Below are 57,671 nucleotides of genomic sequence, written 5' to 3' on the forward strand. Positions count from 1 at the left end.
GGTGTCCATCTGTTCCGAGCGCAGCATGTAGTTCTCGATGACGGTCGCGATGTCGTCGCCGGCGAGCGGCACGACGCCCTGGTAGGGCTGCTGGCCCGGGACCTTGTCGTGCGGGTCGAGCGTGATCACGAAGCGGCCGCGGCCGTGCTGGTTCAGCAGCTGGACGACGGACGCTTCGTCCGGGACCTCGGCGCCGTCGCGCAGCTTGGCGGTGGCGCGCAGGTGCAGCTTGGCGTCGCACTCGACGACGAGCAGTTTCACCGGGCCGTCGCCGTGGATCTGCATCACGATCGAACCGTCGAACTTGAGATTGGCCGACAGCAAAGCCGCCGCGGCCACCATTTCGCCCAGCAAGGCGCGGACCGCCTTGGGATAGGTGTGGCGCGACTGGATCTCGCGCCACGCGTTGGATATCTCGACGAGCTCGCCGCGAACGGCTGCGTTGTCGAAGATGAATTTCTGGAGGATGTCCTTGCTGGTGTCAGTCGTCATTCTTTATCCGATTTTCTTGAGCTCCGCCTTGAATCGCTTGCCGCGCGCGACATAGCTTTCGGCGCTGTGCTGCAGGCGGAGCAGGTCGTCTTCCGTGAGCATGCGCACCACCTTGGCCGGCGCGCCCAGGATCAGCGAACCGTCCGGGAATTCCTTGCCTTCGGTGACGACGGCGCCGGCGCCCACGAGGCAGCCCTTGCCGATCTTCGCGCCGTTCAGCACCACGGCCTGGATGCCGATCAGCGCGCCGTCCCCGACGGTGCAGCCGTGCAGCATCGCCTGGTGGCCGACGGTGACGTTCTTGCCGAGCACGAGCGGAAAACCCATGTCCGTGTGCATCACCGTGCCTTCCTGCACATTGCTGCCGGCACCGATGGTGATGCGTTCGTTGTCGCCGCGGATCGTCACGCCGAACCAGACCGAGGCGTCCGCCTCGACCGTGACCTTGCCGATCAGGTTCGCCGACTCGGCGACATAGGCCGAGGGATCGATCTCGGGCGCATGCTCGCCCAACTGGTAAATCGCCATGGAAAGCTCGCGGAAGGTTGGAATGCGCGTATTTTACGCCCTCGAGCGCGCCATCGTCCGGCAAGCGGCGTAGTTGGGGCCGGCCAGCGGAAATACAAGCTTCGTGCTTATAATGCGAACGATCGTACTAATTTCAAATCCAGACAGGAACCGCCATGACACCGTCCCGCTCCGAATTCCTCACCATCCGCGGCCTGCGCACCCACGTCCGCCACTGGGGCCGCGAGGGCGCGCCCAAGCTGTTCATGGCGCACGGCTGGATGGACATGTCGACCTCGTTCCAGTTCGTCGTCGACGCGCTCGAGGGCGACTGGCACGTGATCGCCCACGACTGGCGCGGCTTCGGCCTCACCGAGCGTTCCGGCAACGACACCTACTGGTTCCCCGATTACTTCGCCGACCTGGAGGCCATCCTCGACCACTACGCGCCGGGCGAGGCCGTCAACCTGCTCGGGCACAGCATGGGAGGCAATATCGTGAGCGTGTATGCGGGTGTGCGTCCGGAGCGCATCGCCCGGCTCATCAACCTGGAAGGCTTCGGGCTGCCGGCCACGCGTCCGGAACAGGCGCCGGGACGCTACGCCAAGTGGCTGGACGAGGTGAAGGCGCCGCCCGTCATGCGCGGCTACGCGAGCCTGGAGGACGTCGCCGTGCGCCTGCAAAAGACGAATCCGCGCCTGCCGGCGGACCGCGCCGCGTTCCTCGCGCAGCATTGGGCCGCGCGCAACGCGCAGGGCGAATGGGAAATCTTGGGCGACCCGGCGCACAAGATGCCGGGGCCGCTGCTGTACCAGGTGGACGAGGTGCTCGCGTGCTGGCGCCGCATCACGGCGCCCGTGCTGTGGGTGGAGGCCGAGCACACGGACATGTGGCGCTGGATGGGCCCGAAAGAAGAAGCCCGCCACGAGGTCGACCGCCGGCTGGCCCAGCTGGCGAAGGTCACGCCGCGCATGATGCCGGATGCGGGGCATATGCTGCACCACGACCAGCCGGAGATGCTGGCGCGCATGATCGAGGCGTTCCTGGCGTCCTGACGAACCGCGTACAATGGGATTTCGAAACGATACCAAGTCCGGATACCGCCCATGAAAGTCGATCTCCACTGCCACTCCAACGTCTCCGACGGCGTGCTCGCACCCGCCGCCGTGGCGGCGTATGCCCGCAAGGGCGGCGTCGACGTGTGGGCGCTGACGGATCACGACGAAGTGCGCGGCATCAAGGCCGCGCGCGCCCAGGCGCAGGAACTGGGCATGCGCTTCGTGCCCGGCGTCGAGATCTCCGTCACGTGGGCGGGCGAGACCGTGCACGTCGTCGGCCTGCAGGTGGACGAAGACAATCCGGTCCTCGTGCGGGGCCTGGCCGCCACGCGCCACGGGCGCGACGCGCGCGGGCGCGAGATCGCCGCCCAGCTGGACAAGGCCGGCATCCCGAACGCGTACGAGGGCGCGCTGAAATACGTCGGCAATCCGGACCTGCTGTCGCGCACCCATTTTGCGCGCTACCTGTGCGAGATCGGCGTGTGCGCCACGACCTCCGAAGTGTTCCGCCGCTTTCTCACCGAAGGCAAGCCGGGCTATGTGCCGCACCGCTGGGCCACGCTGGCCGACGCGCTGGGCTGGATCCGCGCCGCCGGCGGCATCCCCGTGATCGCGCACCCGGGCCGCTACCGCTTCGACGCGACGGCCGAGGGCGCGCTGTTCGACGAATTCAAGCAGCTGGGCGGCAATGCCATCGAGGTCGTCACGGGCAGCCATACGCCGGACCAGTATGCGACGTATGCCGAGGCGGCGCGCCGCTACGGCTTCCTGGCGTCGCGCGGGACGGATTTCCATGCGCCGGGCGAGGCGCGCGTGGAGTTCGACCAGTTGCCGCCGTTGCCGGGCGGGGTGACGCCGGTGTGGCACGACTGGTTCTGAGCGGCGGCGCTTGAATTTTTGGCATCCCGCCCTTATCTTGTCCGACTGATATCGAACAATCAGCCGGAGAGTCATTCCCCATGAAACGCATACTGCTGTTCCTCGCCACGAACCTCGCCGTCGTGCTCGTGCTGTCGATCGTGCTGAACGTCCTCGGCGTGGGGCGTCCCGCCGGCGGGGCCGGGATCAACGTGGGGGCGCTGCTCGTGTTTTCGCTCGTCGTCGGCTTCACGGGTTCCATCGTGTCGCTGCTGATGAGCAAGCCGATGGCCAAATGGTCGACGGGCGCGCGCGTCATCGGCCAGTCCGGCAACGCGTCCGAGGCGTGGCTCCTGAACACGGTGGGCAATCTGGCCCAGCGCGCCGGCATCGCCATGCCGGAAGTGGCCGTGTACGACGGCGCGCCGAACGCGTTCGCGACGGGCGCCTTCAAGAATTCCGCGTTGGTGGCCGTGTCGACGGGCCTGCTCGCCAACATGAACCGCGAGGAAGTCGAGGCCGTGCTGGGCCACGAGATCGCGCACGTGGCGAACGGCGACATGGTCACGCTGACCCTCATCCAGGGCGTGGTGAACACCTTCGTCGTGTTCCTCGCGCGCGTCGTCGGCTTCTTCGTCGACAACGTCGTGTTCCGCCGCGGCGGCAACGAACGCGGCCCCGGCATCGGCTACGGGATCACCGTGTTCGTGTGCGAGATCCTGTTCGGCCTCGTCGCGTCGATCATCGTCGCGTGGTTCTCGCGCCAGCGCGAATTCCGCGCGGACGCCGGCTCGGCCCAGTTGCTGGGCAGCGCGCTGCCGATGCAGCATGCGCTCGCGCGCCTGGGTGGCCTGCAGCCGGGTGCGCTGCCGCAGTCGATGGCGGCGTCCGGCATTTCCGGCCACGGCAGCGGCTGGGGCGCGCTGTTCGCCACCCACCCGCCGATGGAGGAGCGCATCGCGGCCCTGCAGGCGCTGCGCCAGACGGGGCTGGCGCGATGACCCAGTACTTCGAGGTCCATCCCCAGAACCCGCAAACCCGGCTGATCCGCCAGGCCGCCCAGATCATCCAGGCGGGCGGCATCGTCGCCGCGCCGACCGATTCCGCGTATGCCCTCGTGTGCCGCCTGGACGACAAGGCGGCCGTCGAAAAGCTGCGGCGCATCCGCGGCATCGACGAGAAGCACCACCTGACCCTGCTCGTGCGCGACCTGTCCGAGATCGCCACCTATGCCCGCGTCGACAACCGCCAGTACCGCCAGCTGAAGGCCGTCACGCCGGGGCCTTACACGGTGATCCTGGAGGCGACGAAAGAGGTGCCGCGGCGGCTGTCGCATCCGTCGCGCAAGACGATCGGCATCCGCGTGCCGGAAAACGCGATCCTGCTGGCGCTCCTGGCCGAACTGGGCGAACCGCTGATCGGCACGACCTTGCAACTGCCGGGCGACGACCAGATGCTGTCCGACCCGGACGAGGTGCGCGCGCGCCTCGACCGGCAGATCGAGCTCGTGATCGACGGCGGCGCCGGCACGCTCGAACCCACCACCATCGTCGACCTCACCGGACCCGATGCGGAACTGGTCCGCGCGGGCCGCGGCGACCCGGCCGCCTTCGGCCTCTAGCGTCCACGGCCGTCGTGGTCGCGGGCTCTGATAGAATCGCAGTTTATGGATGAACTCATACGCAATCTGGCAGTGTATGCACTGCCTGTCCTCTTTGCGCTGACGATGCACGATGCCGCCCAGGCATTCGTCGCGAAGCGCTTCGGCGACAACACCGCCCACGCCGCCGGGCGTACCAGCCTCAATCCGCTGGCCCACATCGATCCCATCGGCACCATCGTCATTCCGGTCGTGATGTACCTGATGACGGGCTTCGTGTTCGGCTACGCGAAACCGCTGCCGATGAACTACGGCCAGATGCGCCATCCCAAGCGCGACATGGCGTGGGTGGCATTGTCCGGTCCCGGCGCGAATTTCCTGATGGCCCTGATCTGGCTGGTGGCCGCGATCTTCCTGCAGTATTTCGGCGTGCAGGAAGACTTTCCGCATCTCGTGGCCAAGGCCGGCGTGCAGACGAACCTGTGGCTGATGGCGTTCAACCTGCTGCCGATCCCGTCGATGGACGGCGGCCGCGTGCTGTTCAGCCTCCTGCCGCACAAGGCCGCGTACCAGTACGCGCGCCTGGAGCCGTACGGCTTCATCATCCTGCTGGCGCTGATCTTCCTGCACGTGATCGGTCCGTGGCTGTACTGGATCGGCATCATCGCCAACGTGCTGCTGCACCTGATCGTCTATCCCTTGACCATTCTCCTGAGCTGATACCGCTATGTTTCCCGACCGTGTCGTTTCCGGCATGCGCCCGACCGGGCTGATGCACCTTGGCCACTACCACGGCGCCCTGAAGAACTGGATCCGCATGCAGTCCGAACTGCCGTGCCTGTTCTTCGTGGCCGACTGGCACGCGCTGACCACGCACTACGACGACCCGTCCATCATCGAAAAAAGCACGTGGGACATGGTGATCGACTGGCTGGCGGCCGGCATCGACCCGTCCCAGGCCACGATCTTCATCCAGTCGAAAGTGCCGGAGCACGCCGAACTGCACCTGCTGCTGTCGATGGCCACGCCGCTCGGCTGGCTCGAGCGCGTGCCGACGTACAAGGACCAGATCGAGAACCTGGCCAACCGCGACCTCGCCACCTACGGCTTCCTCGGCTACCCGCTGCTGCAGGCCGCCGACGTGCTCATCTACCGCGCCACGCAGGTGCCGGTGGGCGAGGACCAGGTGCCGCACATCGAGATGATGCGCGAGATCGCGCGCCGCTTCAATCACTTGTACGGCAAGGAGCCGGGCTTCGAGCAGAAGGCCCTGGAAGCCGTCAAGAAGCTGGGCAGCAAGCGCGCCAAGCTGTATGCGGAACTGCGCACCGCGTACCAGCAGGACGGCGTCGAGGCGGCGCTGGAGCAGGCGCAAGCCATGCTGAACGAGGCGGGCAGCCTGTCGAACATCGACCGCGAGCGCCTGTTCGGCTACCTCGAAGGCAGCCGCAAGATCATCCTCGTCGAGCCGCAGGTGAAGCTGACGGAGGCGTCGCGCCTGCCGGGCCTGGACGGCCGCAAGATGTCCAAGAGCTACGGCAACTCGATCTCGCTGCGCGAGGATCCGGAATCCGTCACGAAGAAAATCCGCACGATGCCCACCGACCCCGCGCGCGTGCGCCGCAGCGACGCGGGCGATCCGCTCAAATGCCCGGTGTGGCAGCTGCACGAGGTGTATTCGGCCCCGGCCACGAAGGAGTGGGTCATGAAAGGCTGCACGAGCGCCGGCATCGGCTGCCTCGATTGCAAGCAGCCCGTCGTGGAAGCCGTGCTGGCCGAGCAGGAACCGATGCACGAGCGCGCCCAGCAATACGTGGACGACCCGTCGCTCGTGCGCGCCATCGTCGCCGACGGCTGCGAGAAAGCCCGCAAGCTGGCGCAGGAGACGATGCGCGACGTGCGCGAAGTCATGGGGCTGTCCTACTCGTGACGCACGACGCGCTCGACCAGCCGTCGGCCTGGGTGGCGCGCTGGGCGCCCCGGATGCCGTCCGGCGAGGTGCTCGACCTGGCCTGCGGCGGCGGCCGCCACGCGCGCCTGCTGGCGGCGCTCGGCCACCCTGTGCTGGCCGTCGACCGCGACCCGCAAGCGCTGGCGCGGGCGGCCGGTCCCGGCATCGCGACGCTGCAGTACGATCTGGAACAGGAGGGCGCCGCATGGCCTTTCGCGCCGGGGCGCTTTGCCGGCGTCGTCGTCACGAACTACCTGCACCGGCCGCTGTTCGCGGACCTGGCGCGGGCGCTGGCGCCCACTGGAATGCTCGTCTACGAAACCTTCGCGCTCGGGAACGAACGCTACGGCAAGCCGTCCAATCCGGCCTTCCTGCTGGCGCCGGGCGAGCTGCTGGACATGGCGGCGCGCCATGGCTTGCGCGTGCTGGCGTACGAGGACGGCACCGTCGCGACGCCCCGTCCGGCCCGCGTGCAGCGGCTGTGCGCGGCGGGTCCGGCATGCGATCCGGGGACGGTCGGATTGGAGATGTAACCAACCTGTAACCGAGCCATTTATATGGTGTGGAATGAACCATAACGCCAGGCTATCCGCTACAATCGACATTTATTTATTAACGGCACGGTCCACTGATTATGATTAAGGGCAGCATAGTAGCAATCGTCACACCGATGTTCGAGGATGGAAGTCTGGACAGGGACAGCCTGCGCCAACTCCTCGACTGGCATGTGGCGGAAGGTACGGACGCAATCTGCATCGTCGGGACGACCGGCGAGTCGGCCACCGTGAGCCCGGAGGAACACTGCGAACTGATCAAGCTGACGGTCGACCACGTCGCCGGCCGCATCCCGGTCATCGCCGGCACCGGCGGCAATTCGACGGCCGAGGCGATCGCGCTCACCCGCCACGCCAGGGAAGTCGGCGCGGATGCCTCGCTGCAGGTTGTCCCGTACTACAACCGGCCGACGCAGGAAGGCATGTATCGCCACTTCAAGGCGATCGCCGAATCGACCGACCTGCCCGTGTTCCTGTACAACGTGCCGGGCCGTACCGTGGCCGACATGAGCAACGAAACCGTGCTGCGCCTGGCCGCCATCGACAACATCGTCGGCATCAAGGATGCGACGGGCAACCTGGCGCGCGCCATCGAACTGCTGCGCGACGTCGACCGTTCGTTCGCCGGCAAGGGCAAGTCGTTCGGCGTGTATTCGGGCGACGATGCGAGCGCGCTGGCGCTGATGCTGTGCGGCGGCGCCGGCAACATCTCCGTGACGGCGAACGTGGCCCCGCGCGCGATGGCCGAGATGTGCAAGGCCGCGCTGAGCGGCGAGGCCGCGCGCGCGATCGAAATCAACAACAGCGTGCTCGACCTGCACGGCAAGCTGTTCGTCGAACCGAACCCCGTGCCGGTGAAATGGGCGCTGGCCGAAATGGGCAAGATGCCCGCCGGCCTGCGCATGCCGCTGGTCCCGTTGGCCGCGCAATACCACGACACCGTCCGCGCGGCCCTGCGCGCGTCCGGCGTCCTTTGATTACAGCTTTAACGATATGACGAATCGCAAGATGATGACCTCCACCGCAGCCCGCACCGTGGCGCTGACCGCCATCGCGCTGAGCCTGGCCGCGTGCACGACCGTGTTCGAATCGGACAAGGTGGATTATAAGTCCGCCAAGAAGGCGGCCCCGCTGGACATCCCGCCCGATCTGACGCAGCTGCAAAAAGACAATCGCTACGCCGTGCCGGATGGCCGCGGCGTCGCCACCGCGTCGGGCTTCCAGCAGCAGCGCAGCGCCAACCCGGCCGTCGCGGCCGCGTCGGGCGAACAGATCGGCCAGGTGTCCACGGACGCCGTCCGCATCGAGCGCAACGGCAACCAGCGCTGGCTCGTGGTCAAGGAAACGCCGGAGCAGTTGTGGCCGCAGTTGCTGGAGTTCTGGCACAACTCGGGCTTCACCATCGAGACCGAGTCGCCGCAGACCGGCATCATGGAAACCAACTGGGCCGAGAATCGCGCCAAGATCCCGCAGGACTTCATCCGCCGCACCATCGGCAAGGTGTTCGATTCCCTGTATTCGACGGGCGAGCGCGACAAGTTCCGCACGCGCCTGGAGCGCCGTCCGGACGGCTCGACCGAGATCTACATCAGCCACCGCGGCGTCGAGGAAGTGCTGACCGGTCCGCAGAAGGAAACGTCGACCTGGACCTCGCGTCCGAACGATCCGGGACTGGAAGCCGAATTCCTGAGCCGCCTGATGGCCCAGCTGACGGGCACCAAGGTCAAGGATGCGACGGCCTTCGTCACGAACGCGCCGCTGGAGCCGCAGCACGCCAAGCTGGAAGGCAACAAGGTCGTCGTCGACGAGGGCTTCGACCGCGCCTGGCGCCGTGTCGGCCTGGCGCTGGACCGCGTCGGCTTCACGGTGGAAGACCGCGACCGCATCCAGGGCATCTATTACGTGCGCTACGTCGATCCGGACGCCGTCAAGAAGGAAGGCTTCTTCAGCAAGCTGTTCGGTGGCGACGACAAGAACAAGGAAGCGCAGAAGTTCCGCGTGCTCGTCTCGACCGTGCAGGGCGCCACGTCGACCGACGTGACCGTCCAGTCCCACGACGGCAAGCCGGAGACGTCGCCGACCGGGGCCAAGATCCTCAAGCTGTTGGCGGACGAGTTGAAATAAGCCTGCATCGTCATCCAATAAAAAACCGGCCTTCGTGGCCGGTTTTTTATTGGTCGGTGAATACATGGCGGGCGCCCCGCGCCACCGCACGGCAATCGTGTATTCGTAGGGTGGGCGCCCTGCGCCCACCTTATCCGATCCGCCGCAAAACCTACGGACGTAAAAAAACCGGCCCGCAGGCCGGTTTTTTCAATCGAGCGATTCGAATTACTTCGAAGCAGCCGGAGCAGCAGCAGCCGAAGCGGCTTCAGCAGCAGCCGAAGCAGCCGAAGCGGCAGCCGAAGCAGCCGAAGCGGCAGCGTCAGCAGCAGCCGGAGCAGCCGGGGTAGCGGCAGCGTCAGCAGCCGGAGCGGCAGCCGGAGCGGTGGTTTCAGCAGCCGGAGCAGCCGGAGCGGCAGCCGGAGCTTCTTCTTTCTTGGAGCAAGCAGCCAGAGCAACAGCCAGCAGGGAAACGATCAGCAGAGATTTTTTCATGGTTTTTCCTTAATTAATTCAAAAGGGTGGTGCGATGAATAATTACCGGTAATTATCGCTCGTCAGGAATTCTCTTGTTTGTATACTTTGGAAAAAGTGCCTACAGACAACGGAACCTTCCTAACCCGATATTATAGCCAAATTTACTGAATCGCAATAGAAAAGTCGTGTCAAGACGTAACAGTTGCCAGAACGGGCAATGTGCATTTTCTTGCAACGCTACGCCGGCTGTCCGTGCGCTAGTTCTCATACCGAAAACGACGTCCACTGCAGCCTTACAGCCCGGTAACACTGGCTTGCAGACCAGGCTGTGATTCTGCCCAAATCGCGTCGAAGCGCAGACGCGACAGCTCGGTTTGTTGCGGTGCATCAAAGGCGGCCTCGCCGCGCAGATGGTCGCTGTGAAAGCGCCGCACGATGTGCACGCCGTCCGCGATGCAGAACGAATCCGTCAAATCGCGCAGCCCGCGCGGCGTCTGGCGGCATTCGATGCCGTGCGCGAAATCCTTGAGCAGGCGCATGAAGCGGGGCGCCTCGCGCTCCAGGTGCGTCGTATCGTGCAGCGCCAGGCGCAGGCTGCCGCCGTGGCGCAGAAAGCCGCGCAGCACCGCGTCGACGTCCGGCGCACCCAGGCGGAACAGGGCGTAATCCGGATCGAACATGACGAGCGTCCCCCGTGCCCGCGCCAGCACCTCGCCCAGGTGCTGCTGGAACGCGGCGCGGGTGTCGAATGGCAGGAGCGAAGGTTCGGTCATGGTCGGCCCAAGATTACGCCAATTCGAGCCAGCCGTCCTGATACCACGTGTACAGCGCTTCCAGCACGTCGTCCGACGCCTGGTCCAGCAGGCTGCCTTCCAGGCCTCGCTCGTTGGCGAGCGCGTCCAGCACGACCTTGTCGGCACGCCCGACGGCAAACGATTCGCCGTTGATGAACACGTGCTTGCCCCGGTACAGCATCAGCGTCTTCGGAGATAATTTGAGGCCCTTCTTCGCGGCCTGTTCCATGAAACGGCCCACCGTCAACGGCTTCGCCACCGGCGTGAAGAACACGTTGTGCTTGGGCTCGGACAGGTATTCGCCCAGGAAGATCGTCACGTCTTCCTCGTCCCAGCGCACCTTGTTGAGTTCCTCGGTGACGGTGGCCAGCATGTCGCGCGGGATCTCGGCCGGGTTCTTCGCGGGCTGCAGGCCCGGATCGGCATAGCGGCCGGGCAGGTCGATCGAGTCGGCCATGAATTGCAGGAAGGCTTCTCCCAGCTCCTGGAACGACGGCGCGCGGAACCCGACCGAATACGTCATGCATTCGCCCTCGGCCACGCCGTCGTGCGCGTAGTGGGGCGGCAGGTACAGCATGTCGCCCGGTTCCAGCACGAATTCCTGTTCCGGCTCGAAGTTGGCGAGGATTTTCAGCGGCAGGCCCTCGACGAGCGTCAGGTCCTGCTGCGCGCCGATGCGCCAGCGGCGCTTGCCCTGCGCCTGCAGCAGGAACACGTCGTAGGAATCGAAGTGCGGGCCGACGCCGCCGCCGTCCGTCGCATAGCTGACCATCAGGTCGTCCAGGCGCGCGTCCGGCACGAAGCGGAACTGGCGCAGCAGCGCGTCCGCCTTCGGGTCGTGCAGGTTGACCCCCTGCACGAGCATCGTCCATTCGCGCTGCGTGCGCGGCGGCAGTTCGGCCAGCGGGCCGTGCTGCAGGTCCCAACGGCGGTCGCCACCGGTGCCCTCGGTCAGCGTGACGAGACGCGACTCGACGTGGTTCAGACTGGCCAGTTCGGCCAGCTTGTCGGCCTTGAGCAGCGGCTTGAAATTGGGGATCGCCTGACGGATCAGCAGGGGTTTCTTGTGCCAGTAGTCGCGCAGGAACTGGGCGGGGGTAATGTTCCCGAGAAGCTGTAGTTTTTGCATGTCCCCATTATAACCAGCGCCGGACGGAACGAACCGGTGGTAGGGTTATAATCGCAACCTTACCCACGAAAGGAAGTGCAATGAAGATTGCCAAGAACACGGTTGTGTCGGTCAACTATAAACTGTCCGACGCCCAGAACAACCTGATCGAAGACGGCGCCCAGCCGATGGTCTACCTGCACGGCGGTTACGAGAACACGCTGCCCAAGATCGAAGAGGAGCTGGACGGCAAGGACGTGGGTTACACGTCGACCATCCAGATCGAGCCGGAAGACGCGTTCGGCGACTACGATCCGAACCTGGTCAAGGTCGAAGAGCGCAACCGCCTGCCGGAGCCGATCGAAGTCGGCATGCAGTTCGAAGGCGTGGCCGAGGGCAGCGACGAAGAGCCGGTGATCTTCACCGTCACCGAAATCGCCGACGACAAGGTCGTCCTGGACGGCAATCACCCGCTGGCCGGCATGGCCCTGCGCTTCGACCTGTCCGTGATCGACGTGCGCGCGGCAACGCCGGAAGAGATCGCGCACGGCCACGTGCACGGCGCCCATGGCCACGAGCACGGCCACGAGGACATCGAGGACAGCGAACCGGGCGACCACTTCCGCAGCCAGCCGCTGCAGTAATCCCCGCGCACGCCTGCGCCTCCGGCCCGGTTAGCGCCGGGTCTGTCCTCGCTTTGCGCCGTTTGCGGTCTCGACCTTGCGTGCGTCGACCTTGAACAGCGTCTTCGTTTCCGGGTCCACGACGACCTCCAGCGCATCCGCGCCGGCCGCCAGGTGCCCGACGTTGCCGCGCCATTCGATGGCCGGCTTCCCGCGCACGCGCGTGCCGTCCACGAGCAGCACCTTGCCCGGGAATCGCTGCGCCAGCGACAGGATCAGCCGCCGCGGTTCCGCGAAGCCGTCGTTGTCCGGCGCGGCGCCGCGCAGCAGGGCCCGCAAGCCCGTCGGCTGTGCGTGCACCTTCACGTCGCCTTCGGAAAACAGCACGAGCGCCTTCATCTTTTCGCCCTTGGCGATGGCGAACAGCCGGTGCAGCCAGAACCGGTTGGCGACGAGCCGATCCTCGTACTCGCTGTTGCGCCCGGCCTCGTTCAGGTAGTGGTTGTTATTTGCCGGCATGTTGACCGTCGCATACATCACCTTGCCGATCGACCAGTGGGCATTTTCCGCATAGCTGCGAAAGCGCGGGCTCATCGATAGGCGCGTCAGCGCCAGCTTGCGCTTGCCGAGCGTCGTGGGTTCCGCGTAGAACAGCTCGCGCATACGGCTCAGCCGTTCGATGGCGTTCGAGCGGCCGGCGCTGTTCCTGCATTCGGCCCAGTCGCTGCCCGCCGGCAGCAGGACGACGGGCCGGCGCGCTTCGTCGATCAACTCGCGCCGCTTCTGGTACAGCCTGTCGGAGCACGGCTCGTGCACGCCCTTGACCCCGGTGACGACGAGGAAGTCGACGTCGTCGTCGTCGTTGTCGTGCAAGGCTTGCTCGAGGCGTTTTTCGCCGCCGTCCGTGAAACCGTGGCCGACGATGGCGAAGCGGTGCGTGTCGCCGTCGCGCGCGTCGGCACGGGCGCCGCCCGCGACGGCGCAGAGGACGGCGATCAGGGCGAGCGAACGGCGCCGCCGCATCGACGGCCGCTGTATCGACAGCCGCTGCATCGTCACGCCGAGGCCAGGCGCTTGAGTTCGTACAGGCGCTCGAGCGCCTCGCGCGGACTCAAGGCATCCGGGTCGATGGCGTCCAGCAGCGCCAGCGCGGGCGATTCGGCCGCCGGCGCCGGTGCAGGCACCGGCACGGCCTCGGACCCGGTGCCGGCATCGGGCTCCTCGCTCGGCGCCGGCGCGAACAGGTCGAGCTGCGGCGTCGCATCGAGCGCCTGCGCTTCCAGCCGCGCCAGGTGCTTGCGCGCGGCGCGGATCACGCCGGGCGGCACGCCCGCCAGCTGCGCGACCTGCAGGCCATAGCTCTGCGATGCCGGCCCGTCCTGCACGGCGTGCAGGAACACGATGCTGTCCTTGTGCTCGACGGCCGACAGGTGCACGTTGGCCGCGCTCGGGTTCTGCTCCGGCAGCTGCGTCAGTTCGAAGTAGTGGGTCGCGAACAGGGTGAAGCTGCGGCTCGTCTCGATCAGGTGGCGCGCGATGGCCCACGCCAGTGCCAGGCCGTCGAACGTCGACGTGCCGCGGCCCACCTCGTCCATCAGCACGAGCGAGTGCTCGGTCGCGCCGTTCAGGATCGCGGCCGATTCCGTCATCTCCACCATGAACGTCGAGCGGCCGCCGGCCAGGTCGTCCGACGCGCCGATGCGCGTGAAGATGCGGTCGATCGGACCGATCGTCGCGCTCGCCGCCGGCACGTAGCTGCCGACATAGGCCAGCAGCGTGATCAGCGCGACCTGGCGCATGAACGTCGATTTACCGCCCATGTTCGGCCCCGTGATCAACAGCAGGCGGCGGTCGTTGGACAGCCGGCAGTCGTTCGCGATGAAGCGTTCGATCTGATTTTCGACGACGGGATGGCGGCCTTCGACGATCGTCAGGCACGGCTCCTCGACCAGCTGCGGCATGCACCAGTTGCTGCGCACGGCGTGCGCGGCGAGGGCGGTGAGCGTGTCGAGCTGCGCGATGCCGGACGCGATGCGCTGCAGGCACCCGATGTGCGGCGCGAGGTCGGCCAGCAGCAGGTCGTACAGCAGCTTCTCGCGCGCCAGCGCGCGGTCCTGCGCGGACAGGGCCTTGTCTTCGAACGCCTTGAGTTCCGGCGTGATGTAGCGCTCGCAGTTCTTCAAGGTCTGGCGGCGGCGGTAATCGTCCGGCACCTTGTCGGCCTGGCCGTTCGTCACTTCGATGTAGAAGCCGTGCACCTTGTTGTACTCGACGCGCAGGTTGGCGATGCCCGTGCGGGCGCGCTCGCGCGCCTCCAGGTCGACGAGGAACTGGCCCGCGTTTTCCGACAGCGCGCGCAACTCGTCGAGCTCCGCGTCGAAGCCGCGCGCGAACACGCCCCCGTCGCGCACCATCGCGGCAGGTTCCGTCGCGATGGCGCGCTGGAGCAGGTCGAGGCAGGCGTCGGGAATCGCAATGGCCTCGTGAATGTCGCGCAGCAGGCAGGCGTCGCCGGGGATGAAGCAGCGCGCCACCTGTTCGCGCAGCGCGGGCAGCTGTTTCAGGCCGTCGCGCAGGCTGGCGAGGTCGCGCGGACGGGCCGTCAGCAGCGCCACGCGGGTGGTGATGCGCTCGATATCCGGCACGTGCGCGAGCGTCGCCGACAAGTCGTGCGTCGCCTCGCGCGAGGCCAGCGCCTCGATCGCCTCGTGGCGCGCTCTAGCCACGCGCTGGTCGCGCCTGGCGTGGTGCAGCCAATGGCGCAGCAGGCGCGAACCCATCGCCGTGCGGCAGCCGTCCAGCAGGGAAAACAGCGTGGGCGATTCGAAGCCGCGGATCGTTTCCGTGAGTTCCAGGTTGCGGCGCGTGGACGCGTCGAGGCCGATGAATTCGTTTTCCGATTCGACGGCGAGACTCTTCACGTGCTGCAGGCCGCGGCCCTGCGTCGCCTGGGCATAGCGCAGCAGCGCGCCGGCCGCGCCGAACGCGGCGCCGAGACCGTCCGCGCCGAAGCCGGACAGCGTGGCGACGCCCAGCTGGTCGAGCAGCGCCTTGTGGCCGTGCACGACGTCGAAATGCCATTCCGGCACGCGCTGCGTGTGGCCGACCGGCGATTCTTCGAACAAGTCGGCCCCGCCGTCGGCGCGCAGCACCTCGGCCGGCACGATGCGTTCCAGTTCCTGCGTCAGGCGTGCCGTGGCCGCGCGCGCGTCGCCGGCGAATTCCATCAACTTGAGCGCGCCGCTGGCCAGCGACATCCATGCGAGACCCGTCGTGACCACCTTGCGCGTCGTGACCGTGCACACGGCCAGCAGGGGGCGCTCGGCCTTCTCGGGCAGCAGGTCGGCATCCGTCAGCGTGCCGGGCGTGACGACGCGCACGACCTTGCGTTCGACGGGGCCCTTGCTGAGCGCCGGATCGCCGATCTGCTCGCAGATCGCGCACGACTCGCCCAGCTTGACGAGCTTGGCGAGGTAGGGATCGAGCGAGTGGAAGGGCACGCCCGCCATCTTGATCGGATTCCCGCCCGAGCTGCCGCGCGCCGTCAACGTGATGCCCAGGATGCGCGCGGCTTTCTCGGCGTCCTCGAAGAACAGCTCGTAGAAGTCGCCCATCCGGTAGAAGACGAGCATCGTGGGGTAGTCGGCCTTGATGCTTAGATATTGCTGCATCATTGGAGTGTGCTGGCTTTTTCCGGACTTGGTAACTTGTTGATCTAACGGCATGTCGTCGTCTAACTTCATGATTTTGTTGCGGATTCCTTTGGCTCGCCCGGATCGAGATCGCATCACGACGCATCACGCGGCATCGCTTCACTGCACGGATTGGCGTAGCTTTTCCAAAGCCCTGCCGTCGAACCTACGCCAGGGAGCAAACCGGTGTCGCCGACTGTCAAAAAGCTACGCCGGCCTCTCTGTTGGGAGGGGGATGCGCCCGGTGCCAAGCGGCCGAGCAGGCGTCGCCAGACGTGCACTTTACCATGTCCGACTGGTCGACCTGCCGTGCGAGATGCAGGGTCGGCAAGTATACGTGAAAAGCTACGCCGAGCCTACGCCTGGACGCGTGGAGCCGACAATCCGAGGACGCTCAAAGCTGCGCGGCAGAGCAAACCCTACACTCGGTTGCATGGCATGAAGTCAACGTGTGCGAAAGGAGGAAACAAATGGTATTCGATGCCAGGGTGGCCAAGCTGCTGGCTCCCGGTGAGCACTACACCATGCCCGACTGCCCAGGTCTCCGATTTGAAGTGTCAACCACTACACGTGCCTGGATCTATCGCTACAAAAGCCCAGTCGACGGCAAGATGCGCCAGGTGAAGATCGGAGCCTGGCCTGCAGTATCGATCAATGCCGCGAAGGCGGAATGGGAAAAGTTGCGTGACCAGCGTGCGCGAGGCGAGGATCCCGCTGCAGAGCGTCGTGCAAAACGTGTCCGGGAGAGCGAAGACAAGCAAATCGCACCCGCAAAGTCGGGCCGGACGCTAACGGTACGGACACTGGTCGATTTTTATCTGACAGGGCATGTAGAACGGAAGCGCAAGCAGAAAGGCATCGACGAGACTCGCCGGACGTTGAACTACGCGTTATGCGCGACGTGTCCCGAGGAGTGGCCGGGAAAGTTCGGAGATCTCGAAGCTGCGAAGATCACCCGTGCACGGGCATTCGCCTTGGTCCACACATTTATCGAAACCCCCGTACAGGCCGGGAGAGTGCGGCTCGAGCTTGGCGCCGCTTGGGACTTCGGGCACGATGCCGGCAAACTCCCTGAGGAGGTGGCCAACTGGTGGCGGGTCATCATGCGAGGAAAGCTCCGCAGCAGGGGCCGTGTACGCGAGGGCAAACGCGTTGGAACTGCGAAGCGCTTTTTGACGCCGGCGGAGCACCCCCTGTGTCCGACTACTTGTCGGGTAATTCAATCGGCTTGATTGGATCGTTATCAAGGAGCGGGCATGGGTTGGGCAGCGGGGTTTGACGTTCTAATATTCATCGTTTCCCCCGACCAGGGAGAAGGTGTTGCGGGTGGAGCGCAGCGGAACCCGCCCCCTCAAGATTTTGAATTTTTCTCGCTCGCCGCGGTCCTTGCAACGAGACCGGCGGTTGTCGCCTCGGAATTGACTACTATTTACCGAGGCAGGAATGGCATCAAGACACACAGAAGCATTTATCGAGCAGGCGCTGGTCAAGGTGTTTTCGCGCGGCGACCGGACCATTACGTCGGTCGCCGACGAGCTCAAGCTGAGCCACCACACGTTAAGATACTGGATGAAGAAAAAATCCGTATCGATGCCGGTCGCCGCGAAGACGACGGAAAAGCGTCCGCAGGACTGGACGGCAGAAGAGCAGCTTGCGGCCCTGCAGGAAACGCACGGCATGTCCGCCGAGGACGTGCAGGCATGGTGCCGCGCACGCGGCATATTTGCCCACCACCTAACGACTTGGAGGGAGGCGTTCTGCGCCAGCCCGAAGGAGCCGACGCCGAGTGCGCGCGAAGTGCGCGCGCTGAAGGACGAACTGGCCAAGCTCAAGCGCGAAATGGGGCGCAAGGACAAGGCATTGGCGGAGGCGGCGGCATTGCTGGTTCTGCAAAAAAAGTTCCGGGCGCTGTGGGAGGACGAGGACAAATGACCTCCCTGCCAGAGCGCGAGAACGTGATGATGTTGGTGGCCGAGGCGGTCAGTGCGGGTGCGCGCCAAGAGCGCGCCTGCGCGGCCATCGACTTGAGCGAGCGGACCGTCCAGCGCTGGAAGGACGATCTGGCGGCCGGGTTTGGTGATCGCCGCCCGGCACGAATCCAGACGCCCGGAAACGCCCTCAGCGAAAGCGAACGCGGGCGCGTGCTGGCCATCGCCAATTCGGAAGAGTTCGGCCATCTGCCGCCGAGCCAAATCGTGCCCAGGCTGGCCGATCGCGGCGAGCATGTGGCGTCGGAGTCGACCTTCTACCGCGTGCTCAAGGCGCACGGCCAGCTGGCGCACCGGCGCGCCGAAAAGCCGTGCAAGCCGAGGGCCAAGCCGCGCGCGCTGCGCGCGACGGGGCCCAATCAGTTGTTCAGCTGGGACATCACGTACCTGCCGACGTCGGTCAGGGGGAGCTATTTCTATCTGTACCTGTTCATGGATATCTTCAGCCGGAAAATCGTCGGCTGGCAGGTCTATGACGCCGAATGCAGCGAACTGGCGGGCGCCGTGATGCGCGACATCTGCGCACGCGAACGCATCGCTCCTGCTCAGGTGGTGCTGCACTCGGACAACGGCGCGCCGATGAAAGGCGCGACGATGCTGGCCACGCTGCAGGCGCTGGGCGTGGTGCCTTCGTTCAGCCGTCCAGCTGTGAGCAATGACAACCCATATTCCGAGTCCCTGTTCAAGACGATGAAATACCGTCCGGCCTATCCAGTGCGCCCGTTTGCCGATCTCATGGCCGCGCGCCAGTGGGTCGGCTCCTTCGTCCATTGGTACAACGCGGAACATCGGCACAGCGCCATCGGATATGTCACGCCAGAGCAACGCCATGCCGGACTCGACGTTGAACTGCTGCGCAAACGCGCCGCCACCTACGCCGCAGCCAAGGCCGCACATCCTAACCGCTGGAGCGGGGACACACGCAACTGGGATCCGGTCGTCGTCGTGCATTTGAACCCCGAAAAGGAAACCGTATTGAACAAGAAAATGGAGGATGATCGGCGCGCACTAAAAAAAGCGGCCTGAACTACGAAGTTAGGCGACAACTAGCTTGAAAAATTCCGGTACTTTGTTCAACATCGTCCTCTGGACAGAACACATAAAGGGCGTAAAAACGAATGGCAAAAGCGCCCTACATCGAAGAAGGAAGACTGAGGCACTTACTCAAGGTCTCCGCTTTCTCGGGTGAATGCTGGACCCGGTCGCTGCGCGCGGTGAGGGCTTGGCTAGACCCGGCGCACTGGCTGGCGCGTTGCTGGGCCGCGTTCTCCGCAATGCTACCGCCCCCTGAGCTTATGTCCCTGATTGAGGCCATGGTCGCCAGCCAGGGCATCAACCTCCACCTTCGCATTTTACAAACTACCGATAAGACACGAATTACGATAAAATTAGTGACGTTCTGGAAATATTTCTTAGAAGAAGAATATGACGCTACTGGCACAAATCCTTCAATGGTCCAACTCGAGCCTCAAACCTTGGCAACAGGACGCTGCGCGGCGGCTTTTTCAGAACTCCTTGGACAATGGGGCGCTCGACGATCTCTATGCGATGCTAAAGAGCAGCGTCGGGCTCCCGGACCCTCAGGGCAGAACGCCGGTACCACTGAGCCAGGACCACCTGCCCCTGACGACTGCAAAGGATGACGCTGCGGTCCTCGTTGCACTCAAGGATGTGAAGAACGTCAATAGACTTGCCGCTGGCCAGATACTCCCGTTTGCCAAAAGGGGCATCACCGCCATTTACGGAGGCAACGGAGCAGGGAAATCCGGATACTCTCGCGTGCTGAAGCGAGCCTGCCGTGCGCGCGATGCCAACGAGGATGTGCGCCCGAACGCGTTGGATAAGGCGAGCGCCACCGCAATTCCTGAAGCGAGCTTTGACATAGAGCTCGGCGCGAAGGCGTCCACCGTCAACTGGAAGAAAAACGGGCGCGGCCCGGTCGAACTCGCCACCATTGCCGTTTTCGACACGCACTGCGCGCGCGCCTACCTCGACTTGCAGCAGGAAATCGCGTACTTGCCCTACGGGCTGGATGTCGTAGAGAACCTGGCACAAATCGTTTTGCCGAAGATCACGGAAAAGCTGAACGCGGAGATCGCCGCAACGCACACCACGAAGGAAGCGTTTAGCCACTTGGCAGGAACCACGAAGGTATCCGCGCTCATCGACTCGCTAAGCGAGAAGACCAAGATCGCCGACGTAGAGGTACTGGCTCTGATGAGCGAGGAAGAGACCGCGCGGATGGGAGAACTGGACAAGACCCTCAGCGAGGTGGATCCGAGGGCAAAAGCGAAAGAGCTGCGGCTCGCGATTGGGCGCATGAACGCCTTGAAGGCAAAGGTCGAATCGTCGGCAAACTGGGTCAAGAACGAGGCCGTACAAAAGTTCCGGACCATGGACGAAGAGGCGGAAAAGGCATTCGCGGCCGAAGCCGAAGCCGCAAACGCGCTGCGCGCGGGAGAGGCGCTACTACCAGGAACCGGTGACGTGCTGTGGAAGGCGATGTACGAAGCCGCGAAACAGTTCTCCCAGGGCGCTGCTTACCCAGGCCAAGCGTTCCCCCACGTGCATGACGGCGGAAAATGCTTGCTATGCCAGCAGGATCTTTCAGAAGACGGCACGGCCCGCATGAAGCGGTTCGAGGAATACGTCCAGCATAACGTCGCCAAGCTCGCTGCGGACAAACGGACCGTAAGGACTACCGCAATCGGCAAGATCGAAAGCACGGCCCTTTCCATCGACTACAAGGACTACGTCGAGGAGCTAAACCACCTTGACCCGAGCGTGGTAGCCGAGATTAGCGCGTTCGACAAAGCTCTCACCGAGAGGCAGAAATGGATGCTGGCCGCGCAGAAGGCCCACGCGTGGGACGGAATCCCGGAGTTCCCGGTCGATCCTTGCCTAAAGCTGAAGGCGATTGCGGATGCACTCACGACCCAAGCAGAGGCATACGAGAAGGCGACTGACGACAAGCAGAAGCTGCTATTGAAGGCGGAGCTCACGGAACTGAAAGCGCGAGCCGCCTTGCTCCCCCATATGGACGCAGTCCTCGCATTGATCGAACGGATGAGGGTCAAGGCCCTGCTGAACAAGTGCAAGGACGACTTGAAGACGAAGCCCATTTCCGACAAGTCCAAGGAATTCGCGACCAATGCCGTAACCGCGCCGCTGCGACAGGCTCTGAAGGAAGAATTCGACGCGCTGGGGGTCGCGCATATGGCTCCGCGCCTCGACGAAAGCGTCGAACGCGGCAAGATGAAGCACAAATTGGCGCTGGACGTGGTCATCCCGGCACAAATCCGCGACATCCTGAGCGAAGGCGAACAGCGTGCGATCGCGCTTGGATGCTTCCTAGCGGAGCTCCGGACTGGGGGCCACGGTGGGGGAATCGTTTTCGATGATCCCGTTTCTTCCTTGGACCACACTAGGCGGCAGAACGTAGCGCGGCGCTTGGTCGAAGAGGCAAAAAATAGGCAAGTGATCATCTTCACCCACGACACGTCGTTCCTAGGGGAGCTTCGCGACCTGATCGAACAAGCGGGAATAGAGCACCTCATCCACCACCTCGAGTGGCACGGAGAATTTTCCGGCACGATCCAAAGCGGACTGCCTTGGGAGCACAAGAGTTACAAGGACCGCATCGACAAGCTGCAAAAGGCGCAGTCAGCGCTGGCGGTCGGCTGGCCGCCTTACCCGAACGGGGAGCAATCGGCGGCCATGCGGCAGCAGTACAACCTGATGCGCGCGACAATCGAGCGTGTAATCCAAGACCTAGTGTTCAACGGGGTCGTGGTCAGGTATCGGGACTGGATCAGGGTTACGCCAAACCTCTCCAAGGTCGTCGGGTTCGAAAAGGCGGAGTGCGATGAAATCGAGCGCCTTTACAAAGTGTGTTGCGACGTGGTTAACGCTCATGACCCGGCGTCCGGAAAGAACGCGCCCGTCCCAACGGCGGCCCAATTGGGACTGGACATCGCAGCGCTCGTCTCCCTTACCGTTGCAATCGAAACCCGCAAAAAGGCGCAAGCGGCCAGCGGAAAACCTTAAGCCTGCAGGCACTTGCCGTGGTAAGCCGAGGCCGACATCTCAACGGCATCGGCGTCATCAAACTGTGTGGACTCCTACTGACTCACGCTCCCAGAGTGCTCAGTGCTGGTTGAGCTTCACTGGTTAAAACCATCCCCGCCATGAATTTCGCACGGGCCACTACCGAGCGGCGGAAGTTTGTTATATGGTTCTGTTCTCTGGGAGAAATTGATGACCTTCAAAGAACTACTCGACGAACTGACCGCCGCGGCTCGAAGCAACCACGACAAGGGAACCCAATTCGAGAAACTGATCGCCAACTACCTGCTGACGGATCCGCAATACGCAGACCGGCTGGCCGAAGTCTGGCTTTGGTCGGAGTGGCCAGATCGGTGGGCGACTGACGTGGGCATTGACCTGGTTGCCCGCGAACGTAGTACTGGCGAGTACTGGGCAATCCAGTGCAAGTTCTACGAACAGGCGCATTATCTCCAGAAGGCCGACATTGATTCCTTCTTTACCGCATCGGGCAAGCGGTTCTCAACAACGGATGGCGAGCGAAGCTTCGCGCATCGTGTCATCGTCTCGACGACCGACAGGTGGAGCAAACACGCAGAAGACGCGCTCGCAAACCAGACTATCAGCGTGTCGCGACTTTGGTTCAAGGATCTGGCCGACAGCCCTATCGATTGGAGCCAGTTCAGCCTCTCGAACATCAAGGACATCCGCCTCAAGAAGAAGAAGGATGTCCGTCCACACCAAAGCGAGGCCATCGGCAAAGTCCTCGAAGGGTTCGAAGCGCTGGATCGCGGCAAGCTCATCATGGCTTGCGGCACTGGCAAGACGTTTACCGCGCTTCGCTTGATGGAGAGCCTGGTTCCAGCAGGAGGCAAGGTACTCTTTCTCGCACCCTCGATCTCTCTCGTCGCGCAATCACAGCGGGAATGGACGGCGGAAAGTGCGGAGCCGTTCCATGCCTTCGTAATCTGCTCCGATAGCAAGGTAGGTCGGGATGCCGAAGATATCAGCACTCACGACCTGGCGTATCCCGCGACGACCGATGCGCGCAGGCTCTCAACGGTCGCGAGCATCCTGTCAAAAGACCGAAGGACGATAGTATTTTCAACCTACCAATCCGTCCAGGTAGTGGCGGACGCCCAGAAACAAGGCCTCGGAGAATTCGACCTCATCATCTGCGACGAGGCTCACCGGACTACTGGCCTGACCTTGCCTGGCGAAAGCCATTCCGAATTCGTGAAGGTCCATGACGACGATATCGTCCACGGGAAAAAGCGGCTGTACATGACTGCTACGCCTCGAATTTTCGGGGAAGCTTCGAAAAACAGGGCCTCGCAAGCCGACGCGACGCTGTTCTCGATGGACAACGAATCGACCTTCGGCAAGGAATTTTACAGATTGGGCTTCGGAAAGGCAGTCCAAAGAGATCTGCTATCTGAATACAAGGTGCTGATCGTGGCGGTAAAAGAAGCCGAGATGGCAAAGCTCGCGAACAACTTCAACAACGCCTTCAAGATCGACGAGAAAAAGGCTATCGACATCCGCTTCGCGACGAAGATCGTGGGAAGCTGGAAAGGCTTGTCCAAGCGCGGTCTCGTAGAGGTTGGCGAGGACGGCGAGCAAGAGGAACTGGCGGAGGACAAGGCGCCGATGCGCAGGGCCGTCGCGTTCTCGAAGTCCATCAAGGACTCTACCCAGACGACTGATATCTTCACCAAATTAGTGAACCTCTACCGTCAATCCCACGAAGGCGACGATGAAGCCTTTTCTGGCATGGTCGAGTGCCAACTCGGGCACGTTGACGGGACCATGAACGCCCTAGTGCGGCAGGGCGCGCTGGACTGGCTCAAATCCGAGGCTCCTACGGGACAGTGCCGCATCCTTTCGAACGCTCGCTGCCTCTCTGAAGGCATTGACGTACCAGCACTAGATGCGGTGGTTTTCTTCGACACGCGCGAGTCAATCGTTGACATTGTGCAGTCGGTAGGCCGCGTAATGCGTAAAGCGCCGGGCAAACGGTACGGCTACATCATCCTTCCGGTATGCATCCCATCCGAAAAGGTAAAGGACTACAACTCCTACATCGACAGCGACCCGCAGTTCAAAGGCATTTGGAAGGTCATCAAGGCCCTGCGTGCGCATGACGAGAGCCTCGTAGACGAGGCGGAGTTCCGGCGCAAGATCCAAGTCATCTCCGATCCAGACCGAAAAGCGGGTGACGACCGCAAGCAAGAGCAGGGAGCGCTGCCGCTTGAGTTCCCAACGCTTCCTATCGACGCGATCAACGAGGCCGTATACGCGGCGATCCCCAAGAAATTGGGCGACCGTGAATATTGGAGCGAATGGGCCAAGAGTATTAGTCTCGTGGCGGAGCGGCTCATTGCGCGGATCAAGGCCCTCCTTTCCAACGATGCGAATCTCACCGAAGCGTTTGATGTCTTTGAAAAAGGCCTTCGAGACACACTGAATCCAGCGGTGACCCGTGACGAGGCCATTGAGATGCTGGCCCAGCACATCCTGACGCTGCCCGTGTTCCAAGCGCTCTTCGCGTCTTCGAACTTCCCGCAGCACAATGTGGTCGGCAAGGCCTTGCAACAGATCGCTGACCGGCTCGGCAAATCCGCTATCGCCTCCGAAACCGAGGGCTTGGACAAGTTCTATGAGAACGTGCGCGAACGGATCAGCTTGGCGAAGAGCGACAAATCCAAGCAGGACATCATCCGCAACCTGTACGACACGTTCTTCCATAACGCTTTCCCGCGCATGGCGGAGCGGTTGGGTATCGTATACACTCCCGTGCAAATCGTAGACTTCATTCTTAAGAGCGCGGACGTGGCCCTACGTCGCCACTTCGGCGAATCGCTCTCCAGTCCTGGCGTACAGATCCTCGACCCCTTTGCTGGCACCGGCACCTTCCCAGTCCGCCTGATCCAGTCTGGCCTGATCGATCCAGAGTGCTTGAGGCACAAGTTTGCGCACGAGCTGCACGCGAACGAGCTTGTTCTGCTCGCCTACTACATCGCCACCGTCAATATTGAAACGGCGTTCCACGCTGCCACAAAGGAATACCGCCCCTTCGACGGCATGATTCTGGTCGATACGTTCCAAATGACGGAGGAGAACGACCTCGTTGACACGGTCGTTCTGCCAGAGAACAACGAGCGCGCGGAACGGCAGCTCGCGCAACCGATCCGCGTCATCGTCGGCAACCCGCCGTATTCCGCCCAGCAGGAAAGCGAAGCCGACGACAACAAGAACCTCAGCTACCCGACCCTCGACAGGCGGATTCGTAGCACCTATGCGGAGAAATCGAGCGGCAAGTTGGCCAAAAACCTCTACGACTCCTACATCCGCGCGATCCGTTGGGCGTCAGACCGCGTCGTGGACAGAGGCATCGTCGCGTTTGTCACCAACGGCTCGTTCCTCAACGCGAACAACATGGACGGTTTGCGCAAATGCCTAACCGAGGAATTCAGTCACCTTTACGTCTTCAACCTCCGAGGGGACCAGCGTACCGCTGGCGAAGAATCGCGCCGGGAGGGGGGGAAGGTCTTCGGTTCGGGCTCCCGCACGCCTGTAGCTATAACAATTTTGATAAAGGACCCGGTCCACGTAGGCCCGTGCGAACTTCACTACCACGATATCGGGGACTACCTGACCCAGCAAGAGAAGCTCGACATCGTCGAACGCTTCGGAAGCATCGATTCAGTTCCATGGCGCACGCTCCAGCCCAACGAACAGGGCGATTGGGCGAATCAACGTGACCCGGCGTTCGAAAAGTTCATCCAGATCGGCGACAAGGACAAGCCAGACGCCGACTCGATCTTCGGCGTTTACTCGCTCGGCGTAGTTACGAACCGCGATCCATGGACCTACAACATGAGCCGCGACACGGTGGCGATGAAAATGGAACAGATGATCGCCAATTACAACGTCGAACGGGGGCGGTACGCCACAGTACGGGCAAACAGCCCGAAGGACCAGGCGCCAGAGCTGGAGAGCGTAATTGACACAGACCCAAAACGTATCAGTTGGACCAGGGCACTGAAAGCCGACGCGAAGCGCGATAAAGAGCTGAACTTCGAACCGAGCTCCCTAAGGGTTGCCATGTATCGCCCCTTCTCAAAGCAATGGATGTACTTCAACCGCCGTTGCAACGAGATGGTCTACCAAATTCCACGACTGTTCCCAACCGAACGCCATGCAAACATTGTCATCTCCAGCACTGGCGTGGCGGACCGCAAAGGATACTCTGCGTTGGTAACCGACCACGTGCCAAACATGCATCTCACGGACACCGGGCAGTGCTTCCCGCTGTACTGGTATGAGAAGGCCGATCCCGCTGAAGGACCGCAGGGTGAGATGTTCGCGGCGCAGGAAAATCCAGATGCTGACGGCTATGTTCGCCGGGACGCCATCACGGATTGGGCGCTCGATACGTTCCAGACGCATTACAAAGACATCACGATCAGCAAAGAGGATATCTTCTGGTACACCTACGGCGTATTGCATTCATCCGAATACAAACAGCGATTTGCAGCCGATCTAAAGAAGATGCTCCCTCGAATCCCTCTTGTCCTGGATTTCCGAGCGTTTTGCGAGGCGGGCCGAAAATTGGGTAAATGGCACCTTGATTACGAAGATGTCGAACCTTTTCCACTGACAGAGGAACGCAAGCGCCTAGTTATGGACGACACCGATTACCGAGTCGAGAAAATGGCATTTGGCAAGAAGGATGGAAAGGCTGACAGAAGCGTGATCGTCTATAACTCCCACCTGGTGTTGCGCGACATCCCTTTGGAAGCCTACGAATACGTCGTCAATGGCAAGTCAGCGATTGAATGGATCATGGAGCGCTACCAGGTTTCAACGGACAAGCCTAGCGGTATCAAGAGTGATCCAAACGAATGGTCAGACGATCCTCGATACATCATTGATCTGTTGAAGCGCATCGTCCGAGTAAGCATAGAGACTTCGCGGATCGTGAAGTCTCTACCAGCGTTGAACGAGTCGAACTGAGCGTCCGCAGGAGAGCTGAGGTTAACTTTAAGAGCACCTCTGTTGGCGCCGACCGAATATTGACCCACCCTGCCGATTGAATTTTGACCCAGGGCGGGACGCCGCATTTCGAGGTGACGTCTGTGGATATGTGTATCAAACAGGAAGGGGGAATCCGCGGCGCGTATCCGGATCCGGACATCCCCTTTGTGTCATGAGTGAGCAAAATCACCGTCCAGGTGGTACAACATTGCCGCCTGGTATGGAACAGGTCTTTCGTTGTGTTCGTCCAGTTATTTTTCAGGACGAAGCAAGCGGACTGCCCGCAATACCTGGGACTGGCTTTTTCGTTAAACTATTTGGTGAAATATTCTTCATTACTGCTCGCCACGTCGTCGACAACGACTACGACTTTAATGATGAGCAACTGGTCATTCAATACAGCGCAACTAGTAATCGTGGCGTCCCGATCGCTGAAGTTCACCGCTTTAGATCAACTGATGAAAACGATACCGATCATGTTGATATAGTAATTTACAAAACTGATCGGGCTAGATTGGAAATGCATCTATTTGTAGGCAGCCCACCTTATGATTTTTCCGGGAAAGATTGCCTCCGAAATTATAGCCGTGGAATGCGACTTTCGTTCTCTGGACTTTCTCCAGATATTGGCGAATATGATTACGAAAACCGCGACTACAGAATTGCTCTTTCATGTGGCGATTTGTCATACCTTGAGCCTGAGTCTCTTTTGCGATCAATTCATATTGGCAGAGTCGATGTAAATTCATCGTTCCCTGATTTCGATGGTTTAAGTGGTTCGCCATTATTCTATTTTTCATCGTCGTCTGAGAGGAGCGCCAGTTCTCAATTTGCTGGCATGCTGTTAAGGGGCACACGTTCCAGTGGAATAATGCTGTTCATGGAAGCTCAATGTGTATTCAACTACCTTTTAGCCTTCTTTCTCCGGGAACTTCCAGAGCCTGTGGCCAGAAAAAAGCTAGAAGATTTAGTTAAATGGTATCACCCAGACATCGGTTACGAATATCGTCCTCGCGGCACAATTTCCGCTAGCAACTTCTCGATTCGAGTGCTCGACGGTGAGTATCAGAGACTGTTGTAATCTTGTAAAATCACAGTCTCCAACCAGAATAAATAATGTAAATCTTTTACTTTATTGGTGCGCGTCGATGACGGAAGGAAATGGGGGAGGTGCGTATTGACGGCAAATGAGCGTTGTCGCGACCAGCAAAGTGTCGCGCTTCGCTGGCGTAGCATCTGGCGTAGGTTTCGCTAGTTACCCCGGTTCCTCATTCAAGAACACACCCATACATCATCGGGGTGTGCTTTTCGGTCGCGAGGCGTTTGGCCGCGTCGGCGTTGATTTCGCGTGGAACGTTCATGTGGTCAAGATCGGGACAGCGGGGCAGGGGATTGCCAGGGTCGCCATTTTACCGCGTTCGATCAGGGCAGTGTCTGGCTCTGCGATGCTCGCCGGACGCCTCGTCCAGCTGCACTTCTCAACCCCAACTGCCGCCGCACGCGACGGTTTTTCGAGGTTTCCTGCGGTTTAATTTGCTGCAGAGATATTTTCGTTTCGAGGAACGCGAGGTATTTGGGATCGTCTTCCATAAAGATATCGATGCCTCCACCCATATACGCGCGGGTAAGCTCATCGGCTGCTTTATCGAGGTCGTTTTGCTCGAAATACAGTTGCCCAAGACGTAAGTGGATGTACGGGTTCCCAAGTCCTCTGGGACATTGCACGGCATTGTAGAAACACTTGAAGGCTTTTTCGAAGTTTTGTGCGTGGAAATGGACGTCGCCGAGCGCGACATAAATCCACGTCGCTGCCTCCCATTGACTGGGCTCGCCCGGAAGCACCTTTAGCGCGGCAATATAGTTTTGCCTGGCTTCTTCGGGCTTTCCTGCCGACGCCAGCGCATCGCCGTTCCTGCATAGATCGGTAATCTGCCGATGCAACGTGTCGCTCATGGGACGTGGCGATCCGCTTCCTCCAGGAAAATGCCCACCCACGCGTCCAGCACGCCCCAGAAATCGACCGGCTCGGGATGCTCGGGATCGTCATGCCACCAGATGACTCCCGACGCTTCACCGTCGTCCGCACAATTCAGGCACAGATAATCGCCGGCGCCGTTGTGGAACACGGTCACGGTCTGGTCGATATCGATGGGCAGCGCGCGTGCGGTCTCGTCATCGATATCGAACTTGTCGTCGGACAGGAACGCCCAATCGTCGACCGGTAACGGCCCCATCGAATTCGCGGGCAGGAAGGTCCAACCGTCGTGCAATTGCGTATAGAAGTCGCGGAACTTGGCCGGCACGCGTTCCCAGATCGGGCGCAGGCGCTCCGGCACGTCGGTGACCGGGGCACGGCCGCGGAAAAAGTTCAGGTCGTTGCCGCCGACCGTGTACAGATACAGCAGCGACGAGCCGCCATCCTGTTCGCGCAATACGTACAGGCGCTTGAGCATCGTGCGCAGGAAATCCTGTACGCTGGGCCACTCCGTCGCGAAGTCGCTCCATTCCGTGAGCAGCGCCAGCCTGCGTCCGTGTTCCTGCTCATCGAGGAATCGCAGCCATTGCATGGGAACGGACGGGTCCGCTTCGGCCTCGGTCGAGGTGGCCATTAACGCGGTCGGCTGTACGAAATGCTGCAATTCACGCAGTACCGCGGTGTTATCCAATTCTGTTGTCATCGTGTCGTTTTCAGATTGATTGCCCATGCACGCCAAGGCGTCTATCCGCCCCGCAGGAGATTATAAATCTGCTCCTGCAGCTCGGCCGCCATGCTGGCCTCTTTCTGCATCATCTCCTGTCGGAATGCGGGGTCCACGGCGATGCCGCCTTTCTTGTATTCGGTCCATTCGGCGAACGTCTTCGCCCCCTTCGACGTATTCGCCGTTTCGCTCAGGCCGATGAAGTTGCGGGGATTGTTCAGGACCGCGAGCTGGTTCTCTTGCGACAGCTGGGCGAATCCATCCATTTCCGTGATCTGCTTCATCGGAACGATATGGTCGGCGTGCAAGGGCTTCGTGATTGTCAGGCCGGGCAGTGCGGGATCGTCCATCGGCAACGTCACGCCTTCGTTGACCTGTTTCTGGATGGCGGAACTGGGCGTCTTGGCGCGCAGGCGCGCGTACGTCGACGCCGACACGCGTGCCGGCGGTTCCGCCGGCGGCGTGACGGGCGGCTCGGCGGTGGTCGCCGGCGGGCGCAGCGAAAACCGCACGTTCCCGCCATTCATGCCCAGCGTCCCCGGCTCCACGTTCACCTGGACCCGCTGCGCAAACTCCCACGCCCCCGGCGCCGCCTTCGCGCCCAGGTAGCCGCCCAGGAAGCTGCCTGCGATCGCCGACCATTTCTGGCCATCGCTGCCGACGCCGAACACCTTGCCGCCGACCCAGCCGCCGCCGATCCCGCCGGAGAACGCGCCGACCAGGCCGCCCACCGCGACCACGGGCCCGGCGAGGACGATCGCGGAGCCGACGCCCACGACGAGCAGCGACGCGTGCACCCAGCCCGGCACCAGGTGTTCCGGATTGATCGTGTCGGTCTGCGCGGTCCCGCCGCCGATGTGGACGTCGCCGGAACCCTTCGTGACGACGGCGCCGCATCCCGTCTTGTCGTCGACGCGCGCCGCCGGCATGCCGTTGATGTAGACCTGGGCGCTGCCCGTCGCGATCGGTATCGGTCCCGGATGCTTGGCGCATGCGACCTGGTCGACGTGCGCCCGCGCGGCGCGCAGGCCGTTGACGAACACGTTGGACGAACCGGCCGTGGCGATGGCGCCCGTGACTTCCTTGCCGGCGAAGCTCATCGTGCTCATCGCTTCGCCCAGGCCCGCGCCCATGGCGGCGCCCGCGCCGACGACGGCCACCGCGGCCAGGCCGCCCGTGCCGACGATCGCCACGCCGGCCACCGCGATGGCCGCGCCGATGAGCAGGCCCTTGAGGAGCCAGCTCATGGTCGGGCTGTGTCCGATCGGGTCTCCCAGCCGTGCCGCCGCCGGCATTCAGCGCTCCGCCACCCGGTCGCCCGCGACCCGGTCGCCCGCGACCCGGTCGAGATGCGCGCGCACCTCGGTCAAGCTGTAGAACGGCACGGACGGCGAATTGGCCTGGATGTACTGGGCCAGGTGCAGCCGCTCGGTCAGCGCCGGTCCCGGCGGCGGCGTCGTGCGCTCGAGCGTGATCGTGCCCGACGGCCGCAGCAACGACAGGCCGCCGTTTGCCCGGGTGACGTTCGCCTGCAGGCGCGTGCCCTCGGCGTCATAGAATTCCCATTGGTCCTGGTTGACGTCGGACACGGACAGCTTGCTGCCCGCCTCGTGCTTGTCGGCGAACACGTACAGCATCTTGCGCGGCTCGGACAGTGCGAAGATCGTCGCCAGGGCGGGGGAGGGCGCGCCGGCCGGCCGGTCCGGCGCCGGCGCCAGCGGGCGGCGCAGCCTGATGCTGTCGACGAGCGCGTCGAACGTGGCGTTCCATGCGTCGCTGAACTCGCGCAGGCACGTTGCCGCGACCAGCATGGCCTCGGTGGTGCCCGGCTTGCTGCCCTGGACCAGCGTGACGACCTGGCGCTGGTGCATGACGCCGGCCTCGTTGCGCCAGCGGTAGGCCAGCTCCAGCGCCGGCGCGCCGTCGACGCTGCGCCCGGACATCGCCTTCATCTGGAACCCGGGCAGCGCCCGCGTCAGCTCCTTGGCCAGGCGGTCGCCGAACTGGTCGAGGTTTTCCTCGGGCTGGACGTCCGCATGGGAGACGACGACGTTGAACTCGCTGGGACCGTCGTCGCGCAGCGTGAACATGTGCATCGTCTTGTCCTTCAACTGCGCGGGCAATTCGAAGGTGGCGTGGTTGGCATGGTACAGCTGTGCGGTGTCGGGCATGGCGTGCTCGCTCATTTGCTCATTCGTTCACTTGTTCAAGTCGATCCGGTCGCCCATCACGGCGACGTTCACGCCCTGGATCAGGATCGTGCCGTCGGCCTGCAGGACGATCTTGCTGCTGCCGACTTCCAGCGTGATGTCGGTGTTGGCCTTCAGGTGGATGTGCTCCGTCTGCGACGTCAGCTCGATGTTCTGCTTCGCGGTCTGGTGCAGGTGGGCCGTTTGCGCCACCAGTTCGATGTTGGTCTTGGCCGTCTGGTGGATGTAATCCTCTTCGGCGGTCAGCTCGATGTTCGTCTTGGCGGTGTCGTGGATGTGCCCCGTCTGCGCCGTCGTGACGATGTACTGCTTGACGGTGTTGGTCTGGTAGCCGGTGCTGACCGTGTTGGTCTGGTGCGGCCCGTTGACCACGGTGGCCTGGGTGTTCTGCACGGTCGTGACCATATCCTTCTGCGAGTGGATATTGATCAGTTCCTGGCCCTTGCGGTCGTGGATGACCATTTCGCTGAAGCCGCCGCCGCCCGGCGTGGAGCGGCTCTTGAACCCCATCATGTGGGCGCCGTCCGGCAGCCCGTACGGGACCGGCTGGTCGGCATTGAACAACCGTCCCGTGCAGACCGGGCGGTCCGGGTCGCCCTCGAGGTAGTCGATGATTACTTCCTGCCCGATGCGAGGTACGGAAATCGTGCCCCAGCCACGGCCGGCCCAGGGCTGCGACACGCGGATCCAGCACGAGCTGCGCTCGTCGCGGCGGCCGTAGCGGTCCCAGTGGAACTGCACCTTGATGCGGCCGAACCGGTCCGTGTGGATCTCCGTCCCCTTGGGGCCGACGACAGTCGCCGTCTGCGGTCCGGGCATGCGCGGCGGCGGGTGGGCGCGGCGCGGGCGGTAGGGGATCTTGCGGCGGATCGCGGTGAAGGTATTGCGGTAGACGTCGTCCTGGCCGCGTTCGAAATAATTGTTGCGGGCGTTGACCTGTACCGACAGCACGAGGAAGTCGTTGTCGCCCTCGCCGGCCGGATCGAACCAGTGGTGGTCCAGCAGCTTGAGCGTGTGTCCGGCGACGAGGCCGCGGCAGTCCGAGGCGCCCGTGAAGATCTTGGCCTGCCACTCCAGCACTTCCAGGCGCCGGCGCGCCTCGACCTGGCCGTCGTCCTTGTCCCGGTAGGAAAAGGCCGGGTTGCCGTCATAGATTTCCATGGTCGGCATGTCGCCCTGCCGGGTCACGGTCGGCATCTCCACGTACGGGATCGTATTGGGCGCCTTGAAGTCGAACGTGTTGAGCGCGACCCTGGTCGGCTGCAGGGTGCGCGTGGCCGCGAACGCCGTCACGCTGTCGCGGTCGTGCCAGCGGTTGCCGCCGTTGAATTCGACCTCGGCGTGGGCCGACTGCGGCGGGCAGAAGCTGCCCACGCGCGAATCGTCGCTGATCACCATCACGTGGCCGTTCGGCTTGTGCTCGAAATAGTAGAACAAGCCGTACTTTTCCATCAGCCGGCTGACGAAGTGCTCGTCCGTCTCGTCGTACTGCACGATGTAGTTTTCCGGCCGGTAGGTCTGGCCGATGCGTAATTCGTAGTTGGCCAGGCCGTTGTAGTCGCCCCGGAAGATCGTGTCGAGCACCTCGAGCACGCTCTGGTCCTGGAAGATGCGCGAATTGACGCGCTGCTTCAGGTAGCTGAGCCAGGGCACGATCTGCGCGTGATAGAACGCGAAGCCGCCGTCGGCATGGCGGACGCCGAACGAGTGCACGTAACCGTTGATGAAATGCTCGCTGCCGTCGGCCAGTTGCACGCCGATGCTGACGTTCTTTCCCATCAGGTCCTTCAGGTCGATGGCGGCATTTTCCGAGATCAGGCCGAGGTCGAACACGAACGGCTCGGACATGGCCGAGGTGCCGCTCAGCGATTCGATCAGCAGCGTCTTATCGCCCTGTAACGGCGAGTAGAAGCGCAGCAGGCGCCTGCCGTCGTTGAACGTCGCCAGCGCGGCTGCCACGCCCGCCGCGACGTCTTCCTGTCCGGCGGGATCGATGGCCGGCGGCACGTATTGCGGCTCGGCGGCGGCGAAATCGCTCACGGCCCGTCCCGCCAGCGGATGCTCGTCGATGACCATTTGTTCCGCGCTGGCGGCGATCTCGAGCGCCTTGGCCGGGTTATCGAGCGAATCTGATGGCATAGCGCGACTCCTGCATCTGATGTTTGCTCCGCACGGCGGGTCGTGACGGGTTGTTATGTTTGTTTCAAATCATATATATGCTAACAGAAATTTGTTGTTCGTTAAATCGGCCATTGGTGCAATTCACGATTGATTTCCCTTGGGCACGACTCTGACGGCATGAGCGGCAGGGCAGGCGGCATGACTTGCCGGGTCACTGTGCGACGGTCGTGACGGCCGTTTCGGCGATCCGGATGCGCGGCCCCTTGAGGCGGAGCGCCGGCGCTTCGACCAGATACCAGCTGATCGTGCCGGCAAGCAGCGCGCAGAGGGCCGACAGGGCGAACAGGCTCCAGGGTGAAATCGCCGGGATGGTCCAGATCAGCAGCTTCTGGATGGGCCATCCGTACAGATAGGTCCCGTACGACACATCGGGCAGCCGGTTGAATTGCATGAGCCATGGGGACCGTTTGCCGGCCGCGTACAGCAATGCATACCCGCCCAGCGACGTCACCGCCAATTCCGACACGCGCCACGAGAACATGCACAGGACGACGGCGGCCGCGGCGGCAAGGGCGAACCGGCTGTCCATGCGGATCTTGTCGCGGTACAGGTAGTAGGCGCCGCCGCTCAGGAAGAGCATCGCCAGGCGCAAGCCCGGTATCGTCACGTTCGACAGCCTGGCCATCGCGCCGCTTGCGAACGCCAGCACCGTCAAGGCAAGCCAGATCCTGCGCCGGCCGAGCGCGCCGGTGACGCCGAGGGCGAGCACGCCCAAGTAGCATGTGAATTCGGCCGAGATCGACCACATCGAATTATTGATGCCGTCGTGGTGGAGCCCGGCAAATACGGCGGGGACAGCAGGTTTCTGGAGGAACAGCATATTGATGACGAGGACCGGCACGTCCAGTTCGCTGAAATATGTTTTCGGCACGGCGGCAAGTGGCCCGACGGCAAACGCGCAGACGAGCGTGGCGACGATGAACCCGGGGTAGATGCGCAGCAGGCGCTTCTTGAGGAACGGCCACGCTTGGGGTTGCGATTCCCAGCTCTGCACGATGAGATAGCCGCTGAGCAGGAAAAAGCCGTCCACCGCCAGGTCGCCGAACGACAGCGAGCCGAACATCCGCGTCAATATCTCCCGGCTGCGGTTGCCGTCGAGGATTTCCGGCGCGTGGCTGAGGAGGACGAGCAAGGCCAGCAGCAGCCTGACGAGGTTGAAGTTGTTTTGTCTTGTCGACGTGTTCATACACCGTTCCAGTAAATAGATCGGTTGGGCGACGGGCAACGACTGCGAAATGATTATTTTTTAAGAACTGTTGTTGAATTTTTACAGGGTGTTGCCTGGGAGTGATGAGGTGCGTCACGCCTGCGATGGAGCGTGAGCAAAAGGGGCGAGCAAACATCGCACCGCGCAGTGAGTGGCTCGACTGAGCGCGACAACCTGGTTTTTGCGGATTTCACGCCGCCCCGTCGCGGATGCCCTGTATTCGTTAAATCCCATCGGTTTTATATTGCAGATTTTTAAGGACGTGTTATCGTTCACGCGAGGGCGCCCGTTGCATTCGGACACCGAACGGCCGGGCCGTGGTCGATGGGTTGAGATGAGGAATTGATGATCCGAGTTTTATTGGCGGACGACCATGCAATCGTCAGAAGGGGACTGAAGCAGCTGTTGCAGCTCGGGGGCGACATCCAGGTGACCGCCGAGGCCACGAATGGCGACCAGGTCATGGACACGTTGCGCGCCGAGCGTTTCGATCTGCTCCTGCTGGACATGAACATGCCGGGCATCAGCGGCGTCGACCTGATCACCTGCATCCGGCGGGACGCCATCCCGACGCCGATTCTGGTGCTTAGCATGCGCAACGAGGTCCAGGTCGTCAGGCGTGCGCTGAGCGCGGGTGCGAACGGTTATCTGACGAAGGCCAACGAGCCCGAAGTCTTGTTGACGGCGATACGCAAGACGGCGGCGGGCAATCGGTTCATCGATCCCTTGCTCGTCGACGACATGGTATTCAGCCTGGTGGAGGGCGATTCGTGCCCTTCGCACGAGCAACTGTCCGACCGCGAATTCCATATCTTCAGGTTGCTGGTACACGGCAAAACCGTGAACGACATCGCGCGCGAACTCGCCATCAGCAACAAGACCGTGAGTACCCATAAGGTGCGCCTGATGCAGAAAATGAATCTCGCCTCCAACGCGGACCTCGTGCGGTACGGCGTCGAGCACGGCCTGCTCGAATGACGGGGCCGCGCGCCATGGCAGCCGCGCCGCGCGACGGCATCGTCCTGATCGTCGACGATACGACGGCCAATCTCAAGGTGGTCGGCGAATGCATGGCCGATTGCGGCTACGGCGTGGTGATCGCACAGGACGGGGAAGAGGCGTTGCGGCGGACGGACCTGGTGCGGCCGGACCTGATCCTGCTCGACGTCATGCTGCCCGACGTGGATGGCTTCGAGGTGTGCCGCCGTCTGAAATCGCGGCCAGACACGCGGGACATCCCCATCATTTTCATGACGTCCCTGGCCGACACGGAATACAAACTGCGGGGTTTCGACGCCGGCGCCGTCGACTATGTCACCAAGCCGCTGCAGGTCAACGAGGTGCTGGCCAGGGTCGATACCCATATGCGCCTGCGCCGGTTGCAGAAGGCGCTGGAAGACAAACATGCCGAACTCCAGCATTCGTATGCGGAACTCGAGCGCCGCGTCGAGGAACGCACGTCCGAACTGCGCGACGCCAACCGCCTGCTGACACTGGAGATCCAGGAGCGCATGCAGGCCGAGGACAGGCTCGCGCTCAAGATTTTTGCATTGGATCATGTTAGCGATGGCGCGTTCCTGCTGGATGACGACGGCCAGATCCTCTACGTGAACGACGCCGCTTGCCGGATGACCGCGTATCGGCGCGAGGAATTGCTGGCGATGCACGCGTCGGACCTTCATTCCGGCTGGTCCCGCGACGCTTACCGTCAACGCTGGACCCGCTTGCGCGACGCGGGCAATGTGATGACCGAACTCCAGCATCGGACGAAAGACGGACGCCTGTTCCTCGCCGAGCTCGGCGAGAACTATTTCGAATACGGCGGCCAGGGTTATAACCTGACGCTCATGCGCGATATCTCGGCGTCGCAGGCGGCGGAATCGGCGCTGCGCGAGAGCGAATGCAAGTTCCGCACCCTTGCGGAAAACTCGCCCGACCTCATCGTCCGCTATGGCCTCGATTGCCGCCGCCTGTACGTAAACCCGGCGTATACGGCGTTTTTCCACGTGTCGGTGGAGGACGCGTTGGCGAGCGAACCGGGGGCGCCCTGGTATGGCGACACCAGCGTAGCGGCCTACAAGGACATGCTGCGCCAAGTCATGGCAACCGGCGTGCGGGCCGAGAAGTTCATGACCTGGCACATGCCCGGCGCCGCGCCCGTCCACCACCACTTTCACATCGTGCCGGAATACGGCGCCGACGGCGCCGTGCAGCGCCTGCTCACCATCGGACGCGACATCACCGCGATCAAGGAAGCCGAACGGGAGCTGCGCGAATCGCGCGTCCAGTTGCGGGAGCTCGCGGCGCGCCAGCACAAGGCGCGCGAAGAAGAGCGCAAGCACATCGCGCGCGAGTTGCACGATGAGCTTGGCCAATTTCTCACCGCATTGCGCATGAAGATTTCCCTGTTGCGCGTGCGGTTTGGCGAACGCGATGCCGAGTTGACCGCGCACGCGAAAAGCATGACCGAACTCGTCGACCGAAATCTCCAGGTCGTGCGCGACGTGGCGGCGTCGCTGCGCCCCGGCGCACTCGACATGGGCCTCCAATCGGCACTCGAGTGGCTTGTCGCCGACTTTGCGGGACACGTCGGCATTGCCTGCGTGCTGGATGTGATCGACCGCGAGGTCGACCTGGACGAGATGAACGCGACGGCCATCTTCCGCATCGTGCAGGAATCGCTCACCAACGTGGCGCGCCACGCCGGGGCCAGCCGGGTGACGGTGACGCTGGACAGCGAAGGGGCGTTCTGCCGGGTGACCGTGTGCGACGACGGCAAGGGCTTCGATCCCGGCCTGACGCGCAGGACGTCGCTCGGCCTGCTCGGCATGCGCGAACGTGTGTTGATGGTGGGGGGAGAACTCGACATCGACAGTGCGCCCGGCCGGGGGACGACCCTGGTCGTGCGCGTACCGCGCCGCGACGGCGCCCCGCCGCGCCTGCCCTGAGGCGCCGGGCGCCGTCTACCTCGTCCTGATCCGGGAATCGAGCCTCGGTCCAGTCAAGACGGACGCGCAAGCCGCCGCCTGCCCGCCACCGCCAGCACCCTGAGCGCCGTCTCCAGCCGCACGCGCCGGTATTCCATGGCTCTTGCCGCCGCATGGACGCCGCGCGCGCGCAATGCATCCTGCACATTCTCGGCCGTCCAGCGGTCGGTCCGCCGTTCGCCCAGCATTTTCTTCAGCAAGCCCTGGTCGTCGATCCATCGGTAAGTCATGACGTCCTCCTTGTGGTTGAGGACTCTATCGTCGCGCAATTGCGCGACAGAAACTTACCTTGCATCAAGTAAAAAGCGCTCAGGACAAGCGCGCATGATTCAGGATGATCCAGGCGACCGTGATGACGACCATGCCGGTAAAGGTCACGCACGACCAGGTAAAAAACCAGGCCGACACGATCCCCGCCTGCAAGACTTTCTCGAACAGCACGCCAAGCGCGAAATCGAAGGCGGTCAGGAACGACCAGCGCCGCAGGTAGACGGGCAGGTAGCGGCTCATCCTGCGGTTGTGCTGGCGCGCGGCGTGGCGCTCGATGCGGTTGCGCGCGGCGCTCACGTCGTGGAACAGCCAGTCGAAGAACAGGAACCGGTAAAGGAGGCGCCGGAACGGCATCTCGGGAACCGGCTCGTCGTCGGGGGCCGGCTGTTGTTGCGTGTCCTTGGCTGTCGTCATGGTTGCACCGCTCGCTTGAATGCCGATGACCACGCGGGTGGCCACGATCTTTCATGGTATGCCAGATGCCGTTTCGGGCCCGTTCGTTGACTAACGTAGCGTGCGCGGCGTCCGGTGTTTCTGAGCAGCACCAATAAAACGCGAAACGGGCGCACGCGGCGCCCGTTCCGGAACGACTGACACACACAAGGCGAAGGTCAGCCGGAAGGCATTAGCCTTCCTTCACCCGCTTGGCGATGTGCGCCAGCGCCTCGTCCACCTGGTCGATCAGGATCAGCGTCAGGTCGCCCGGCTGCAATCGCGCCAGCGCCTTGTCGATGGCGACGAACTCGCCCTTGATCTCGTCGACGTGCGTCGTGCGCGGCGCGCCGGCGAGACCCTCGCGCAGCAGGGCGACGACTTCGCCCTCGAGGCGGCCGCGCTGGCACTGGTCTTCGTACAGCAGGACGTCGTCGAAGGCCCTGCCGAGGATGCGCGTCTGATCGCGGATGTCGTCGTCGCGGCGGTCGCCGGCGCCGGAGATGACGACCGAGCGGCGCTTGGCCGGCATCGATTCGACGGCGCCCACGAGCGCCTGGATCGCGTCCGGGTTGTGGCCGTAGTCGGCGATGACCGTCGCGCCGCGGTAGTCGAACACGTTGAAGCGGCCCGGCGCGTTGTCGCTTTCGCCCACGAAGGTCTTGAGGCCGAGGCGGATCGCGTCCCACGAGATGCCCACGGCCCAGGCGGCCGCCACCGAGGCCATCACGTTCTCGACCTGGAAGCCGATCGCGCCGCCGCGGGTGATGGGCACGTCTGCCAGCGGCACGCGCTCTTCCTTCCTGCCCTGCGCCGCGACGAGGTGGCCGTTGGCGACGTAGACGATGCGGCGGCCCTGCGCGCGGTGCTTCTGCATGACCGGCAGCGAGGCATCCAGAGCGAAATAGGTGACGTCGCCGCGCGTGTTCTCGGCCATGGCGGCCACGATCGGGTCGGCCGCGTTCAGCACGGCCATGCCTTCCGGGGCCACGTTCTGGACGATCACACGCTTCAGGACCGCGAGGTCTTCCAGCGTGGTGATGTAGTTCAGGCCCAGGTGGTCGCCGGCGCCGATGTTGGTGACGACGCCGACCTGGCAGCGGTCGAAGGCGAGGCCTTCGCGCAGCATGCCGCCGCGGGCCGTCTCGAACACGGCCGCGTCGACGTCCGGATGCAGCAGCACGTTGCGCGCGCTGCGCGGGCCGCTGCAGTCGCCGCTGTCGATGCGCCGGCCCTGGATGTACACGCCGTCCGTGTTCGTCATGCCGGTGCGCAGGCCCGAGCTGGTGAGCAGGTGCGCGATCAGGCGCACGGTCGTCGTCTTGCCGTTCGTGCCCGTCACGGCGACGACCGGGATGCGGCCGTCGTCGCCCGGGGCGTACAAGGTGTCCATGATGGCTTCACCGACGGCGCGGCCCTTGCCGAACGACGGCGAGATGTGCATGCGCAGGCCCGGCGCGGCGTTCACTTCGACGATGCCGCCGCCTTGCTCCTCGATGGGTTTCAGCACGCTGTCGCACACGAGGTCGACGCCGCAGATGTCCAGGCCGACCATGTGCGCGGCGGCGATGGCGCGGGCCGCCACTTCCGGATGGACGTCGTCCGTGACGTCCGTCGCCGAGCCGCCCGTCGACAGGTTGGCGTTGTTGCGCAGCGTGACGCGCTGGCCTTTCGGCGGCACGGATCCGGCGTCGTAGCCCTGCTTGGCCAGCGAGGCGAGGGCGATGTCGTCGAAGCGGATCTTGGTGAGCGACGTGGCGTGGCCGTCGCCGCGGCGCGGGTCGCGGTTGACGATGTCGACCAGCTGGCGCACCGTGTGCACGCCGTCGCCCACGACATGCGGCGGGTCGCGGCGGGCGGCGGCGACGAGCTTGTTGCCGACGACGAGCAGGCGGTAGTCGTGGCCCGGCAGGTATTTTTCGACCATGACGTCGTCACGGAACTCGGCCGCGGCGGCGAAGCCCGCGTCCAGCTGTTCGCGCGTCGTCACGTTCACGGTCACGCCCTTGCCCTGGTTGCCGTCCTTCGGCTTGATGACGACCGGCAGGCCGATGTCCTGCGCGGCGGCCCACGCGTCCTCGGGGTCGCTCACGGCCCGGCCCAGCGGCACGGGCACGCCGGCCGCGTTCAGCAGGGTCTTGGTCAGTTCCTTGTCCTGGGCGATGGATTCGGCGATGGCGCCGGTGGCGTCGATCTCGGCGGCCTGGATGCGGCGCTGGCGGCTGCCCCAGCCGAACTGCACGAGGCTGCCCTCGGTCAGGCGGCGGTACGGGATGCCGCGTGCGACGGCGGCGTGGACGATGGAGCCGGTCGACGGGCCGAGGCGCACGTCCTCGTCCAGGTCGCGCAGCTGCTTGAGCGCGCCGTCGAGGTCGAACGGCTGGTCGTTGCGGGCCGCGTCGCACAGCTGCTCGGCCAGGCGCATGGCCAGGCGGCCGACGTCTTCCTCGCTGTATTCGACGACGACCTGGTAGGTGCCGCGCTCCAGCGTGGCGGTCGTGCGGCTGAAAGTGACGGGGCAGCCGGCCTGCGCCTGCAGGGCCAGGGCCGCGACTTCCAGCACGTGGGCCAGCGGGATGGTGTCGTCATGGCCGGTCGGCTGCAGCTGGCCGATGTCGGGGAACAGGGCGCGCAGGCGCGTCTCGAATCCGGACAGGGCGCCGATCGATTCTTCCTCCGGCGCGCAGGTGACGATCGCCTCGATCGAGGTGTGGTGGCTCCACAGATTGGGACCACGCAGGGCCCGTACGCGTGTTACTTCCATAGATCTTTCCTTTAGGGTGCGGCGCCGGAGCTCCTGGTAGCCGGCGCGCGTCGGCCCGGTTGGTGCCGGGCACGTATCGGTATTCAGGCCTTGCTCTTTTTCACGGCCGCGTCGAAGGTACGCAGACCGGCGCAGATCAGGTCCGTCGGCACGTCCAGCGCCCAGCCGGCCAGCGCGGCGGCCAGCAGGGCTTCCGGTTGCGCGGCCGTGGCCGGTTTCACCTTGTCGATGCCCAGCAGCGGCATCTCCTCGTTGCCTTGCGCGAGCACGATGTGGTCGCCGCGCACGAACGCCACGCGGCCGCCCGCGGCGCGGTGCGCCCCGAGGGTCTCGTTGGCTTCGTCCAGCGCGTAGAACAGCACGGCGCCGTCGCACAGGTCGGCCAGTGCGGCCACCCGTGCGTCGGCCGCGTTCAGCACGGCCGCACCAATGGACAGCACGACGTCCACCTGGCTGCGCACGACGTTGTACAGGGCATCGTCGTCGCGCACGTACAGGTCGGCCACGTCGGCCGCGTTCCCCATGTCCGTCACGATGCCGACCAGGCAGCGGTCGTAGGGCAGGCCCTCTTCGAGGATCGTGCGGGCGTTCGATTCGAACACGGCGGCCTGCACGGTGCGGTTGATCAGCAGGCGCTGGCCGGCGTCGAAGCGGGTGCCGTCCTGCCCGGTGACCTGGCGGCCGTCCAGGAACAGGCCGTCGCGGTTGGCGACGCCCACGTGCTTGCCGGACAGGTTCAGCACGGTGCCGACGAGGCGCGCGGCCAGCGCCGCGTCCGTGGTGCCCGTGACGCCCACGAGCGGGATGCGGCCCGTTTCACCTTCGGCGAACAGATGCTCGACGATGGCGCGGCCGACGTTGCGCGGTTCGCCCTTGGCGGGCTTGATGTGCGCGAGCAGGCCCGGGCTGGCATTGACTTCGATGATGGCGCCGCGCTGTTCTTCGAGCGGACGCGAGATGTCTTCGCACACGAGGTCGATGCCGGCGATGTCCAGGCCCACGACGCGCGCGGCCAGCGCGGCGACGTATGCCACGTCCGGGTGGACGTCGTCCGTGACGTCGTCGGCCACGTTGCCGTTCAGCTGGATCAGCACTTTCTGGCCGGCCTGCGGGATCGAATCCGGCGTGAGGCCCTGGCGTTTCAGGTCGAGCTTGATCTCGTCGCTGTCGTGCGGCTTGACGGGGGACAGCGGGAATTCTTCCGATTCGCCGCGGCGCGGGTCGATGTTGATCTGGCTGTCGCACAGGGCGCCGACCGTGGAGGCGCCGTCGCCGACGACCCACAGCGATTCGCCCTTGGCGGCCGCGACGACCTTCGAGCCGACGACCAGCACGCGGTGTTCGTTGCCGGGAATGAAGCGTTCGACGAGGACGGCGCTGGATTCGCCTTCTTCCGACGCGATGGCGTAGGCGGCATGCACGTCCGCCTCCGTCATCAGGTTCAGCGACACGCCGCGGCCGTGGTTGCCGTCGACCGGCTTGACGGCCACGGGCAGGCCGATGTCCTGCGCTTCTTCCCATGCCGCTTCCTTGCTGCGCACGACGGTCCCTTCCGGCACCGGCACGCCGCAGGAGGCGAGCAGGGTTTTGGTCAGGTCCTTGTCGCTGGCGATGGATTCGCCGATGGCGCTCGTGCGGTCCGTCTCGGCCGTCCAGATGCGGCGCTGCGCGGCGCCGTGGCCCAGTTGCACGAGATTGCCGTCGGTCAGGCGCAGCGAGGGGATGCGGCGGTCGGTGGCGGCTTCGACGATGTGGCCGGTCGACGGGCCGAGGCAGTAGCGGTCGACCAGTTCCGTCAGCTCCGCCACCGTGGCCGGGAGGTCGAACGGGGTATCGTTGATGGCGGCCATGAGCAGGGCGTGGCCGGCGTGCAGGGCGGCCCGGCCGGCGGTCTCGTCGCGCGTGCGGAACGCCATCTTGTAGACGCCGGGGTCGGCGGTGGAGCGGGTCTTGCCGAAGCCGGTCTTCATGCCGGCCAGGTTTTGCAGTTCGAGGACGATGTGTTCGAGGATGTGGCCGGCCCAGGTGCCGTCGCGCAGGCGTTCCAGGAAGCCGCCCCGTTCGCCGACCCCGCAGCGGTGTTCGATCAGGCCCGGCAGCCAGGCGGTCAGGCGTTCATATAGGCCGGGAAGTTTATTCGAAGGACATTCTTCGAGTTCGCCGATGTCGAGCCAGGCTTCGATGACAGGGCGGTAGGTCCAAATGTTCGGTCCACGCAGGTGCTGTACACGAAGAATTGCAATGTCTTTCTTATTTGTCATGAAAATATCCAGCCATGCGATGACCGCTCTCTCATCGCACAGCGTTGCCTAAGTTTGCGCATCGTTGGTCAAAAGCGGCGCCGGATCGCGGCCCGTCTTCCTCTCTTTCCACAATGCACATGTTGTATACTTGCGGGCACGAAGCTTACCGCGCCGAACCGATTTCTACCAGTTTGGCCCCTCCGCTAGAATACCGTACACGCCGAAGTGCCCGCGTTTCGGAAGGTACGCGTGTCAACGGCAACACCGCCCGCAACGTTCCATCGTACAGATCTGCCAGCCTCCGGCTGTCCCAATCCTGAATAGAACCGGAAACTTCGCCTTTACCGGCGGCATCAAATGACAAATCAACAACTCATTCCCTCCGTTCCGCCGGCGCTTGGCGCCGGTTTCCTGCCCGAGCACTGGCAGGCGGACGTCGCGAAAAAGCTTGCGCCAGGGGAAAACGTTTTAAACAGCGTCGAGGTTGACCTCGATGCGAAATTACGCTTCACCAAGGGCATTCTCGTCGTCACGAATTATCGCCTGCTCACCCGCGCACCCGGCGACACGATGTGGCGCGACTGGCCCTACCGTGCCGGTTTATCCATGCGGCATTACGACCACGCGGGCGTCGGCCACCTGGAACTGGTCGATGCGAACGGCCGCCTGGCCGCCTGGCGCTTCACGCTCGGCCAGAACCTGCAAGCCATCCGCGTCGTCGACCAGTTCCACGACCAGGTCGAAAGCTACGTCACTGGCGTCCCTGTGCAAGCTCCCGAGCAACATACTTGTCCGAGTTGCAAGGCGCCGCTCGAGCCGGACCAGGAAGAATGCCCGATCTGCACCAAGGTGCTGCACACCCCGCCGTCGACCTGGACGCTGTTCCGCTTGTGGCGCTTTGCCAGGCCGTACAAGGGCCAGCTGCTGGTCGGATTCTTGCTGATGCTGGCAAGTACCGGCGCACACATGATTCCGCCTTACCTGACGATGCCGCTGATGGACAACGTGCTGATCCCGTACCAGAACGGCCAGCACATCGACACGCGCCTCGTCTACCAGTACATGGGCGGCCTGTTCGCCTCCGCGATGCTCGCGTGGGCGTTGGGCTGGGGCCGCACGTACATCCTGGCGCTCGTGTCGGAGCGCATGGGGGCCGACATGCGTTCCGAAACGTATGAGCACCTGCTGAGATTGTCGCTCGAATTCTTCGGAGGCAAGCGCACGGGTGACCTCATGAGCCGCATCGGCAGCGGTTCGGACCGCATCTGCGTGTTCCTGTCGCTGCACTTGCTGGACTTCCTGTCCGACGTGCTGATGATCATCATGACGGGCGTGATCCTGTTCAGTATCAACTTCAAGCTGGCGCTGATCACGCTCGTGCCGCTGCCGTTCATCGCGTGGATGATCCACGTCGTGCGCGACAGGCTGCGCACGGGGTTCGAGAAGATCGACCGCGTGTGGGGCGAGGTCACGAACGTGCTGGCCGACACGATCCCCGGCATCCGCGTCGTGAAGGCGTTCGCGCAGGAGCACCGGGAGGCGTCGCGCTTCCGCGAGGCGAACAAGCACAACCTGGCCGTCAACGACAAATTGAACAAGGTGTGGTCGCTGTTCTCGCCGACCGTCTCGCTGCTGACGGAACTGGGCCTGCTCATCATCTGGTGCTTCGGCATCTGGCAGGTGAGCCGGCAGGAGATCACCGTCGGCGTGCTGTCCGCGTTCATCGCGTACAGCGGCCGCTTCTACGTCCGCCTCGATTCGATGAGCCGCATCGTATCCGTCACGCAGAAATCGGCGTCGGCCGCGAAGCGCATCTTCGACATCCTCGACCACGTGTCGAGCGTTCCCGATCCCGTCAATCCGGTCAAGCTGGACAAGGTCGAGGGCAATATCGAGCTGCGCGAGGTGGGCTTCCGCTACGGCAACCGCGCCGTCAACCGCGGCATCTCGCTGAACATCCGGGCCGGCGAGATGGTGGGCCTCGTGGGCCACTCCGGGTCCGGCAAGAGCACGCTCGTGAACCTGATCTGCCGCTTCTACGACGTGGCGGAAGGCGCGATCCTGCTGGACGGCCGCGACGTCCGCAGCTTCGCCGTGGCGGATTACCGCCGCCACATCGGCCTCGTGCTGCAGGAGCCTTTCCTGTTCTTCGGCACCATCGCCGAGAACATCGCCTACGGCAAGCCGGACGCCACGCGCGAAGACATCATCGCCGCCGCCCGCGCCGCCCACGCCCACGAATTCATCCTGCGCCTGCCGCAGGGCTACGACTCGATGGTGGGCGAGCGGGGCCAGGGCCTGTCCGGCGGCGAGCGCCAGCGCATCTCGATCGCGCGCGCGCTCCTCATCGACCCGCCGATCCTGATCATGGACGAAGCGACGTCGTCCGTCGACTCGGAAACGGAAAAGGAAATCCAGAAGGCGCTCGACAACCTCGTGCAGGGCCGCACGACGATCGCCATCGCGCACCGCCTGTCGACCCTGCACCGCGCCGACCGCCTCGTCGTGCTCGACCGCGGCCAGGTCGTCGAAGAGGGCAGCCACGACGAGTTGATGGCGCGCGAGGGCGCCTATTTCCGCCTGTACGAAGCGCAGGCGCGCAACGTCGACCAGGATCCGGACGACGGCAGCAAGGACGATTGAACGATGACGACTTTTACGAGCTTTACACTACGCCGGGATGCGTTCGGCAAGCTGGTCCTGACGAATGGCGAGGGCGAGGAATTCGTCGGCGTGGCGCCGGTGCGTTCCTTTCCGGTGCAGGCGCCCTCGAAGGGCATCTCGCTCGTGCGCGACGGCGGCAAGGAGGTCGCGTGGATCGACGACCTCGACGCGCTGCCGGCCGACATCCGCGCGCTCGTGACGGAAGAACTCGACGGCCGCGAATTCATGCCCGAGATCCGGTCGATCAAGGGCGTGTCCAGCTACGCGACGCCGTGCACGTGGACCGTGCAGACGGACCGCGGCGACACGGAATTCGTGCTGAAGGGCGAGGAAGACATCCGCCGCCTCGGCGCGTATTCGCTGCTGATCGCGGACAGCCACGGCATCCACTTCCTCATCCGCGACATGTTCGGCATCGACAAGGGGAGCAGGAAGATTCTCGACCGGTTCCTGTAGGCCACCGGTCGAGATCGGTCGGGCACGGGATCAGCGTGCCCTCAAGCGGCTTTCCGTTCGTCGGACAAGCGTGCCTGGGCCCTGTCGCGGGCCGGCTCGCTCACGCCGTTCGTGTGGATGGCCGGCACCATGGACACCGGTGCGGTCTTGGCCAGCGTGAACACGCTGACCACCTGCGAGAGGTGGCCGGCCTGGTCCTGCATGGCGCCGGACGCGGCGGCGGCTTCCTCCACCAGGGCCGCGTTCTGCTGGGTTACGGCGTCCATCTGGGAGACGGCCTGGTTGACCTGGGCAATACCGGCGGCCTGTTCCTGGCTGGCGGAGGCGATCTCGCCGATGATGCTGCTGACGCGTTTGACGCTGGCAACGATTTCTTCCATGGTGACGCCGGCCTGGTCGACCAGCTTGGCGCCGCTGTCGACCTTGTCCACGGAATCGTTGATCAGGGTCTTGATTTCCTTGGCGGCGGCACCGGCACGCTGGGCCAGGTTGCGCACCTCGGAAGCCACCACGGCGAAGCCGCGGCCCTGCTCGCCGGCGCGGGCCGCTTCCACGGCCGCGTTCAGTGCCAGGATGTTGGTCTGGAAGGCGATCCCGTCGATGACGCTGATGATGTCGACGATCTTGCGCGCCGAATCATTGATGGCGGTCATGGTCTGGACCACTTCATGGACCACCTCGCCGCCGCGGCGCGCGATTTCCGTGGCCGAGCTGGCCAATACGTTGGCCTGGCTGGCGTTGTCGGCATTCTGCTTGACGATCGAGGTCAGCTCTTCCATGGACGAAGCGGTTTGCTCCAGTGCGCTGGACTGCTGCTCGGTGCGTGCGGACAGTTCGAGATTGCCGGCCGCAATTTCGCCGGCGGCCGAATCGATCGTGTCGGTGCCGGTGCGCACCTCGCTCACGATGCGCACCAGGCTGTCGCGCATCTCGCGCATGGCATACAGCAGGCTGGTGCGGTCATGCGCCTCGGTCCGCACTTCCACGGCCAGGTCGCCGGCGGCGATCCTGTTCGCAATCGCGGCCGCATAAGTCGGTTCGCCGCCGAGTTGCCTGAGCAGGCTGCGCGCGATCAGGAACGCGGCGACCGCGCCCACCAGCAGGGCCAGCACGCCGACGCCGGCCATCGCTTGCCACGCCTGGGTATAGGTGCGTCCGGCCTTCTGCGCCGAGTCCTTGGCGCTCGCCTCCAGGTGTGCCAGCAGGGTTTCGAGCGCGCCGATCAATTCGGCCTGGGCCGGCCGCACGTGATCGCGGATGGCGTCGCCCGCCCCGGTCACGTCGCCCGAGAGAGACAGGTCGATGGCCTTGTCGACTTCGGCCTTGACTTTGGCGTCCAGCGCAGAGATCTTGGCCAGGGTGGCCTTGCTGTCCGGGTCCGTGAGCAAACCGGCGAGCTGGTTGGCGGCGGCTTGGTAGTTGGTCCGGGATTTCCGGGCCAGCGTCAGTTCTTTTTTCTTGAACGCGAAGTCTTCCTGCATCACGACGTCGCGTATGGTCACCGATTGATAGCGCACCAGGTCGCGCATTGCATTGACCAGGCGCAGTTTGGGGGCGTCGCCGGAAACGATCTGGTTCAGGCTGGTGTTGATGAAGGACATTCTGCTGATCGCCACCCCGGTCAGTACCAGCATCAACGCCAGTACGATACCGAAACCGACGGCGAGACGCGGACCGACTTTCATGGTCTCGAGGACTTTCATGGGGAACTCCAGGAAGGGGCCGCGCCGTCGGCGGCGAGGCCGAGGTTGGGAAACTGTCTTATTGGGTGATGCCGACGTGAATCACGCCGATCACCTTCTTGCCGTCCAGCACCGGGGCGGAGGCTTGCACGCCCTTGATCTGGGTGGTGGGGTCGGGCGTCAGCTTGTCGGCGGCCCAGACCTGGCCCTTGATGCCGTTGAGGTAGACGGGACGCACGGCGTTGTTGAACAGCAACGGCTTGGTGCTTGCGGCCACCAGGTTGCCTTTTTCATCGCGCACCACCAACTTGTTGATGCCGGTGTCGGCTTCCCACTTCTTGAGCAGGACGCCTGCCTTGCTGGTGGTAAAAGACTTGACGGCCGGGTCGGTGTCGGCGACGTCCTGCCATTTGGCATTGGTCATGCCGGCCAGGGCGCCGTTGGCGTTGGCCTGCTTCACGGCCTGCACGATGACCGGGTTGGCAGCCCATTCGACGAGCTTTTGCTTGTACTTGTCGACTTTGGCTTGCAGCGGGGCGGGAAAATCGGCGGCGAAAGCGGAAACGCTGGCGCAGGCAAGCAGGGTGACCAAGCCGGTTTTCAGGACAGATTTCAAGTTGAACTCCTTTTTCTTTTTGGGGTGAACTCGGCAGCACGCGATAGCGCTACCAGCGCGACCGAAAAACGCAAAGAACAGCCGCCGCAGCCATCGAGCCCATGCCTTCGTCAGGAGCATGCTCGGCAAGCCGCCCGAATTGCGTTATCGGGAATATTGATCATACAATAAAATTTCTTTGTCGCAACTTTAGTTACACGGGGTGAACTTGGGTTTCACACTTGTGCTTAAGTGAGGCTTCCAGATCCCCGCGAACCAGGGAGGCAAGCATCGACCCCATCCACTACATCGTCGTCACGATCGGCTCGGCCGGCGACCTGTTTCCCTTCCTGGCGCTGGCGCTCACCTTGCGCGCGCTGGGCCACCGCGTGAGCTTTCTCGCACCCGGGCAGCACGGCCCCTGGGTGCGCCCGACCGGACTGCCGTTCACGGGCCTGCCCGCCGACGAAGCCGTGCTGCGCGACACCGACCTATGGCATCCGACGCGCGGCTTCGGCGTCGTCGGGCGCGCGACACGGCCGGCGATGGCGCGCATCGTGCCGTTCGTCGAGGCGTTGCCGCGCGACGAGCGCTGCGTGCTGCTCGCGCATCCGCTCGCGCTGCCCGAGGCGGACCTGTGCCGGGCGGTGCAGGCGCGCAACGTCGACCAGAATCCGGACGACGGCGGCAAGGAAGACTGAACGATGACGACTTTTACGACTTTCGCGCTACGCCGGGATGCGTTCGGCAAGCTGGTATTGACGAAAGGCAAGGGCGAGGAATTCGTCGGCGTGGCGCCGGTGCGTTCCATTCCTGTGCAAGCGCCCTCGAAGGGCATCTCGCTCGTGCGCGACAGCGGCAAGGAAGTCGGCTGGATCGACGACCTCGAGACGATGCCTGCCGACATCCGCGCGCTCGTGACGGAAGAACTGGACGGCCGCGAATTCATGCCGGAAATCCTGTCGATCAAGGCCGTCTCCAGCTTCGCCACGCCGTGCACGTGGACCGTCGCGACGGACCGCGGCGACACGGAATTCGTGCTGAAAGGCGAGGAAGACATCCGCCGGCTCGGCGCGTATTCCCTCCTGATCGCGGACAGCCACGGCATCCACTTCCTCATCCGCGACATGTTCGGCATCGATAAGAGCAGCAGGAAGATTCTCGACCCGTTCCTATAAGCGTTACTGGATCTGGATCCTATTAAGCTGATCAGGCCCTCTCTGAGGAACCTGCGAAGACCGACTATGCCCGCCATCGATCCTCCACGATGACAATTCGTAATGCCGACGTCCGGGGCTCGTGTCCAGACCGATACCGTTACGCCTCGACAAGTGGAATTCGAAACAGGAGCCACGAATGACTGATTTGTTGCCGCGTTTCACAGAGAAACCCAGTGGAAAGCCAGTAGTCGGTCGCAAGAAAACGCCTTTGTTGCGTTTAGTTTGCGACGCAATCTCTTCTATTTTTTTTCCTTGTTTTTATTTTGGCTACGCAGGCGGAGACAATGTCAAAAGCAAAGATCATTGTGAAGTACCCGATAATGATTATAAAGTCAGCAAGGGCAGCTGCTCCATGTAACACGTGGTACGCACTAAGATCCTCTATGACAGGGATAGATATTTGGTCAACAGATAGTGCCATGTTTCCAAGGAAATCATATATAGTATGCATTCCTATTGCCAGCAAAAGCGAATTCCATCTAAGAGCGACGCTTGCATAAAAAATTCCGCTGATTATGATTGTTGCCATTATTGAGAAGTGGCAAAGATAAAAGATGAGTGAGGATAAAGATATGGCATATATCGGCCTCATCCTTTTTAGAAGCGATCGCAGAAGAAATTTTCTGAAAATTATTTCTTCTGAAACAGCTGCGCCAAACGCATCAATTAGAAACATTGGCCAAAGATTGTAAGGAATTAAGGATTTTATGAGAGATAATTCCTTTTCTCTGAGCCCAATGGCGAACAAAATATATAGCACAAGTGCCACATATGAAATACACAGTACACCCTGCCAAACTATACTTCGCATAGCGGTACGCCTTTCGGCGTACAGCAACAACAGCACTGAACACGTGGCTATTATTGCTAGGTTCCACGGTCCCAAATTGCCTTTTTCGATCGCAGCCCATAATTTCGCCACGAACAAAACAGGCAAAAAAAGCCAAATGTTGATTTTTTTTACATGTTCCATCTTCTCTGGATTTCCATTTGCGCCAGTTGGTTCGCTTCAGCATTCAAACTTTGCAGACGCTGCGTTAACACCGCTTTGTGCTCCTCATTCTGGGCAAGACGTAACCGCCGCTCCGTTTCGGTAATGAATGCAAGTAGAATGACAAAGGCTAAACCGGAAATCAGCCACGAGGACAATGGCTGTGCCAGATGAATCGTACCGAGCCACTGCCGCCCCGATGACGCTGTTGCTTCCCGACGGAACAATGGCGAATGCTGCCCTTCGATATTCGACATTTCTCATCTCTTGCGGTAATCGATACACGAACAAAGAAAACAGCGAAATAACTTGTGGACGCATGCGCTCCCGACCACTTGAAGGCTATACGATGAGGGTCATTGTATTTCTGATGAGAAACAAGGCGTACTTAATTGCACTGTCTCCAGGCGACTGCGGTATCCAGTTCTTCACGGTCCTATCCCACCGGCGTATTCCAAATCTTCGACGGGCGCCCGCACTTGATCGATTGCATATTCATCAGGTTGGCAGTCGAGCAGGTAGCCGAGTGCCAAGTCCCAAGTAAGCGACCGGCACGCGAAACGTGGGCAATTCTGGACAACCGATTGCGGCTCGATGTTTGCCACGCCAGCCAGCCAGCCGCACGCTTTCGCGTACAGTAGCGGCAACGCAAAGCAAGGAGGCGCCATCGATCCCACCCGCTACGTCGTCGTCACCATCGGCTCGGCCGGCGACCTGTTCCCCTTCCTCGCGCTGGCCCTCGAGCTGCGCGCGCGTGGCCACCGCGTGAGCTTTCTCGGGCCGGAGCAGCACGGTCCGTGGGTGCGTCCGACCGGACTGCCGTTCACGGGCCTGCCCGCCGACGAGGCCGTGCTGCACGATCCCGACCTGTGGCATCCCACGCGCGGCTTCGGCGTCGTCTGGCGCGCGACGCGGCCGGCGATGGCGCGCATCGTTCCGTTCGTCGAGGCGTTGCCGCACGACGAGCGCTGCGTGCTGCTCGTACACCCGCTTGCGCTGCCCGAGGCGGATCTGTGCCGGGCCGCGTACCCGGGCGCGAAGATCGCGGCGGCCTATCTCGCGCCCGCGAACCTGGTGACGGTGCACGATCCTCTGCTGGTCGGTCCGTGGCGCGTTCCATCGTGGGTGCCGCTGGCGGCGCGCCGGACCTTCTGGCGTTGGGTCGGCAGGCGCTTCATCGATCCCGTCGCGCTGGCGGACGTGAACGCGGCGCGCCTCCCGCGTGGCCTGCCGCCCGTGGCGACCTTGATGGACTGGATCGCGGCCGTGCCCGACCTGTCGTTGACGCTGTTCCCCGACTGGTTCGCGCACACGCAGCCGGACTGGCCGCGGCCGCTGGTGCGCGGCGATTTTCCGCTGTTCGATCCGCACCCCGACGCGGCGCCCGCGCCCGCACTGGATGCTTTTCTCAAGGCCGGCGCGGCGCCGCTCGTGTTCACGCATGGCACCGGCAATACGCAGGCCGCCGCGTACTTCCGCCATGCGCGCGCGGCGGCGCAGCAACTGGGCCGCCGCGCGATCTTCCTCACGCCGCACCGCGAGCAGGTACCGGCCGACCTGCCGGACACGATGTTGTGGCAGGACTACGTGCCGCTGCGCCGCCTGCTGCCGCACGCGGCGGCCCTGATCCACCATGGCGGCATCGGCACGACGGCGGAAGCCCTGCACGCGGGGACACCGCAGCTGGTCGTGCCGCTCGCGCACGACCAGTTCGACAACGCCGCGCGCGTGGCGGCGCTGGGCGTCGGCGCCGCACTGCCGGCGGCGCGGCTGGACGAAAGACGGCTCGTGCGCGCGCTGGCCGCCTTGCTGGCGGCGCCGGGACTCGCCGGGCGCACGCGGGCAGTGGCAGCACGATTCGCGCCTGTGGCGGGCGTGGACCGGATGTGCGCCGCCCTTGAAGAGCTGGCCTAACGGCACTGCAGTTCCACGGCCAGGGGCTCGGCGTGCCGATCCCGTCCGAATTCCTGTCGATGCTGCCTTACCTGGCGCCACGTACACGGGCTCGTTCGACCAGGTGAGAAAACTGTTCGCCGCCACGCCGGCCGCTTCTCGTTCAATGTGGCGAAGGGCCGCTGCGAGCATTGCGCGGGCGAGGGCTTCGTGATGGTCGAGCTGCTGTTCCTGCCGAGCGTGTACGCGCCGTGCCCCATCTGCGGCGGTGGGCACGGGGTGCCTACGCCGGCCGCGCCCACCCTACGCGCCATGCCTTTGTCTAACGTCGGTGATTGCCGGTGCAAACACAAGGAAACGCCAGGCAACGCCGCTGACTTGGCAAAAACAGGCGTTCAAACGAACGCACCGGTTTGCATGCTTGCGTTACACTTGGGATATTTTTTTCATAAGAGTAACGACCCAGCATGCCCGGTTCGAGTATCGATAGCGAGCAATTCCGCCGCATCCTGTCGCGCAACGTCGCCATGCCGCTGGGCATGGGCGTGCTCAGCGCGCTCGTGTTCGTGGGCATCATCGCCTACCTCATCAACGTCCTGAGCTGGGTCGAGCATTCCGAGCACGTGATCGGCCGTGCCAACGAGGTCAACCGGCTGTCGGCCGACATGGAAGCCGGCATGCGCGGCTACGTGATGTCTGGCGACCAGGACTTCCTGGCGCCGTACTTGACGGCCAAGCCGCGCATCGATGCCGAGCTCAAGAATCTCGGACGGCTCGTCGAGGACAACCGGGCCCAGCTGGAGCGCATCGAGCGCGTGCGGGCCGCGGAGGCGGAGTGGCAGCGCTATGCCGAGGAGATGATCGCGCGCCGCGGCAAGAACAGCGATTTCGTCGAGATCATCCAGGTCATCAAGCGCGGCCGCGGCAAGCTGCTGACGGAACAGGTGCGGAGCGAATTCCTCGAGTTCATCCAGGAAGAACAACGCATCCTGCAGGAGCGCAACGCCACGTCCCGCTCCGTGATCGCATGGTCCGTCGCCGCGTTCCTCGCGTTCAGTCTCGTCGTGGCCGGGCTGCTGGCCCTGTTCGGCCGGCGCGAGCTGATGGCGTTATCCAAGTCGTACAACGACGTGCTGCAGCACGAGGAAGATCACAACACCCAACTGCGCCAACAGGCCTGGATGCGCATCGGCCAGACGGAATTGTCCGCCAAGACGACGGGCATCATCAGCCTGGAGCCGTTGGCCGAGGTCGTGCTGAACTATGTGGCGCGCTACCTGAGCGGCGTCGTGGCCGCGATGTACGTGCGCGACGACGACGGGACGCTCACCCGCATCGGCGCCTACGGTTTCGCGCACGACGACACGGAGCGGGGCCGCGTCGTGCGGCCGAACGAATCGCTCGCCGCCCAGGCCGCCAACGAGAACCGTGTCATCACCTTGCGCGAGCTGCCGCCGGACTATATCAAGGTGGGCTCGGCCCTGGGCGAGACGGCGCCGCAGGAACTCTTGATCGCCCCCGTGTCCAACTTCGGCAAGATCAAGGGCGTCATCGAGATCGGCTTCCTGCATGCCGTGCGCGAGCGCGACGTCCAGTTCATGGAAACGATCGCCGCATCGGTCGGCGCGGCCGTCGCCAACGTCCTGCACCGCCAGCGCCTGCAGGCCGCGCTGGAAGAACAGCAGGCCCTGAACGAAGAGCTGCAGGTCCAGCAGGAAGAATTGCGCACGGCAAACGAGGAACTGGAAGAACAGTCGCGTGCGCTGGAAGAATCGCAATCGGCGCTGGAAAACCAGCAGGCCGAGCTGGAGCAGACGAACGAACAACTGGCCGAGCAGGCCGCCAACCTCGACAACAAGAACACGGCGCTGGTGCAAGCCCAGGAGCAATTGCGCGATCGGGCGCTGGAACTGGAACGAGCCAGCCGCTACAAGTCTGAATTCCTCGCGAACATGTCGCACGAGCTCAGGACGCCGCTGAACAGTTCGCTGATCCTCGCCAAGCTGCTGGCGGACAATGGCAACGGCAATTTGAACGAGGAGCAGGTCCGCTTTGCTCAGACGATCTATTCGGCTGGCAACGACCTGCTCAATCTGATCAATGACATCCTCGATATTTCCAAGGTCGAGGCCGGCAAGCTGGAGCTCGTGCCGGAAGACTTGCCGCTGCGCCGCGTCATCGAGGGCCTGGCCCGCGTGTTCGAACCGCTGGCGCGCCAGAAGCACCTGGAATTCGCGCTGAACGTCGAGCCGAACGTGCCCGCCAGCATCCACACGGACCGCCAGCGCCTGGAGCAGATCCTCAAGAACCTGCTGTCGAACGCCGTCAAGTTCACGGACAAGGGCAAGGTCGGCTTGACCGTCAGCGCGAATACGGACGGCTGGATCCAGTTCACCGTGCAGGATTCCGGCATCGGCATCGCGCCCGAGCAGCAGGAAAAAATCTTCGATGCCTTCCACCAGGCCGACGGCTCCATCGCCCGCAAATACGGCGGCACGGGCCTGGGCCTGTCCATCTCGCGCGACCTGACGGCTTTGCTGGGCGGCACGTTGACCTTGACGAGCACGCCGGGCGCGGGCAGCACGTTCACGCTCAGCCTGCCGCGCAACGGCACCGTCGCCGCGACGCCGCCCGTGTCGCCGCCGGCCCAGCCGGTCGTAGCCGCGCCCGAACCCGTGCCCGCGCCGGCCGCGGTCCAGCCGCAGGAGACGCCGCAGCCGTTCGCCGACGACCGTACCGAACCGGCCGGCGGCGTGCGCACGGTGCTCGTGATCGAGGACGAACCGGAATTCGCGCGCATCCTGTACGGCCTCGCGCACGACATGGAGTTCCGCTGCCTCGTCGCCCTGACGGCGCAGGAAGGCCTGGAACTGGCCGCGCACGACGGCCCGGACGCGATCCTGCTCGACATCCGCTTGCCGGATCGCTCGGGCCTGTCCGTGCTGCAGCAGCTCAAGGACAATCCGGCCACGCGCCACATCCCCGTCCACGTCGTGTCGAGCCAGGAGAACGGCGGCGAGGCGCTGCACTTGGGCGCGATCGGGTACGCGTTGAAACCGACGACGCGCGAACAGCTGGAAGAGGTGTTCCGCAAATTGAAGGACAAGTCGGCGCAGACCATCAAGCGCGTGCTGCTCGTCGAGGACGACGAGCGCCAGCGCGACAGCGTCGTGCAACTGATCGCCGACGCCGACGTCGAGATCGCGGCCGTCGGGTCGGGCGAGGAAGCCCTGAAGTTGTTGCGCACGCAGATTTTCGATTGCATGATCATCGACTTGAAGCTGCCCGATATGCAGGGCAATGACTTGCTCAAGCGGATGTCTCTGGAAGAACTGTGTTCGTTCCCGCCCGTCATCGTCTACACGGGCCGCAACCTGACGCGCGACGAGGAAGCGGAACTGCTGAAATACTCGCGCTCGATTATCATCAAGGGCGCGCGTTCTCCGGAGCGCCTGCTGGACGAGGTGACGCTGTTCCTGCACAAGGTGGAGTCGCAGCTGTCGTCGGAACGCCAGACGATGCTCAAGACCGTGCGCGGGCGCGACCGCGTGTTCGAGGGCCGCACGATCCTCCTCGTGGACGACGACGTGCGCAATGTGTTCGCGCTGACCAGCGCACTGGAACAACGCGGCGCCAAGGTCGAAGTGGGCCGCAACGGCTACGAGGCCATCGCCAGGCTCGACGAGCATGCGGACGCGATCGACCTCGTGCTGATGGACGTGATGATGCCGGGCATGGACGGGCTGGAAGCGACGCGCCGTATCCGCCAGGACAAGCGTTTCGCGCGCCTGCCCATCATCGCCATCACGGCGAAGGCGATGAAGGACGACCAGGAACAATGCCTGGCGGCCGGCGCCAACGACTATCTGGCCAAGCCGATCGACCTGACCCGGCTGTACTCGCTGCTGCGCGTGTGGATGCCCTCCCTGGAACGCATTTGAAAAAGACGCCGCATACCATGCACAATCCGCCGAGCGACGCCGACATCGAGTTGCGGATGCTGATCGAAGCCGTCTACCTCAAGTACAACTACGATTTCCGCGATTACACGGGCGCGTCGCAAAAACGGCGCGTCCTCGCGGCATTGCGCGCGATGGAATGCGACACGATCTCGGCCTTGCAGGCGCGCGTCATGCACGACCCGGCGGCGTTCACTCAGCTGCTGCAGTTTTTGACCATACCTGTAACGGAAATGTTCCGCGACCCGGATTATTATCTGGCTGTACGCCGGCTCGTCGTGCCGTTCCTCAAGACGTATCCGTCGCTGAACGTGTGGGTGGCCGGCTGC

44 protein-coding genes and 3 pseudogenes (2 of these 47 only partly in view) are annotated in these 57,671 nt (G+C 63.5%); 26 read left to right on the forward strand and 21 right to left on the reverse strand.

Annotated elements, in window-relative coordinates:
- Positions 1-492, reverse strand: the 5' portion of a protein-coding gene (gene hslO, locus ISF28_RS08775) for an Hsp33 family molecular chaperone HslO (protein WP_198116783.1). Its footprint begins 465 nt before the window's first position; only the first 492 of its 957 coding nucleotides appear in the window; its start codon is at positions 490-492; its stop codon lies beyond the left edge, outside the window.
- A 3-nt stretch (positions 493-495) separates the two neighbouring features.
- The gene (locus ISF28_RS08780) at positions 496-1,020 is read right to left on the reverse strand and encodes a gamma carbonic anhydrase family protein (RefSeq protein WP_198116784.1); all 525 of its coding nucleotides are present in this window, start codon (positions 1,018-1,020) and stop codon (positions 496-498) included.
- A gap of 155 nt (positions 1,021-1,175) precedes the next feature.
- Here ISF28_RS08780 and ISF28_RS08785 point away from each other — a divergent pair, with 155 nt between their 5' ends.
- The 9 genes from ISF28_RS08785 (at position 1,176) to bamC (ending at position 9,144) form a co-directional block, all read left to right on the forward strand.
- Positions 1,176-2,054, forward strand: a complete 879-nt coding sequence (locus tag ISF28_RS08785) for an alpha/beta fold hydrolase (protein WP_198116785.1) — start codon at positions 1,176-1,178, stop codon at positions 2,052-2,054.
- Positions 2,055-2,105: 51 nt separating this feature from the next.
- Positions 2,106-2,936, forward strand: a complete 831-nt coding sequence (locus ISF28_RS08790) for a 3',5'-nucleoside bisphosphate phosphatase (RefSeq protein WP_198116786.1) — start codon at positions 2,106-2,108, stop codon at positions 2,934-2,936.
- An 80-nt stretch (positions 2,937-3,016) separates the two neighbouring features.
- Positions 3,017-3,916, forward strand: coding sequence for a protease HtpX (gene htpX / locus ISF28_RS08795; protein ID WP_198116787.1), 900 nt, complete (start codon positions 3,017-3,019; stop codon positions 3,914-3,916).
- The gene (locus ISF28_RS08800) at positions 3,913-4,536 is read left to right on the forward strand and encodes an L-threonylcarbamoyladenylate synthase (RefSeq protein ID WP_198116788.1); all 624 of its coding nucleotides are present in this window, start codon (positions 3,913-3,915) and stop codon (positions 4,534-4,536) included. The genes htpX and ISF28_RS08800 overlap by 4 nt, the downstream gene beginning before the upstream one ends.
- A 45-nt stretch (positions 4,537-4,581) precedes the next feature.
- Positions 4,582-5,235: a site-2 protease family protein gene (locus ISF28_RS08805; RefSeq protein WP_198116789.1), complete on the forward strand. Its 654-nt coding sequence runs from the start codon at positions 4,582-4,584 to the stop codon at positions 5,233-5,235.
- A 7-nt stretch (positions 5,236-5,242) separates the two neighbouring features.
- Positions 5,243-6,445, forward strand: coding sequence for a tryptophan--tRNA ligase (locus ISF28_RS08810; RefSeq protein WP_198116790.1), 1,203 nt, complete (start codon positions 5,243-5,245; stop codon positions 6,443-6,445).
- A 53-nt stretch (positions 6,446-6,498) separates the two neighbouring features.
- A complete protein-coding gene (locus tag ISF28_RS08815) occupies positions 6,499-6,999 on the forward strand; it encodes a class I SAM-dependent methyltransferase (protein ID WP_198116987.1) in 501 nt (166 codons plus the stop codon).
- A 101-nt stretch (positions 7,000-7,100) separates the two neighbouring features.
- Entirely contained in the window at positions 7,101-7,997 is an 897-nt protein-coding gene (gene dapA / locus ISF28_RS08820) for a 4-hydroxy-tetrahydrodipicolinate synthase (protein WP_198116791.1), read from the forward strand.
- A 16-nt stretch (positions 7,998-8,013) separates the two neighbouring features.
- Complete coding sequence (bamC, locus tag ISF28_RS08825; protein ID WP_198116792.1) at positions 8,014-9,144, forward strand: NlpB/DapX family lipoprotein; 1,131 nt, start codon at positions 8,014-8,016, stop codon at positions 9,142-9,144.
- Positions 9,145-9,351: 207 nt separating this feature from the next.
- Here bamC and ISF28_RS08830 read toward each other — a convergent pair whose 3' ends face one another.
- From ISF28_RS08830 to ISF28_RS08840, 3 genes are all read right to left on the reverse strand, one after another.
- Complete coding sequence (locus tag ISF28_RS08830; protein ID WP_198116793.1) at positions 9,352-9,618, reverse strand: hypothetical protein; 267 nt, start codon at positions 9,616-9,618, stop codon at positions 9,352-9,354.
- A gap of 275 nt (positions 9,619-9,893) precedes the next feature.
- Entirely contained in the window at positions 9,894-10,373 is a 480-nt protein-coding gene (locus ISF28_RS08835; protein WP_198116794.1) for a DUF7931 domain-containing protein, read from the reverse strand.
- Positions 10,374-10,386: 13 nt separating this feature from the next.
- Positions 10,387-11,523 (reverse strand): cupin domain-containing protein, encoded by a 1,137-nt coding sequence (locus tag ISF28_RS08840; RefSeq protein WP_198116795.1) that lies wholly within the window; start codon positions 11,521-11,523, stop codon positions 10,387-10,389.
- A gap of 80 nt (positions 11,524-11,603) precedes the next feature.
- Here ISF28_RS08840 and ISF28_RS08845 point away from each other — a divergent pair, with 80 nt between their 5' ends.
- Positions 11,604-12,146: an FKBP-type peptidyl-prolyl cis-trans isomerase gene (locus tag ISF28_RS08845; RefSeq protein WP_198116796.1), complete on the forward strand. Its 543-nt coding sequence runs from the start codon at positions 11,604-11,606 to the stop codon at positions 12,144-12,146.
- Between the two features lie 30 nt (positions 12,147-12,176).
- On the opposite strand, the gene ISF28_RS08850 is transcribed toward ISF28_RS08845, so the two are convergent.
- On the reverse strand, positions 12,177-13,178 hold the full coding sequence (locus ISF28_RS08850; protein WP_229518957.1) for a hypothetical protein: 1,002 nt from the start codon (positions 13,176-13,178) through the stop codon (positions 12,177-12,179).
- A 2-nt stretch (positions 13,179-13,180) separates the two neighbouring features.
- On the reverse strand, positions 13,181-15,799 hold the full coding sequence (gene mutS / locus ISF28_RS08855) for a DNA mismatch repair protein MutS (protein WP_198116797.1): 2,619 nt from the start codon (positions 15,797-15,799) through the stop codon (positions 13,181-13,183).
- 488 nt (positions 15,800-16,287) lie between these two features.
- On the opposite strand from mutS, the gene ISF28_RS08860 reads away from it, so the two are divergent.
- From ISF28_RS08860 to ISF28_RS08880, 5 genes and pseudogenes are all read left to right on the forward strand, one after another.
- Positions 16,288-17,049 (forward strand): Arm DNA-binding domain-containing protein, encoded by a 762-nt coding sequence (locus tag ISF28_RS08860; protein WP_198116798.1) that lies wholly within the window; start codon positions 16,288-16,290, stop codon positions 17,047-17,049.
- Positions 17,050-17,260: 211 nt separating this feature from the next.
- Positions 17,261-18,831: pseudogene (locus ISF28_RS08865) on the forward strand (IS3 family transposase).
- Between the two features lie 399 nt (positions 18,832-19,230).
- Complete coding sequence (locus ISF28_RS08870; RefSeq protein ID WP_198116799.1) at positions 19,231-21,852, forward strand: AAA family ATPase; 2,622 nt, start codon at positions 19,231-19,233, stop codon at positions 21,850-21,852.
- Between the two features lie 210 nt (positions 21,853-22,062).
- A complete protein-coding gene (locus tag ISF28_RS08875; protein WP_198116800.1) occupies positions 22,063-26,868 on the forward strand; it encodes a DEAD/DEAH box helicase in 4,806 nt (1,601 codons plus the stop codon).
- A gap of 193 nt (positions 26,869-27,061) precedes the next feature.
- Positions 27,062-27,970: a hypothetical protein gene (locus ISF28_RS08880; protein ID WP_198116801.1), complete on the forward strand. Its 909-nt coding sequence runs from the start codon at positions 27,062-27,064 to the stop codon at positions 27,968-27,970.
- Between the two features lie 341 nt (positions 27,971-28,311).
- On the opposite strand, the gene ISF28_RS08885 is transcribed toward ISF28_RS08880, so the two are convergent.
- From ISF28_RS08885 to ISF28_RS08910, 6 genes are all read right to left on the reverse strand, one after another.
- Positions 28,312-28,842: a tetratricopeptide repeat protein gene (locus tag ISF28_RS08885; RefSeq protein ID WP_198116802.1), complete on the reverse strand. Its 531-nt coding sequence runs from the start codon at positions 28,840-28,842 to the stop codon at positions 28,312-28,314.
- Complete coding sequence (locus ISF28_RS08890; RefSeq protein WP_198116803.1) at positions 28,839-29,498, reverse strand: SMI1/KNR4 family protein; 660 nt, start codon at positions 29,496-29,498, stop codon at positions 28,839-28,841. The genes ISF28_RS08885 and ISF28_RS08890 overlap by 4 nt, the downstream gene beginning before the upstream one ends.
- 110 nt (positions 29,499-29,608) lie before the next feature.
- Complete coding sequence (locus ISF28_RS08895) at positions 29,609-30,883, reverse strand: PAAR domain-containing protein (RefSeq protein ID WP_502572573.1); 1,275 nt, start codon at positions 30,881-30,883, stop codon at positions 29,609-29,611.
- A complete protein-coding gene (locus ISF28_RS08900; RefSeq protein WP_198116805.1) occupies positions 30,884-31,759 on the reverse strand; it encodes a DcrB-related protein in 876 nt (291 codons plus the stop codon).
- A 27-nt stretch (positions 31,760-31,786) separates the two neighbouring features.
- Entirely contained in the window at positions 31,787-33,937 is a 2,151-nt protein-coding gene (locus tag ISF28_RS08905; protein ID WP_198116806.1) for a type VI secretion system Vgr family protein, read from the reverse strand.
- 193 nt (positions 33,938-34,130) lie between these two features.
- Positions 34,131-35,165 (reverse strand): acyltransferase family protein, encoded by a 1,035-nt coding sequence (locus ISF28_RS08910; protein ID WP_198116807.1) that lies wholly within the window; start codon positions 35,163-35,165, stop codon positions 34,131-34,133.
- A gap of 366 nt (positions 35,166-35,531) precedes the next feature.
- Here ISF28_RS08910 and ISF28_RS08915 point away from each other — a divergent pair, with 366 nt between their 5' ends.
- Together ISF28_RS08915 and ISF28_RS08920 are read left to right on the forward strand one after the other, a co-directional pair.
- Complete coding sequence (locus ISF28_RS08915) at positions 35,532-36,164, forward strand: response regulator (RefSeq protein WP_198116808.1); 633 nt, start codon at positions 35,532-35,534, stop codon at positions 36,162-36,164.
- A gap of 14 nt (positions 36,165-36,178) precedes the next feature.
- Entirely contained in the window at positions 36,179-38,134 is a 1,956-nt protein-coding gene (locus tag ISF28_RS08920; RefSeq protein WP_198116809.1) for a hybrid sensor histidine kinase/response regulator, read from the forward strand.
- Positions 38,135-38,187: 53 nt separating this feature from the next.
- Here the strand turns inward: ISF28_RS08920 and ISF28_RS08925 are convergent, their stop codons facing one another.
- The 4 genes from ISF28_RS08925 to ISF28_RS08940 form a co-directional block, all read right to left on the reverse strand.
- Positions 38,188-38,403, reverse strand: coding sequence for a hypothetical protein (locus ISF28_RS08925; RefSeq protein ID WP_198116810.1), 216 nt, complete (start codon positions 38,401-38,403; stop codon positions 38,188-38,190).
- A gap of 79 nt (positions 38,404-38,482) precedes the next feature.
- The gene (locus ISF28_RS08930) at positions 38,483-38,857 is read right to left on the reverse strand and encodes a hypothetical protein (RefSeq protein ID WP_198116811.1); all 375 of its coding nucleotides are present in this window, start codon (positions 38,855-38,857) and stop codon (positions 38,483-38,485) included.
- Positions 38,858-39,068: 211 nt separating this feature from the next.
- Positions 39,069-41,639 carry a cyanophycin synthetase gene (gene cphA, locus ISF28_RS08935; RefSeq protein WP_198116812.1) on the reverse strand — a complete coding sequence of 857 codons (2,571 nt, stop codon included), beginning with the start codon at positions 41,637-41,639 and terminating at the stop codon, positions 39,069-39,071.
- An 83-nt stretch (positions 41,640-41,722) separates the two neighbouring features.
- On the reverse strand, positions 41,723-43,900 hold the full coding sequence (locus ISF28_RS08940; RefSeq protein ID WP_198116813.1) for a cyanophycin synthetase: 2,178 nt from the start codon (positions 43,898-43,900) through the stop codon (positions 41,723-41,725).
- Positions 43,901-44,239: 339 nt separating this feature from the next.
- Here ISF28_RS08940 and ISF28_RS08945 point away from each other — a divergent pair, with 339 nt between their 5' ends.
- Complete coding sequence (locus ISF28_RS08945; RefSeq protein ID WP_198116814.1) at positions 44,240-46,525, forward strand: cyanophycin metabolism-associated ABC transporter; 2,286 nt, start codon at positions 44,240-44,242, stop codon at positions 46,523-46,525.
- Positions 46,526-46,528: 3 nt separating this feature from the next.
- Entirely contained in the window at positions 46,529-47,002 is a 474-nt protein-coding gene (locus tag ISF28_RS08950) for a cyanophycin metabolism-associated DUF1854 family protein (RefSeq protein ID WP_198116815.1), read from the forward strand.
- 41 nt (positions 47,003-47,043) lie between these two features.
- On the opposite strand, the gene ISF28_RS31025 is transcribed toward ISF28_RS08950, so the two are convergent.
- Together ISF28_RS31025 and ISF28_RS08960 are read right to left on the reverse strand one after the other, a co-directional pair.
- The gene (locus ISF28_RS31025; protein ID WP_307727428.1) at positions 47,044-48,705 is read right to left on the reverse strand and encodes a methyl-accepting chemotaxis protein; all 1,662 of its coding nucleotides are present in this window, start codon (positions 48,703-48,705) and stop codon (positions 47,044-47,046) included.
- Positions 48,706-48,763: 58 nt separating this feature from the next.
- Complete coding sequence (locus tag ISF28_RS08960; RefSeq protein WP_198116816.1) at positions 48,764-49,300, reverse strand: hypothetical protein; 537 nt, start codon at positions 49,298-49,300, stop codon at positions 48,764-48,766.
- Between the two features lie 221 nt (positions 49,301-49,521).
- Here ISF28_RS08960 and ISF28_RS08965 point away from each other — a divergent pair, with 221 nt between their 5' ends.
- From ISF28_RS08965 to ISF28_RS30425, 3 genes are all read left to right on the forward strand, one after another.
- Positions 49,522-49,980, forward strand: a complete 459-nt coding sequence (locus tag ISF28_RS08965; protein ID WP_229518958.1) for a glycosyltransferase — start codon at positions 49,522-49,524, stop codon at positions 49,978-49,980.
- 3 nt (positions 49,981-49,983) lie between these two features.
- On the forward strand, positions 49,984-50,457 hold the full coding sequence (locus ISF28_RS08970) for a cyanophycin metabolism-associated DUF1854 family protein (protein ID WP_198116817.1): 474 nt from the start codon (positions 49,984-49,986) through the stop codon (positions 50,455-50,457).
- A 178-nt stretch (positions 50,458-50,635) separates the two neighbouring features.
- Entirely contained in the window at positions 50,636-50,857 is a 222-nt protein-coding gene (locus ISF28_RS30425) for a hypothetical protein (RefSeq protein WP_229518959.1), read from the forward strand.
- 81 nt (positions 50,858-50,938) lie between these two features.
- Here ISF28_RS30425 and ISF28_RS31160 read toward each other — a convergent pair.
- Both ISF28_RS31160 and ISF28_RS08980 read right to left on the reverse strand, forming a co-directional pair.
- A pseudogene (locus tag ISF28_RS31160) lies at positions 50,939-51,472 on the reverse strand (CPBP family intramembrane glutamic endopeptidase); the annotation flags it as partial.
- On the reverse strand, positions 51,460-51,747 hold the full coding sequence (locus ISF28_RS08980; RefSeq protein ID WP_198116819.1) for a hypothetical protein: 288 nt from the start codon (positions 51,745-51,747) through the stop codon (positions 51,460-51,462). The pseudogene ISF28_RS31160 and the gene ISF28_RS08980, both read right to left, overlap by 13 nt.
- 337 nt (positions 51,748-52,084) lie before the next feature.
- Between ISF28_RS08980 and ISF28_RS08985 the strand changes: the two genes are divergently transcribed.
- The 4 genes and pseudogenes from ISF28_RS08985 to ISF28_RS09000 form a co-directional block, all read left to right on the forward strand.
- Positions 52,085-53,404, forward strand: a complete 1,320-nt coding sequence (locus tag ISF28_RS08985) for a glycosyltransferase (RefSeq protein ID WP_198116820.1) — start codon at positions 52,085-52,087, stop codon at positions 53,402-53,404.
- A 76-nt stretch (positions 53,405-53,480) separates the two neighbouring features.
- A pseudogene (locus ISF28_RS08990) lies at positions 53,481-53,653 on the forward strand (ATP-binding cassette domain-containing protein); the annotation flags it as partial.
- 197 nt (positions 53,654-53,850) lie between these two features.
- Complete coding sequence (locus tag ISF28_RS08995) at positions 53,851-57,324, forward strand: response regulator (RefSeq protein WP_198116821.1); 3,474 nt, start codon at positions 53,851-53,853, stop codon at positions 57,322-57,324.
- 17 nt (positions 57,325-57,341) lie between these two features.
- A protein-coding gene (locus ISF28_RS09000) for a CheR family methyltransferase (protein WP_198116822.1) crosses the window boundary here: on the forward strand, positions 57,342-57,671 show its 5' portion. The gene runs 501 nt beyond the window's last position; the window shows 330 of its 831 coding nt (coding positions 1-330); the start codon lies at positions 57,342-57,344; its stop codon lies off the right edge, out of view.

This window comes from Massilia rhizosphaerae (assembly GCF_016093545.1).
In the GTDB taxonomy this organism is placed as follows: domain Bacteria; phylum Pseudomonadota; class Gammaproteobacteria; order Burkholderiales; family Burkholderiaceae_D; genus Telluria; species Telluria rhizosphaerae.

Excerpts from the sequence above, each read along its gene's own strand:
- cphA (WP_198116812.1), bottom strand. The coding sequence starts at position 41,639 with ATGGAAGTAACACGCGTACGGGCCCTGCGTGGTCCCAATCTGTGGAGC.
- bamC (WP_198116792.1), top strand. The coding sequence starts at position 8,014 with ATGACGAATCGCAAGATGATGACCTCCACCGCAGCCCGCACCGTGGCG.
- htpX (WP_198116787.1), top strand. The coding sequence starts at position 3,017 with ATGAAACGCATACTGCTGTTCCTCGCCACGAACCTCGCCGTCGTGCTC.
- ISF28_RS08845 (WP_198116796.1), top strand. The coding sequence starts at position 11,604 with ATGAAGATTGCCAAGAACACGGTTGTGTCGGTCAACTATAAACTGTCC.
- ISF28_RS08895 (WP_502572573.1), bottom strand. The coding sequence starts at position 30,883 with ATGCCGGCGGCGGCACGGCTGGGAGACCCGATCGGACACAGCCCGACC.
- ISF28_RS08805 (WP_198116789.1), top strand. The coding sequence starts at position 4,582 with ATGGATGAACTCATACGCAATCTGGCAGTGTATGCACTGCCTGTCCTC.
- ISF28_RS08900 (WP_198116805.1), bottom strand. The coding sequence starts at position 31,759 with ATGCCCGACACCGCACAGCTGTACCATGCCAACCACGCCACCTTCGAA.
- ISF28_RS08780 (WP_198116784.1), bottom strand. The coding sequence starts at position 1,020 with ATGGCGATTTACCAGTTGGGCGAGCATGCGCCCGAGATCGATCCCTCG.
- ISF28_RS30425 (WP_229518959.1), top strand. The coding sequence starts at position 50,636 with ATGACTGATTTGTTGCCGCGTTTCACAGAGAAACCCAGTGGAAAGCCA.
- ISF28_RS08830 (WP_198116793.1), bottom strand. The coding sequence starts at position 9,618 with ATGAAAAAATCTCTGCTGATCGTTTCCCTGCTGGCTGTTGCTCTGGCT.
- ISF28_RS08980 (WP_198116819.1), bottom strand. The coding sequence starts at position 51,747 with ATGTCGAATATCGAAGGGCAGCATTCGCCATTGTTCCGTCGGGAAGCA.
- ISF28_RS08915 (WP_198116808.1), top strand. The coding sequence starts at position 35,532 with ATGATCCGAGTTTTATTGGCGGACGACCATGCAATCGTCAGAAGGGGA.
- ISF28_RS08905 (WP_198116806.1), bottom strand. The coding sequence starts at position 33,937 with ATGCCATCAGATTCGCTCGATAACCCGGCCAAGGCGCTCGAGATCGCC.
- ISF28_RS08970 (WP_198116817.1), top strand. The coding sequence starts at position 49,984 with ATGACGACTTTTACGACTTTCGCGCTACGCCGGGATGCGTTCGGCAAG.
- dapA (WP_198116791.1), top strand. The coding sequence starts at position 7,101 with ATGATTAAGGGCAGCATAGTAGCAATCGTCACACCGATGTTCGAGGAT.
- ISF28_RS08985 (WP_198116820.1), top strand. The coding sequence starts at position 52,085 with ATGTTTGCCACGCCAGCCAGCCAGCCGCACGCTTTCGCGTACAGTAGC.
- ISF28_RS08890 (WP_198116803.1), bottom strand. The coding sequence starts at position 29,498 with ATGGCCACCTCGACCGAGGCCGAAGCGGACCCGTCCGTTCCCATGCAA.
- ISF28_RS08910 (WP_198116807.1), bottom strand. The coding sequence starts at position 35,165 with ATGAACACGTCGACAAGACAAAACAACTTCAACCTCGTCAGGCTGCTG.
- ISF28_RS08790 (WP_198116786.1), top strand. The coding sequence starts at position 2,106 with ATGAAAGTCGATCTCCACTGCCACTCCAACGTCTCCGACGGCGTGCTC.
- ISF28_RS08815 (WP_198116987.1), top strand. The coding sequence starts at position 6,499 with ATGCCGTCCGGCGAGGTGCTCGACCTGGCCTGCGGCGGCGGCCGCCAC.
- ISF28_RS08800 (WP_198116788.1), top strand. The coding sequence starts at position 3,913 with ATGACCCAGTACTTCGAGGTCCATCCCCAGAACCCGCAAACCCGGCTG.
- ISF28_RS08920 (WP_198116809.1), top strand. The coding sequence starts at position 36,179 with ATGGCAGCCGCGCCGCGCGACGGCATCGTCCTGATCGTCGACGATACG.
- mutS (WP_198116797.1), bottom strand. The coding sequence starts at position 15,799 with ATGATGCAGCAATATCTAAGCATCAAGGCCGACTACCCCACGATGCTC.
- ISF28_RS08810 (WP_198116790.1), top strand. The coding sequence starts at position 5,243 with ATGTTTCCCGACCGTGTCGTTTCCGGCATGCGCCCGACCGGGCTGATG.
- ISF28_RS08785 (WP_198116785.1), top strand. The coding sequence starts at position 1,176 with ATGACACCGTCCCGCTCCGAATTCCTCACCATCCGCGGCCTGCGCACC.
- ISF28_RS08945 (WP_198116814.1), top strand. The coding sequence starts at position 44,240 with ATGACAAATCAACAACTCATTCCCTCCGTTCCGCCGGCGCTTGGCGCC.
- ISF28_RS08870 (WP_198116799.1), top strand. The coding sequence starts at position 19,231 with ATGACGCTACTGGCACAAATCCTTCAATGGTCCAACTCGAGCCTCAAA.
- ISF28_RS08880 (WP_198116801.1), top strand. The coding sequence starts at position 27,062 with ATGAGTGAGCAAAATCACCGTCCAGGTGGTACAACATTGCCGCCTGGT.
- ISF28_RS08885 (WP_198116802.1), bottom strand. The coding sequence starts at position 28,842 with ATGAGCGACACGTTGCATCGGCAGATTACCGATCTATGCAGGAACGGC.
- ISF28_RS08940 (WP_198116813.1), bottom strand. The coding sequence starts at position 43,900 with ATGACAAATAAGAAAGACATTGCAATTCTTCGTGTACAGCACCTGCGT.
- ISF28_RS08995 (WP_198116821.1), top strand. The coding sequence starts at position 53,851 with ATGCCCGGTTCGAGTATCGATAGCGAGCAATTCCGCCGCATCCTGTCG.
- ISF28_RS08925 (WP_198116810.1), bottom strand. The coding sequence starts at position 38,403 with ATGACTTACCGATGGATCGACGACCAGGGCTTGCTGAAGAAAATGCTG.
- ISF28_RS08835 (WP_198116794.1), bottom strand. The coding sequence starts at position 10,373 with ATGACCGAACCTTCGCTCCTGCCATTCGACACCCGCGCCGCGTTCCAG.
- ISF28_RS08930 (WP_198116811.1), bottom strand. The coding sequence starts at position 38,857 with ATGACGACAGCCAAGGACACGCAACAACAGCCGGCCCCCGACGACGAG.
- ISF28_RS08850 (WP_229518957.1), bottom strand. The coding sequence starts at position 13,178 with ATGCAGCGGCTGTCGATACAGCGGCCGTCGATGCGGCGGCGCCGTTCG.
- ISF28_RS31025 (WP_307727428.1), bottom strand. The coding sequence starts at position 48,705 with ATGAAAGTCCTCGAGACCATGAAAGTCGGTCCGCGTCTCGCCGTCGGT.
- ISF28_RS08840 (WP_198116795.1), bottom strand. The coding sequence starts at position 11,523 with ATGCAAAAACTACAGCTTCTCGGGAACATTACCCCCGCCCAGTTCCTG.
- ISF28_RS08950 (WP_198116815.1), top strand. The coding sequence starts at position 46,529 with ATGACGACTTTTACGAGCTTTACACTACGCCGGGATGCGTTCGGCAAG.
- ISF28_RS08875 (WP_198116800.1), top strand. The coding sequence starts at position 22,063 with ATGACCTTCAAAGAACTACTCGACGAACTGACCGCCGCGGCTCGAAGC.
- ISF28_RS08860 (WP_198116798.1), top strand. The coding sequence starts at position 16,288 with ATGGTATTCGATGCCAGGGTGGCCAAGCTGCTGGCTCCCGGTGAGCAC.